The 57671-nt window shown below is 36.5% G+C and carries 55 protein-coding genes (1 of these 55 running past the window's edge); 31 read left to right on the top strand and 24 right to left on the bottom strand.

What is annotated here, in order from left to right:
- The 4 genes from HMPREF2660_RS00270 to HMPREF2660_RS00255 all read left to right on the top strand — a co-directional run.
- On the top strand, positions 1-1133 hold the 3' portion of the coding sequence (locus tag HMPREF2660_RS00270; RefSeq protein ID WP_013597602.1) for a succinate CoA transferase. The gene continues 355 nt to the left of window position 1, outside the view; the window shows 1133 of its 1488 coding nt (coding positions 356-1488); its start codon lies off the left edge, out of view; its stop codon occupies positions 1131-1133.
- Between the two features lie 105 nt (positions 1134-1238).
- Positions 1239-1517 (top strand): hypothetical protein, encoded by a 279-nt coding sequence (locus HMPREF2660_RS00265; RefSeq protein WP_013597603.1) that lies wholly within the window; start codon positions 1239-1241, stop codon positions 1515-1517.
- 6 nt (positions 1518-1523) lie between these two features.
- Entirely contained in the window at positions 1524-1907 is a 384-nt protein-coding gene (locus HMPREF2660_RS00260; protein WP_070485128.1) for a hypothetical protein, read from the top strand.
- 9 nt (positions 1908-1916) lie between these two features.
- On the top strand, positions 1917-3053 hold the full coding sequence (locus HMPREF2660_RS00255) for a glutathionylspermidine synthase family protein (RefSeq protein ID WP_070485126.1): 1137 nt from the start codon (positions 1917-1919) through the stop codon (positions 3051-3053).
- 109 nt (positions 3054-3162) lie between these two features.
- Here HMPREF2660_RS00255 and sucD read toward each other — a convergent pair whose 3' ends face one another.
- The 7 genes from sucD to HMPREF2660_RS00220 all read right to left on the bottom strand — a co-directional run bounded on the left by sucD (position 3163) and on the right by HMPREF2660_RS00220 (position 10259).
- On the bottom strand, positions 3163-4032 hold the full coding sequence (gene sucD / locus HMPREF2660_RS00250) for a succinate--CoA ligase subunit alpha (protein ID WP_013597607.1): 870 nt from the start codon (positions 4030-4032) through the stop codon (positions 3163-3165).
- Positions 4033-4126: 94 nt separating this feature from the next.
- Positions 4127-5062 carry a UDP-3-O-(3-hydroxymyristoyl)glucosamine N-acyltransferase gene (locus tag HMPREF2660_RS00245; RefSeq protein ID WP_013597608.1) on the bottom strand — a complete coding sequence of 312 codons (936 nt, stop codon included), beginning with the start codon at positions 5060-5062 and terminating at the stop codon, positions 4127-4129.
- An 87-nt stretch (positions 5063-5149) separates the two neighbouring features.
- Positions 5150-5716, bottom strand: a complete 567-nt coding sequence (gene efp, locus HMPREF2660_RS00240; RefSeq protein ID WP_013597609.1) for an elongation factor P — start codon at positions 5714-5716, stop codon at positions 5150-5152.
- A 25-nt stretch (positions 5717-5741) separates the two neighbouring features.
- Complete coding sequence (gene lpxA, locus HMPREF2660_RS00235) at positions 5742-6530, bottom strand: acyl-ACP--UDP-N-acetylglucosamine O-acyltransferase (RefSeq protein ID WP_041942233.1); 789 nt, start codon at positions 6528-6530, stop codon at positions 5742-5744.
- Positions 6531-6546: 16 nt separating this feature from the next.
- Entirely contained in the window at positions 6547-7935 is a 1389-nt protein-coding gene (locus HMPREF2660_RS00230; protein ID WP_070485123.1) for a bifunctional UDP-3-O-[3-hydroxymyristoyl] N-acetylglucosamine deacetylase/3-hydroxyacyl-ACP dehydratase, read from the bottom strand.
- Positions 7936-7939: 4 nt separating this feature from the next.
- Positions 7940-8965, bottom strand: coding sequence for a UDP-3-O-(3-hydroxymyristoyl)glucosamine N-acyltransferase (lpxD, locus tag HMPREF2660_RS00225; RefSeq protein ID WP_013597612.1), 1026 nt, complete (start codon positions 8963-8965; stop codon positions 7940-7942).
- 73 nt (positions 8966-9038) lie between these two features.
- Positions 9039-10259 carry an HD domain-containing protein gene (locus HMPREF2660_RS00220; RefSeq protein ID WP_083299033.1) on the bottom strand — a complete coding sequence of 407 codons (1221 nt, stop codon included), beginning with the start codon at positions 10257-10259 and terminating at the stop codon, positions 9039-9041.
- A gap of 52 nt (positions 10260-10311) precedes the next feature.
- Here HMPREF2660_RS00220 and HMPREF2660_RS00215 point away from each other — a divergent pair, with 52 nt between their 5' ends.
- From HMPREF2660_RS00215 to HMPREF2660_RS00195, 5 genes are all read left to right on the top strand, one after another.
- Positions 10312-11868, top strand: coding sequence for a T9SS response regulator signal transducer PorX (locus tag HMPREF2660_RS00215; RefSeq protein ID WP_013597614.1), 1557 nt, complete (start codon positions 10312-10314; stop codon positions 11866-11868).
- Positions 11865-12278: a tRNA (adenosine(37)-N6)-threonylcarbamoyltransferase complex ATPase subunit type 1 TsaE gene (tsaE, locus tag HMPREF2660_RS00210; protein ID WP_013597615.1), complete on the top strand. Its 414-nt coding sequence runs from the start codon at positions 11865-11867 to the stop codon at positions 12276-12278. Before HMPREF2660_RS00215 ends, tsaE begins: the two co-directional genes overlap by 4 nt.
- Complete coding sequence (locus HMPREF2660_RS00205) at positions 12278-13477, top strand: alanine dehydrogenase (protein ID WP_070485119.1); 1200 nt, start codon at positions 12278-12280, stop codon at positions 13475-13477. Before tsaE ends, HMPREF2660_RS00205 begins: the two co-directional genes overlap by 1 nt.
- Positions 13474-13860 carry a hypothetical protein gene (locus HMPREF2660_RS00200; RefSeq protein ID WP_013597617.1) on the top strand — a complete coding sequence of 129 codons (387 nt, stop codon included), beginning with the start codon at positions 13474-13476 and terminating at the stop codon, positions 13858-13860. Before HMPREF2660_RS00205 ends, HMPREF2660_RS00200 begins: the two co-directional genes overlap by 4 nt.
- Before the next feature lie 155 nt (positions 13861-14015).
- Positions 14016-14567, top strand: coding sequence for a lipocalin family protein (locus tag HMPREF2660_RS00195; RefSeq protein WP_013597618.1), 552 nt, complete (start codon positions 14016-14018; stop codon positions 14565-14567).
- Positions 14568-14630: 63 nt separating this feature from the next.
- Here HMPREF2660_RS00195 and coaD read toward each other — a convergent pair whose 3' ends face one another.
- Both coaD and HMPREF2660_RS00185 read right to left on the bottom strand, forming a co-directional pair.
- Entirely contained in the window at positions 14631-15107 is a 477-nt protein-coding gene (coaD, locus tag HMPREF2660_RS00190; RefSeq protein ID WP_013597619.1) for a pantetheine-phosphate adenylyltransferase, read from the bottom strand.
- On the bottom strand, positions 15095-16084 hold the full coding sequence (locus tag HMPREF2660_RS00185; protein ID WP_013597620.1) for a D-alanine--D-alanine ligase: 990 nt from the start codon (positions 16082-16084) through the stop codon (positions 15095-15097). Before HMPREF2660_RS00185 ends, coaD begins: the two co-directional genes overlap by 13 nt.
- 93 nt (positions 16085-16177) lie before the next feature.
- On the opposite strand from HMPREF2660_RS00185, the gene HMPREF2660_RS00180 reads away from it, so the two are divergent.
- Both HMPREF2660_RS00180 and HMPREF2660_RS00175 read left to right on the top strand, forming a co-directional pair.
- On the top strand, positions 16178-17137 hold the full coding sequence (locus HMPREF2660_RS00180; protein ID WP_013597621.1) for a PASTA domain-containing protein: 960 nt from the start codon (positions 16178-16180) through the stop codon (positions 17135-17137).
- 1 nt (position 17138) lies between these two features.
- A complete protein-coding gene (locus HMPREF2660_RS00175) occupies positions 17139-18227 on the top strand; it encodes an RluA family pseudouridine synthase (protein WP_013597622.1) in 1089 nt (362 codons plus the stop codon).
- Here the strand turns inward: HMPREF2660_RS00175 and HMPREF2660_RS00170 are convergent.
- Both HMPREF2660_RS00170 and lipA read right to left on the bottom strand, forming a co-directional pair.
- Positions 18224-19555, bottom strand: a complete 1332-nt coding sequence (locus HMPREF2660_RS00170) for a CinA family nicotinamide mononucleotide deamidase-related protein (protein WP_070485117.1) — start codon at positions 19553-19555, stop codon at positions 18224-18226. The two genes, HMPREF2660_RS00175 and HMPREF2660_RS00170, sit on opposite strands and share 4 nt — an antisense overlap.
- Positions 19556-19707: 152 nt before the next feature.
- Positions 19708-20577: a lipoyl synthase gene (lipA, locus tag HMPREF2660_RS00165; RefSeq protein ID WP_070485115.1), complete on the bottom strand. Its 870-nt coding sequence runs from the start codon at positions 20575-20577 to the stop codon at positions 19708-19710.
- Positions 20578-20783: 206 nt separating this feature from the next.
- On the opposite strand from lipA, the gene HMPREF2660_RS00160 reads away from it, so the two are divergent.
- A complete protein-coding gene (locus HMPREF2660_RS00160) occupies positions 20784-21236 on the top strand; it encodes a copper resistance protein NlpE (RefSeq protein ID WP_013597625.1) in 453 nt (150 codons plus the stop codon).
- Positions 21237-21299: 63 nt separating this feature from the next.
- Here HMPREF2660_RS00160 and galE read toward each other — a convergent pair whose 3' ends face one another.
- Both galE and HMPREF2660_RS00150 read right to left on the bottom strand, forming a co-directional pair.
- Entirely contained in the window at positions 21300-22316 is a 1017-nt protein-coding gene (gene galE / locus HMPREF2660_RS00155; RefSeq protein ID WP_013597626.1) for a UDP-glucose 4-epimerase GalE, read from the bottom strand.
- Between the two features lie 51 nt (positions 22317-22367).
- On the bottom strand, positions 22368-23483 hold the full coding sequence (locus tag HMPREF2660_RS00150; protein ID WP_070485113.1) for a DegT/DnrJ/EryC1/StrS family aminotransferase: 1116 nt from the start codon (positions 23481-23483) through the stop codon (positions 22368-22370).
- Positions 23484-23553: 70 nt separating this feature from the next.
- On the opposite strand from HMPREF2660_RS00150, the gene HMPREF2660_RS00145 reads away from it, so the two are divergent.
- The 5 genes from HMPREF2660_RS00145 to HMPREF2660_RS00125 all read left to right on the top strand — a co-directional run bounded on the left by HMPREF2660_RS00145 (position 23554) and on the right by HMPREF2660_RS00125 (position 30948).
- Positions 23554-24792 carry a 3-deoxy-D-manno-octulosonic acid transferase gene (locus HMPREF2660_RS00145; protein ID WP_070485111.1) on the top strand — a complete coding sequence of 413 codons (1239 nt, stop codon included), beginning with the start codon at positions 23554-23556 and terminating at the stop codon, positions 24790-24792.
- A gap of 117 nt (positions 24793-24909) precedes the next feature.
- Positions 24910-25524, top strand: coding sequence for an outer membrane beta-barrel protein (locus HMPREF2660_RS00140; RefSeq protein ID WP_070485109.1), 615 nt, complete (start codon positions 24910-24912; stop codon positions 25522-25524).
- Positions 25525-25641: 117 nt separating this feature from the next.
- Entirely contained in the window at positions 25642-28743 is a 3102-nt protein-coding gene (locus HMPREF2660_RS00135; RefSeq protein ID WP_070485107.1) for a UvrD-helicase domain-containing protein, read from the top strand.
- Positions 28743-30554, top strand: a complete 1812-nt coding sequence (gene uvrC, locus HMPREF2660_RS00130) for an excinuclease ABC subunit UvrC (RefSeq protein WP_070485105.1) — start codon at positions 28743-28745, stop codon at positions 30552-30554. Before HMPREF2660_RS00135 ends, uvrC begins: the two co-directional genes overlap by 1 nt.
- A complete protein-coding gene (locus HMPREF2660_RS00125; protein ID WP_013597632.1) occupies positions 30529-30948 on the top strand; it encodes a hypothetical protein in 420 nt (139 codons plus the stop codon). Before uvrC ends, HMPREF2660_RS00125 begins: the two co-directional genes overlap by 26 nt.
- A 182-nt stretch (positions 30949-31130) precedes the next feature.
- On the opposite strand, the gene HMPREF2660_RS00120 is transcribed toward HMPREF2660_RS00125, so the two are convergent.
- From HMPREF2660_RS00120 to HMPREF2660_RS00105, 4 genes are all read right to left on the bottom strand, one after another.
- Positions 31131-32576, bottom strand: a complete 1446-nt coding sequence (locus HMPREF2660_RS00120; RefSeq protein ID WP_013597633.1) for a RagB/SusD family nutrient uptake outer membrane protein — start codon at positions 32574-32576, stop codon at positions 31131-31133.
- Positions 32577-32589: 13 nt separating this feature from the next.
- Positions 32590-35619, bottom strand: a complete 3030-nt coding sequence (locus HMPREF2660_RS00115) for a SusC/RagA family TonB-linked outer membrane protein (RefSeq protein WP_070485103.1) — start codon at positions 35617-35619, stop codon at positions 32590-32592.
- 128 nt (positions 35620-35747) lie between these two features.
- Positions 35748-37184: a SusD/RagB family nutrient-binding outer membrane lipoprotein gene (locus HMPREF2660_RS00110; RefSeq protein WP_070485101.1), complete on the bottom strand. Its 1437-nt coding sequence runs from the start codon at positions 37182-37184 to the stop codon at positions 35748-35750.
- Between the two features lie 11 nt (positions 37185-37195).
- Entirely contained in the window at positions 37196-40453 is a 3258-nt protein-coding gene (locus tag HMPREF2660_RS00105) for a SusC/RagA family TonB-linked outer membrane protein (protein WP_070485099.1), read from the bottom strand.
- Between the two features lie 103 nt (positions 40454-40556).
- On the opposite strand from HMPREF2660_RS00105, the gene HMPREF2660_RS00100 reads away from it, so the two are divergent.
- Positions 40557-41156, top strand: coding sequence for a ribonuclease HII (locus HMPREF2660_RS00100; protein ID WP_070485097.1), 600 nt, complete (start codon positions 40557-40559; stop codon positions 41154-41156).
- Positions 41157-41265: 109 nt separating this feature from the next.
- Here the strand turns inward: HMPREF2660_RS00100 and gcvT are convergent, their stop codons facing one another.
- Positions 41266-42342 (bottom strand): glycine cleavage system aminomethyltransferase GcvT, encoded by a 1077-nt coding sequence (gene gcvT, locus HMPREF2660_RS00095; RefSeq protein WP_013597638.1) that lies wholly within the window; start codon positions 42340-42342, stop codon positions 41266-41268.
- Between the two features lie 232 nt (positions 42343-42574).
- On the opposite strand from gcvT, the gene HMPREF2660_RS00090 reads away from it, so the two are divergent.
- A complete protein-coding gene (locus HMPREF2660_RS00090; RefSeq protein WP_232013433.1) occupies positions 42575-43144 on the top strand; it encodes a YiiX/YebB-like N1pC/P60 family cysteine hydrolase in 570 nt (189 codons plus the stop codon).
- A 29-nt stretch (positions 43145-43173) separates the two neighbouring features.
- Positions 43174-43341, top strand: coding sequence for a hypothetical protein (locus tag HMPREF2660_RS10920; protein WP_168160771.1), 168 nt, complete (start codon positions 43174-43176; stop codon positions 43339-43341).
- Between the two features lie 5 nt (positions 43342-43346).
- Here the strand turns inward: HMPREF2660_RS10920 and HMPREF2660_RS00085 are convergent, their stop codons facing one another.
- The 4 genes from HMPREF2660_RS00085 to HMPREF2660_RS00070 are packed head-to-tail and all read right to left on the bottom strand — an operon-like array spanning position 43347 to position 45484.
- Positions 43347-43796, bottom strand: coding sequence for a peroxiredoxin (locus HMPREF2660_RS00085; protein ID WP_070485095.1), 450 nt, complete (start codon positions 43794-43796; stop codon positions 43347-43349).
- Position 43797: 1 nt separating this feature from the next.
- Positions 43798-44208 (bottom strand): 6-pyruvoyl trahydropterin synthase family protein, encoded by a 411-nt coding sequence (locus tag HMPREF2660_RS00080; RefSeq protein WP_013597642.1) that lies wholly within the window; start codon positions 44206-44208, stop codon positions 43798-43800.
- 3 nt (positions 44209-44211) lie between these two features.
- Positions 44212-44739 (bottom strand): isopentenyl-diphosphate Delta-isomerase, encoded by a 528-nt coding sequence (gene idi / locus HMPREF2660_RS00075; protein ID WP_070485224.1) that lies wholly within the window; start codon positions 44737-44739, stop codon positions 44212-44214.
- A gap of 16 nt (positions 44740-44755) precedes the next feature.
- Positions 44756-45484: a biotin--[acetyl-CoA-carboxylase] ligase gene (locus HMPREF2660_RS00070; protein WP_070485093.1), complete on the bottom strand. Its 729-nt coding sequence runs from the start codon at positions 45482-45484 to the stop codon at positions 44756-44758.
- A gap of 99 nt (positions 45485-45583) precedes the next feature.
- Between HMPREF2660_RS00070 and rsfS the strand changes: the two genes are divergently transcribed.
- The 6 genes from rsfS (at position 45584) to HMPREF2660_RS00040 (ending at position 50482) form a co-directional block, all read left to right on the top strand.
- Positions 45584-45946, top strand: a complete 363-nt coding sequence (gene rsfS / locus HMPREF2660_RS00065) for a ribosome silencing factor (protein WP_013597645.1) — start codon at positions 45584-45586, stop codon at positions 45944-45946.
- A 70-nt stretch (positions 45947-46016) separates the two neighbouring features.
- Positions 46017-47987: an ATP-dependent zinc metalloprotease FtsH gene (gene ftsH, locus HMPREF2660_RS00060; RefSeq protein ID WP_070485222.1), complete on the top strand. Its 1971-nt coding sequence runs from the start codon at positions 46017-46019 to the stop codon at positions 47985-47987.
- A gap of 72 nt (positions 47988-48059) precedes the next feature.
- Positions 48060-48650, top strand: a complete 591-nt coding sequence (locus HMPREF2660_RS00055) for a hypothetical protein (protein WP_070485091.1) — start codon at positions 48060-48062, stop codon at positions 48648-48650.
- Positions 48651-48652: 2 nt separating this feature from the next.
- Complete coding sequence (locus HMPREF2660_RS00050) at positions 48653-49510, top strand: phosphatidate cytidylyltransferase (protein WP_070485089.1); 858 nt, start codon at positions 48653-48655, stop codon at positions 49508-49510.
- Positions 49507-50160, top strand: a complete 654-nt coding sequence (locus HMPREF2660_RS00045) for a phosphatidylserine decarboxylase family protein (RefSeq protein WP_013597649.1) — start codon at positions 49507-49509, stop codon at positions 50158-50160. Before HMPREF2660_RS00050 ends, HMPREF2660_RS00045 begins: the two co-directional genes overlap by 4 nt.
- Before the next feature lie 82 nt (positions 50161-50242).
- Complete coding sequence (locus HMPREF2660_RS00040; protein WP_070485087.1) at positions 50243-50482, top strand: hypothetical protein; 240 nt, start codon at positions 50243-50245, stop codon at positions 50480-50482.
- 1 nt (position 50483) lies between these two features.
- Here HMPREF2660_RS00040 and HMPREF2660_RS00035 read toward each other — a convergent pair whose 3' ends face one another.
- Positions 50484-51545: a glycosyltransferase family 2 protein gene (locus tag HMPREF2660_RS00035; protein ID WP_070485085.1), complete on the bottom strand. Its 1062-nt coding sequence runs from the start codon at positions 51543-51545 to the stop codon at positions 50484-50486.
- A 3-nt stretch (positions 51546-51548) separates the two neighbouring features.
- Complete coding sequence (gene recR / locus HMPREF2660_RS00030; protein WP_013597652.1) at positions 51549-52166, bottom strand: recombination mediator RecR; 618 nt, start codon at positions 52164-52166, stop codon at positions 51549-51551.
- Positions 52167-52219: 53 nt separating this feature from the next.
- On the opposite strand from recR, the gene HMPREF2660_RS00025 reads away from it, so the two are divergent.
- The 5 genes from HMPREF2660_RS00025 (at position 52220) to HMPREF2660_RS00005 (ending at position 57482) form a co-directional block, all read left to right on the top strand.
- A complete protein-coding gene (locus HMPREF2660_RS00025; RefSeq protein WP_013597653.1) occupies positions 52220-53755 on the top strand; it encodes a sodium:solute symporter in 1536 nt (511 codons plus the stop codon).
- Positions 53756-53942: 187 nt separating this feature from the next.
- Positions 53943-54164: a hypothetical protein gene (locus HMPREF2660_RS00020; RefSeq protein ID WP_255356381.1), complete on the top strand. Its 222-nt coding sequence runs from the start codon at positions 53943-53945 to the stop codon at positions 54162-54164.
- An 86-nt stretch (positions 54165-54250) separates the two neighbouring features.
- Complete coding sequence (locus HMPREF2660_RS00015; RefSeq protein WP_013597655.1) at positions 54251-55096, top strand: transketolase; 846 nt, start codon at positions 54251-54253, stop codon at positions 55094-55096.
- Between the two features lie 29 nt (positions 55097-55125).
- Positions 55126-56511 carry a hypothetical protein gene (locus HMPREF2660_RS00010; RefSeq protein ID WP_070485083.1) on the top strand — a complete coding sequence of 462 codons (1386 nt, stop codon included), beginning with the start codon at positions 55126-55128 and terminating at the stop codon, positions 56509-56511.
- Positions 56512-56540: 29 nt separating this feature from the next.
- Complete coding sequence (locus HMPREF2660_RS00005; RefSeq protein WP_141743525.1) at positions 56541-57482, top strand: transketolase family protein; 942 nt, start codon at positions 56541-56543, stop codon at positions 57480-57482.
- Positions 57483-57671: the final 189 nt, after the last annotated feature.

The raw sequence follows: 57671 nt of genomic DNA, 5'->3' as shown, positions 1-57671 counted from the left end.
GTACATTTCCAATTGATGTAGGCGTTCTTGAGGTTGCAGAAATTCTAGAAGATGGACACCTAGTCCCAACAACCTCTATCGGGAACAATGTAGCGATTGCAGAAAATGCCCAAAAATTGATAATAGAGATCAATACATCTATCCCCAAAAACATTCGTGGTATCCATGATATTTATTCGGTAAATGAACATCAGAATAAACCCATCAATATTTGTAGTGCAAGCGACCGTATTGGGACAGATACGATAAAAGTTGATCCTAAAAAAATTGTAGCCATTGTTTTTCAAGATATTCAAGATGCACCTGGCGATATTACTCCACCAGACGAGCAAACAGAAGCAATAGCAAAAAATATTGTTCGCTTTCTCGAAAACGAAGTAAAGCAAGGTCGATTAGACAACTCACTTCGGCCTCTGCAATGCGGAATAGGTAAAGTAGCGAATGCTGTTTTGGGCGGGATGATCGATTCTGATTTCGAGAATCTAACGATGTATTCGGAAGTTTTCCAAGACTCTACTTTTGATTTAATCGATTCTGGAAAATTAGTTTTTGCCTCTGCTTCTGCAATGACTGTTTCGCCAGAATGCTACAATCGTGTAATTCATCATATCGATAACTATAAAGACAAAATTGTTCTTCGTCCACAAAACATCAGTAACTCACCAGAAGTTATCGCACGTTTAGGTGTTATCGGGATCAACACTTCGTTAGAATGTGATATATACGGAAACGTAAATTCTACACATGTCATCGGCACCAATATGATGAACGGAATTGGAGGTTCGGGTGATTTTGCTCGCAATACTTATCTTTCTATTTTCGTAACTTCATCAACCGCAAAAGACGGAAAAATCAGCAGTATCGTTCCGATGGTGACTCATGTAGACCATAGTGAGCACGATGTAGACGTTATAGTAACCGAACAGGGTTTGGCTGATTTACGAGGTTTAGCTCCACGCGAAAGAGCTAAAGTAATTATCGAAAATTGCGCTCATACAGACTACAAACAAGAATTATTATCCTACTACGAAAGAGCCTGCCAAGAAAGAGGTGGCCAAACTCCTCATCTATTAGAAGAGGCTTTCTCTTGGCACACTCGATTGAGAGAAACCGGAACAATGAAAAAAGCTTAGTACAATCATTAAATAATTTATGAGACAAAGCATGATTCGGATACAATCTGAATTGTGCTTTTTTTTATGAAATGTGTAATTTTGTGCAATATCAATAAAAAAAACATGAAAAATATCCTCCCTGTTCTACTTCTATTGACTGCATTTTTTGCATGTCAATCCCCACAAAAATCCAATCAAAACTTAGAGCAAATCAACAAACAATCGGCTAGAGAGGTCGTATTATCTACCCAAATAAAGGGTGATTCGGTTCTGCATATTACCCAACAAAAAATTTGGTCGAACCATTTAATGATAACCGAAAAGATAGATACGTTGATTACTCATAAACAGTACACGCCTGCAGATTCTACCAAAATCCCAATTTACGTAACCATTCAATAATAAAACATGAAAAAAAAAGATAAAAGAGCCAGTAAAGTTGTTACATTGGTATTGATTTCATCGGTACTCAGCTCGTGCATGAATCGCGAAGAAACACCTATTGATACTCATCCACAAAGAGTTTTTATGCGAGCAGATTCTACTGCACCTTATACCGAGGTTACTGAAAATTATGCTAGCCAAAACAATTCTCATTTTGGTGAGATGGGAAGTTCGTTGCTTTGGTTTATGGCTTTCCGTAGTCTAGCGGGCGGTATGGGTTACGCAAGTCCAGGATTGCATCAACAATCGAATGTAGGAACAAATGCTGCAAAAGCGAAAGCCTACAAAGGACAAACAATTCGTGGCGGATTCGGCAAATCTTCATCAGCACGCTCTGTTTCATCCTAACCCAATCTTATGCAAAGGAAAAAAATTACAGCCGATAGTCATTGGCAAGAACGAGTAGAAAAAATTGGTTTTGGATACCATACCGATGAAAATAATCTCCCGTATTGGATAGAAAATTATTATTATTCGATTAGCGAAAAAGAGGCCGACCAGATTTATGATGCGACGAATGAATTATGGGAAATGTGTCTACATGCAGTGGAATATGTGATTTCAAATAATCGATTGGATGAATTTAAAATACCGAAATTTATTCAACCATATTTGATTGATACTTGGAGAAATGATGCGCCAAGTATTTATGGTCGTTTCGATTTTGCTTACCATAACGGACAGCTAAAATTATTAGAATTTAACGCCGATACGCCAACTTCTCTCTTCGAGTGTGGCGTGGTACAATGGCTTTGGATGGAATATTACTTCGGAACACAGAAAGATCAATTCAACTCGGTACATGAGAAATTAATCGAAACCTGGAAAATGTTAAAACCCTATCTCAAAGGAGAAGTTGTGCATTTTACTTGTGTTCGAGAATCATTAGAAGATCTTACCAATCTAGAATATATAAGAGACTGTGCGATACAAGCTGGCTTACAAACTAAACTTATTTATATAGATGAAATCGGCTGGAACAATATCCACTTTGTCGATTTAGAAGAAGAACCGATTACCGATATTTTCAAGCTTTATCCTTGGGAGTGGATGGTGAATGAACTATTTGCGTACAATATCAAAAATGACGAATTCAATGCAAATTGGATAGAACCTGCTTGGAAAATGATTTTATCGAACAAAGCAATTTTACCTATTTTATGGGAATTATATCCCAATCATCCTTTATTGTTAGAAGCATATTTCGAATCGGCTAACGGCATGGAAAATTATGTAAAAAAACCTTTACTATCTCGTGAAGGAGCCAATATCGAAGTGATAAAAGAAGGAAAATTATTCGAAAAAACTTCAGGTGAATATGGCGAAGAAGGTTTTATATACCAAGCTTTTGCCAATTTGCACCAAGAAGAAACAGCTTATGCTATTATTGGGAGCTGGATAATCGGACAAGAAGCTTGTGGAATTACTTTCCGAGAAAGTGATCAATACATCACAACCGACAAAAGTCGTTTTGTACCGCATATCATCGAATAGCTTTTTCGGGTTTTGTTTTTTATCGGTCTAGCAAACTCTAACATTGTAACAAAAAAAGGAACTCCTGCATAGAGTTCCTTTTTCATTTATATAAAACCTGGTTTTTTTCTTATCCTAAAACTTTTGCGACCGTTTCACCAATATGTGCTGGCGATTCAACCACGTGAATCCCGCACTCCGCCATAATTTTCATTTTAGCCTGAGCTGTATCTTCTGCTCCACCAACAATTGCACCTGCGTGTCCCATTGTACGACCTTTCGGTGCTGTTTGACCCGCAATAAATCCTACTACAGGTTTTGTACCGTGCTCTTTAATCCAACGAGCAGCTTCAGCTTCTAACTGCCCACCGATCTCACCAATCATGACGATACATTCGGTTTCTGGATCATTCATAAACAATTCTACGGCTTCTTTTGTAGTTGTACCGATAATTGGGTCACCACCGATACCGATCGCTGTAGAAATTCCGTATCCAGCTTTTACTACTTGGTCAGCAGCTTCATAGGTTAAAGTTCCTGATTTTGATACAATCCCAACTTTACCTGGTTTGAAAATGAAACCTGGCATAATTCCCACTTTAGCTTCACCTGAAGTGATAACTCCTGGACAGTTTGGTCCGATTAAAGTAACATCGCGTTGGTCAACATAGGCTTGTACTTTTACCATATCTTCTACCGGAATACCTTCTGTGATACAGATAATAACTCGGATTCCAGCATCTGCAGCTTCCATCACAGCATCCGCAGCGAAAGCTGGTGGTACGAAAATGATACTCACATCTGCTCCTGTTTCTTTTACAGCTTCGCGCACTGTATTGAAAACTGGTCTCCCCAAATGTTCGGTTCCCCCTTTTCCTGGAGTTGTTCCTCCAACAACTTGGGTTCCGTATTCGATCATTTGTTCTGCGTGGAAGGTTCCTTCTTTTCCTGTGAACCCTTGTACAATTATTTTAGAGTCTTTATTTACTAATACTGCCATTATGTTTATTTTTTGTTGAGCAAATATAACGTCTTCGCTACATTTATAAAAATTATTCGAATGATTTAGGACATTTATTACCTAAATTTAAAGTTTAATCGTTTGTTTTGTTTCGGTATTCTTTTAACATAATTTGGGTGAGTGCCATTTTTTTATACATTTTTTTGGCTTCTTCTGCCGGCGAACCAAAATATGCTTGATGTCCTTCTAGAGATTTCGTCACACCCGATTGTGCATACAGAATGGTTTTCTCACCAATTGTTACCCCACTTGTAATCCCTACTTGTCCCCAAATATTTACATCGTTTTCTATGGTTACACAGCCAGCAATTCCGACCTGCGAAGCAATAAGACAACGTTCACCTATAATGGTGTCGTGCCCAATTTGGATTTGATTATCTAATACGGAACCTTTTTTGATAATGGTTGAAGCCGTTACTCCTCGATCAATAGTACAATTTGCGCCAATCTCTACTCCATCTTCTATAATAACATTGCCCACAGATTTCAATCGATCATAACCATTTTCTCTTTTCTTATAATAGAAGGCATCTGCCCCCAAAATGGTTCCACTACGGATAATTACATCATCACCAATAATTGCATCATCGTTGATGCTAACATTGGCATGAATGACACAATTCTTCCCAATTTTCACATTATTCCCAATAAAAACATTGGGCTGAATTATAGTTCCTTCTCCTATTTCTGCATCGGGCGATATAGCATCAGTTGCGGGTTGAAAAGGCTTGAAGAATTGACCAATTTTTACAAAGTCGCGAAATGGATCATCCGATAAAAGTAAAGCTTTTCCTGCTGGACATTCTACTTCTTTGTTAATCAGCACGATGGTTGCAGCCGAATTAAGGGCTTTTTCATAGTACTTTGGATGATCTACAAAGACGATATCACCTGCTTCTACTCGGTGTATTTCATTCAAACCATAGACGGGAAAATCAGCAGCACCGATGGGCGTGGTTCCACTGATTTCGGCAATTTCTTTTAAGGTATATTTTCTCGGAAATTTCATTTTGTTGTTGAGTCAATAATTTGCTACAAATATCTCTAAAAAAAGAGCACCTAGGTGCTCTTTTTTTATGATTATTTTATCTAAAAATTATTCTTTCACGCGTTCTACATACGAACCATCTTCTGTATTAATTTTTACTTTATCTCCCTCGTTGATAAAAAGTGGTACACGAATCTCTGCTCCAGTTTCTACGGTAGCTGGTTTCATTGCATTGGTTGCTGTATCCCCCTTTACTCCTGGCTCTGTATAGGTAACTTCTAGGATTACAGTATTTGGTAATTCGGCAGATAAGGGTACTTCATCTTCTGCACGGAATAGGATTTTCACTTCATCACCTGCTTTCATAAACTGGTGATTATCAATCAGTCCCTTGTCGATATAGACTTGCGAGAAGTCGTCATTATTCATAAAATGAAAACCGTTCTCATCATCATACAAATATTGGTAATTACGGGTTTCTACACGCACTTCATCGATTTTATGACCCGCTGCGAAAGTGTTTTCTAATACTTTTCCGTTGGTTACTGATTTTAATTTTGTACGAACAAATGCTGGTCCTTTCCCTGGTTTAACGTGTAAAAAATCTACAATTTTCCATGTATCGTTGTTCCAATTGATACATAAACCTTTTCTGATATCTGAAGTTGTTGCCATTGTATTTGGTATAAAAATTAGAATATTATTGTGCCAAACCAACGTAGCCTTTCATGATTCCACGTTCGCTTGATTCTATAAAATTAATAATTAAGTTGCGTTCTTCCGAAGCAGGAAACTCTGTTTTGATTATTTCTAATGCTTGAGAAACGTTATAATTCATCTGAAAAAGAATTCGGTATATACTTTGGATTTCGTAAATTTTTTCTGATGTAAAACCTCTTCTACGCAATCCTACCGAATTGATGCCTGCATAAGTCAAAGGAGTATTGGCTCCTTTAACATACGGTGGGACATCTTTGCGAATTTGTGAGGCACCTGCAATGAATGCATGAGCACCAATTTTGGTAAACTGATGTACACCGCTTAAACCACCAACAAATGCATAGTCGCCCACTTCTATATGCCCAGCTAAGCCTACGGCATTAACGATAATTACATTGTTACCCAAAATACAGTCGTGTGCAATATGGGCTCCTGCCATAATGAGGCAGTTGTCACCAATTTTGGTATACCCTAATGCAACCGTTCCTTTGTTTACGGTAACACTTTCGCGTATTGTCGTATTATCTCCGATAATGGTCAGTGTTTTTTCGCCTTGGTATTTAAGATCTTGCGGTTCGGCTGATATTACTGCTCCTGGGTAGATTTTACAGTTTTTTCCGATTCTGGCTCCCTCCATAATAGTAACATTCGGAGCGATCCATGTCCCTTCGCCAATTTCTACATCGTTGGCAATGTATGAAAAAGGACTAATTGTAACATTTTCGCCAATTACCGCTGTGGGATGAATGTATGCCATTTGTTGATTCATTACTTCCATTCAAAAATTATTCCTTTGTTATAACGGCCATCATTTCTGCTTCCACAGCTAGAGTATTGTTTACATATCCTTGTCCTCGCATATGTACAATTCCTCTACGAATAGGCGCTAATAAATCCATTTTAAAGACCAAGGTGTCACCAGGAACGACTTTTTGTTTGAATTTTGCGTTTTCAATTTTCATAAAATACGTCGAATATTCTTGTGGGTTATCTAATTCTCCCAAAACTAATAGTCCTCCTAATTGTGCCATTGCTTCAATTTGCAAAACGCCAGGCATTACCGGTTCTTTTGGGAAATGTCCTACGAAAAATGGTTCATTCATTGTGACATTTTTTATCCCAACTAAACTGGTCGGAGTTTTCTCTATCACCTTATCAATCAACAAAAAAGGAGGTCTATGTGGTAACAAATCTATAATATCATTAATCGTATAGACTGGTTCTTTTGTCAGATCGAATTCTGGTATTTTATTACGTTGTGCCAGCTTGATTTGTTTATTTAATTTCTTTGCAAAATTAGTATTTATTTTGTGACCTGGCTTCGATGCAATAATTTTTGCTTTTAATTTTGTGCCAATTAAAGCTAAATCACCCATTACATCTAGTAATTTATGTCTTGCTGCTTCGTTTGGATAATGCAAAGATAAGTGGTCTAAAATTCCGTTTGGCTTGATCGAAACGTTTTCCCTATTAAAGGCTTTGCATAATCGTTCTTTGGTTTGTGGAGTGATTTCTTTATCTACATACACAATGGCATTGTCTAGATCGCCTCCTTTAACCAAGCCTGCTTCGAGCAGTTGTTCTAATTCGTGTAGAAAACAAAATGTTCTAGAGTTAGCAATTTCTTCTTTAAAGTTTTTGATACTACTTAGGGTTGCATTTTGTGTTCCTAGGACTTTGGTACCAAAATCTACCATCGTCGTGATTTGATATTCATCGGCTGGGATAGCAGTGATTTCTGAACCTGTTTCTGGATCGGTGAAGGTTACAATTTCTTTTATTTTGAAGTATTCCCTTTCTTTATCTTGCTCTACAATCCCTGCATTTTCTATCGCTTCTACAAAAAAGATAGAGGAACCATCCATAATCGGTGGTTCTGCATTGTCTATTTCTATATAACAGTTATCGATATCCATCCCTACCAAAGCTGCTAAAACATGTTCGGTAGTATGTACTTTCACGCCCTTCTTCTCTAAGGTTGTTCCTCGGACGGTGCTCACCACATATTGTGCATCTGCCTCAACCTGCGGATTACCCTCTAAGTCTGTGCGTACAAAAACAAAACCCGTATCTACGTCAGCTGGCTTGAAGGTTAATTTCACCTGTTTACCTGTGTGTAATCCTACACCTTCTAAAACCGCTTCTTTAGCTAAGGTTTTTTGATAATCAGCCATTTAATTATTTATTTTTTTGTTTTTCTATTTCTTCTAATCTCTTTACAATTTCAGGAAATTTTCTGAAATATACGTATGATCGTCTAAAGTCACTTGCTTTCATTGCAGGAGAGCCATATAATATTTCTCCGTCGGCAATGTTATCATTTATTCCTGCTTGCGCCTGAATTTGCAAGTTATTGCCTAATTGCAAATGCCCTGCTACCCCAACTTGTCCACCTATAATGCAATTTTTACCAATTTTGGTAGATCCTGCCACTCCGGTTTGTGAAGCGATTACAGTGTTTTCGCCAATTTTTACGTTGTGCGCTATTTGTATTAGGTTATCTAACTTCACACCTCGCTCGATAATCGTAGAACCCATTGTTGCTCGATCGATTGTCGTATTTGCTCCAATTTCTACATTGTCATGGATGATTACATTTCCTATTTGTGGTACTTTTCGATACGATCCGTCAGCCATAGGTGTAAAACCAAACCCATCGGCTCCTATCACAACATTGCTGTGTAGGGTACAACCTTCACCTACAATACAATCGTTATAGATTTGTACTCCACTATGAATTATCGTATTGTCGCCAATGGTTACTTGATCACCGATTGTGCAGTTAGGATATATTTTTACATTGTTACCAATTTTTACATTTTGCCCTATCGATGTAAAACTCCCTATATAAACTTGTTCCCCAAGTTGAGTGCTTTCTGGGATTTTAACAAAATCATCAATTCCGACTTTACTATTTTTGATGGTTTCGGAATAATAATGGAGAAGCTGAGTAAATGCTTCATATGCGTCCGCTACTCGGATGATCGTTGCCTCTATCGGTTTTTGCAAATGAAAATCTTTACCGAGGATAACGACACTTGCATGTGTAGAATAGACAAATTGTTCGTATTTCGGATTACCCAAAAACGTAATATCACCTGCCTTGCCTTCTTCTATTTTAGCAATATTAGAAACAGTTGTATTTCGGTCTCCCTCAACTGTTCCGTCTATTATATTTGCAATCTGAGTTGCTGTGAATTTCATAGTTTGCAAAAATATTAATTTATTTCAGATTCTAAAATATATTTTAGACAAAAAAGATCTCTATATTCATCTACTAACTTACTGAATAGAAATGATATCTTTTACTTTCTCTGCTCAAATACAAACTCACTAACTGATGTTCTACTTGAGTAATTTCTTTCATAGATCCATTTTTGTCGATTATTTTAATAGGCGAAATATATGGATCATACGGCAATACATCTAGCGTATTATAGCCCATCAAATAACTTGCGTCTTCTACACCAAACTTATCTTCTATCCTTTTTTGTTCACGATCTAGATATGCTCTTTGTATTGGCTGATTCATCACGATTGCTTTAGGCAACTTCCTGTCTACTAACATTAGGCACAATATACGCAATATTTCGTCTGAGTGGTTTGTCCACTCTTTTATAGAGCTCATCACATCATGATCATCTAGCTGCGTAAACATGGCTATTGCATGTGGATTTTCTGCAAAATTAGTCTTTTGATGCTCCAAAAAATACGTCATAGCAGAGGTTGCGAAAAGTTTTTCACCTCGCCGCACCAAGTCTTTTGCTCGGCGTAGTGTCTGAATCAAAATTTGCTCAGCCGTAAAAGAAGTTTTGTGCATATACACCTGCCAATACATAAACATTCTGGCCATCAGAAACTTCTCGATACTGTACAAACCTTTGGCTTCGTACACCAATTCGTTCTCATGAACAGTCATCATCGAGATAATTCGATCGGGATTGATATTGCCCTCTACAACTCCAGTATAAAAACTATCGCGCTTGAGATAATCTAATCGATCAATATCGAGTTGGCTCGAAACCAATTGTTTGAGAAATTTTTTGGGATATTCCCCTTTGAAGATTCGAATGGCAGTTGTTAAACTTCCGTTAAAAACACGATTCAATTCTTGCATCAAAACCAATGAAATTTCTTCATGTTTTGTATCTTCGATAATCGAATGCTCGAGCGAATGAGAAAAAGGTCCATGCCCCAAATCATGCAACAGAATCGCAAGATAAACGCCGGTCTCTTCATCAGCAGAAATCGGAACGTTTTTTGCTCGTAAAGTTGCCACTGCGTTTTGCATCAGATAAAGACATCCTAATGCATGATGCAAACGAGAATGCCGTGCACCAGGGTAAACCATTTGCGTAAGTCCGGTTTGTGAAATGCGTCTTAATCTCTGAAAATAAGGATGTTGAATAACATCAAAAACAAGATCGTTCGGTAACCGAATAAAACCATGTACCGGATCGTTTACTATTTTGAATTTATTCGTTTTTGAAGAATCCAAAATGGATATATTTTAATAATTTAAACACAAAAATACACAAAAACAGATAACTATGGCGATAAAAATATTATGGATAGATGACGAAATTGATTTATTGAAACCGCATGCACTTTTTTTAGAAAAAAAAGGCTACGAACCGACCATGATAAATAATGCAACGGATGCCTTGGAAGTTATCGAAAAAGAGAATTTCGATGCGGTACTTATCGACGAAAATATGCCAGGCTTGAGTGGATTAGAAGCATTGCCAAAAATAAAAGATATTCGCCCTCTTTTACCTGTTATCATGGTAACAAAAAGCGAAGAGGAACATATTATGGAGGACGCAATTGGCTCGCACATTGCAGACTACCTCATAAAACCTGTTAATCCTAATCAAATATTATTAAGCCTAAAAAAAATCTTAGAAAGTAACAAAATCATCTCAGAAAAAACCATCATCAATTATCAACAAGAATTTCGAGATATATCGATGAGCATCATAAATGCTAGAAATTTTGCAGATTGGGAAGATATTTACAAAAAAATCGTTTATTGGGAGCTAGAGCTAGAAAATATCAGCGATCAAGCATTGATCCAAATTATCGAAAACCAAAAAGAAGAAGCCAATGCTGCATTCTTCAAATTTATCGAACGCAATTACGAAGATTGGCTATACAATGCAGAGGATGCACCTATTTTATCTCACCAGGCTTTCAAAGAAGTCGTTCTACCCCATCTCGACCCTAATGAAAAAGTACTTTTGATAATGATAGATAATCTACGGTATGACCAATGGAAAGTTATCGAGCCACTCTTTAATCGATACTACAATTCTACCCAAGAAGATTTGTATTCATCCATCTTGCCGTCTGCCACGCAATATGCAAGAAATGCATTTTTTGCAGGTTTAACCCCATTAGATATTCAGAAAAAATATCCAGAATATTGGTTGAACGATCATGAAGAGGGCAATAAAAATAGTAATGAAAAAGAATTTTTGTCTGATCAACTCAAACGATTAGGTAAAGGGAATTTGAGCATGAATTATTTTAAGATTTTGAATTCGGATTTCGAACGAAAAATTTCAGATGATTTTAACAATTTCAAAAACAACAACCTCAATGTAATTGTGTATAACTTTATCGACATTCTTTCGCACGCCAAAACCGACAATAAGATCGTGAGCGAAATGATAAGAAACGACAAGACTTATCGTTCGATTACCAAGCACTGGTTCGAAAATTCTTATTTACTAGAAATCGTAAAAAAAGCCTCTACAGAAGGCATCAAAATAATCGTAACAACTGATCACGGGACCATTTACGTAAAAGAGCCAACCAAAGTAGTTGGCGACAAAGAATCGAGCACAAACTTACGTTACAAACTAGGTCGCCAATTACAATATGACCCGAAAGATGTTTTCGTGATAGATCAGCCCGAAAAATTCTTTTTACCTAAGGTAAATATTAGTTCGAAGTATATCTTTGCAAAGGAAAATTTATTTTTGACCTTTCCAAAAAATTACAATCATTTTGTTAATTATTATAAAGATACCTATCAGCATGGCGGTATTTCTCTAGAAGAAATGATAATCCCGATTGCTGTACTAACACCTAAAAAACAATGACATACCGTGTACCTACCCTAAAAGACTTACCACAAGTTGCGCAACTAGTTGCCCAAGAGCTAAGCCATAACATCATCTGTTTTCAGGGCGAAATGGGTGCTGGAAAAACAACTTTCATCAAAGCATTGGTCAAAGAACTGGGCAGCAATGACGATGTCACGAGCCCAACTTTTGCACTGGTTAATGAATATGTGACCCAAGATTACAAAAAAATTTTTCATTTCGATTTTTATAGAATTGAAGACGAAGAAGAAGCCTTGGATATCGGGTTAGAAGATTATTTAGACAGCGGTAACATTTGTTTGATTGAATGGCCAAATAAAATCACTAATTTTGTACCCGACAACCATCAGACAATTAGCATCGAAATACTAGAAGACGGTAGTCGACAAATAACAGTGAATAAATAATGGACGAGATTTTCACCCCATTTTCGAAAGAAGAGTTGATACCTCAACCCGAATTATTGGAAGTTCCGAACAAAAGAGAACGCTTTAGCATTGGCATTCCGTGTGAAGACAACAACCAAGAAAAACGAATCATCCTTACACCAGATGCAGTAGAAGTATTGGTAAACAATGGCCATCATGTAACAATAGAAACAGGTGCAGGTGAAGGCGCACATTTCTCAGATAAAGAATATTCGGACGCAGGTGCAGAAATTTGCTACGACACACAGGCGATTTTCGAGAAGCCTATCATTCTAAAAGTTGGTCCATTAACCGAAAAAGAACAAACTTGGATAAAGCCCAATACATTTTTAGTATCGAGTGTTTTACCCAACCTGCTCAACCAAGCCTATTTTCAGAACTTGGCCAAAAAAAAAGTAACTGCAGTAGGTTTCGAATATATTAAAGATGAACAAGACGAACTCCCCGTAATGCGTTTACTGAGTGAAATTGCAGGGACAACGTCTATTTTAGTTGGCAGTGAATTGATGTCCTCTGCTCATGGTGGAAACGGAATTCTTATGGGAGGAATCACGGGAGTTCGACCAACCGAAGTCGTAATACTAGGCGCAGGAACAGTAGCCGAAAATGCTGCCCGAACTGCATTAGGACTTGGAGCATCTGTAAGAGTTTTCGACAATTCGCTAACTCGACTTCGTCGATTACAAAAAAACATTGGACAAATGTTACCTACATCGACTATCGACCCAAAAGAATTAGGGAAAGCCCTCATGCGTTGCGATATAGCCATCGGTGCTCTACACGGGGAAACCCGTACACCTTGCGTTGTTAGCGAACTGATGGTAGAACGTATGAAACCAGGCGCAGTCATTATCGACATCTCAATTGATAACGGGGGTTGTTTCGAGACCTCAGAAGTTACCTCTCATGATCGCCCAATTTTCACCAAACACGATGTCATTCATTATTGTGTATCCAATATTACTTCGCGTGTTGCACGCACATCGACCAAAGCTTTGAGTAATTTTTTCTTGCCGTATATTTTGATGATTTCGAACGAAGGGGGATTAGAAACACTTCTTCATCGAAATAAAACAATCCGAAACGGAATCTATATTTACAAAGGAAGGTTGGTGAAAAAAAGCTTAAGCGAACGCTTTGACCTTCCTTTTCATGATATTAATTTACTGATCTTATGAGTTTTGCACAACGACTAAAATATTATTTAATCGGAATTGGTCTTGGTATAATTGTAGTTTTTATTTTTTTTGGGAAAAGAACATTTCAATGCTCTTATTTTCCAAATGCACGCGCACTAGATGAAGCAAAATTCTATCCGATTAACTATTCTCCCGAGGTAGAAAGTTTTTTCAGATCACACAAAATCGACACTACATTCGTGAAAGATCAACTTTTCAGGCGAAGTACCATCACAAATTTTGGCACAGAAGAAGTTAAAGCAAAACCGTGCAGAATCTATCGTGCCAACTACGACAACGCTGATTTACAACGTAAATACGAATTTGTTTACAAAATTTGCAAAGATTTTACCTATATCGAATCTATCAAAGAAGTAGATTAAAAATACCCCCACAAGACTGTATTTCATCCTACCTATAATATCGAGGAATAAAAAATTGAAACAGAAAAAGATTATGAAAATATTAGCATATTTCTATGCCAAATGGTACATTTTTTTCTATTTCATAACAAAACAAAAAAGATTGAATTACTACCATGAAAAATAATAAAAAAATTGCTTTTGGCACGTTGCTCTTAGGGGCTGTTAGCACAGGAGTTTATTTATGGAAAAATAGAAATAAAAATAAAAAAATTAATTTTAGAACCGTTCCTCGTTTTCAGCTAAACAAGTTCCTGGGGCGTTGGTATGAGATTGCTAGAATAGAAAACAACTCACTGATGACGAATTGTTTAGCAAGATATATACAAGAAGAAGACGGAAACCTGAAAGTAATTTATAGTGGTTTTGATAAAAAGAAAAAACGCTGGAAAAAAATCGAAGGAAAACTTAAAATCGAAAATGAGCAAACAGGAAAACTAAAAGTTTCTTTCCATACCTTTCTCTATTCACCATATAATATTGTTGACATTGATGAGAACTACGAAAATGCTCTAATTGCAGGGAAAAACCACGATTTTCTATGGTTGATTTCTCGAGAAAAAGAAATCTCTGATAAAACAAAATCTAGGTTCTTAGCCAAAGCAATCGATTTGGGGTATGATATTTCTAGATTATCTTGGACCTCTCAAGTACCGATAGAGAATTAATGAATCATCCGACTAAAAAAATAACCTTAGTTTTAGCTAAGGTTATCTTTTTTTTATAAAAAACTATTTAGTTTCACATTTATACTTCACCGAAGATGGAACTAATTTTTTGTATTCGCCACCATTGATCATTACATCTCGAACGATACTAGAACTGATGTATGCTTTACCCGAGCTTGTGAGCAAGAAAACAGTCTCGACATCGTAATTGGAAATAGCTCGATTGGTGTGAGCAATTGCTTTCTCAAACTCGAAGTCGGCAGGATTTCTTAAACCGCGTAAAATATACCGTGCATCATTATTTAGACAAAAGTCAATGGTCAGCCCATCGTACGTTTGCACGGTAACATTCTCAAAACGTTCGACTGCTTTTTCTATAAATTTTTGGCGCTGTTCTAACGAAAACATATATTTTTTAGCCGAGTTAGTTCCTATTGCAACAATAATTTTATCGAAAAGCGGCACAGCACGTTGAATAATATCCATGTGTCCGATCGTGATAGGATCAAACGATCCTGGGAAAACTGCTATACGTTCCATGGTTTGGGTCTATTAAGGGCAAAATCTAATTCGTTTTGCACAAGTTCTTGTAACGAAATTCCGGCATAAGCGGCCTGTTGCGGAAAAATACTCGCTGGTGACATTCCTGGTAAAGTATTGATTTCTAATAAATATGGCTGATTATCGACAATAATATATTCTGCACGAGAAAAACCATTCATATTAAGAGAATCGTAAACTTTGGTGGCTATTGCTTTTACACTTTCTTCTGTTTCTTGAGAAATTCTTGCTGGGGTAATTTCTTGAGATTTCCCGTCGTATTTTGCTTCATAATCAAAAAATTCATTGTCTGATACGATTTCTGTAATGCCCAAGACGGTAGTTTTTCCTTTGTATTTCAAAACACCAACAGAAACTTCTAATCCATCCAAAAAAGCTTCGATCAACACCTCTTTATCTTCTGCAAAGGCCAATTCTAGCGCTTTTGGGATATCCTCTTCACGGTGAACCTTGGAAATTCCTAAACTCGAACCCGATTTATTCGGTTTCACAAAACATGGCAACCCTAGTTGTTCTACAATTTTTTTAGGCTCTACTTTTTCGCCCTGATACAAATAAACAGATTTTGCGTGCGGGATACCGTATTTACTGAGAACGGCAATACAGTCTTTTTTATTAAATGTAAGAGCAGATTGATAAGAGTCGCATCCGTTATACGGTAAGCCAATCAAATCAAAATAGGCTTGTAAATAACCATCTTCGCCTGGCGTCCCGTGAATAGTATTATAAACAAGATCGAATTTTTCTTTTTTACCATTTCTCTCGAATGAAAAATCGGCTTTGTTTATCGGGTATTTCTCCCCATCAATTTCTGCGTACCATGCATCCTTTAGGATTCTTACGCGGATTGGCTCGTATTTTTCGGTATTGATATTTTGATAAATCAACTCACAACTTTTTAGCGAGATTACCGACTCATCAGAATATCCACCTGCCACTACAGCAACTTTCAACATGATAAAATAAATTTTACCAAATATAAAACTTTGGTCTAATATACGATGACCTAATTTTTATTTTATATTTGTAATTTGATTTATAATTCTTAAATGAAATTAATAAACGTTATTCTGAGTTGGAAGTTTTGGCTAAACCTGATTATTATTTTTGGTTTAGGATATGGATTATACCACACTGTTTTCAATATTTGGTTGTCATCTTACACCAATCACGGTGAAGCTATAGAAGTTCCCGATCTCTCTAAAATGAATATTAAGCAAGCTACGGCTGCATTAGAGGATTTGGGGTTGACCTATGAAATAGACTCGATAAAATACGATCCGAAAATGAAACCCTACACAGTAATTGATTATTATCCTGCAAAGGGTTTTAAGGTAAAGGAAGGACGAAGAATTTTCATCAAATCGAACCCTAGAACTTATGCGCCAGTAGAATTACCCGATTTGATCGGAAAATCGAAACGATTAGCTTTCACACAACTCAATTTATCAGACCTGATTATCGAAAATATAATTTATGAACCCGATTTGGCAAAAAATGCAGTTTTGCGCATTCTATACAATGGAAAAGAGATAAAACCTGGTACTATTTTGCCGCGTTTTGCAAAAATAGATCTTGTTCTAGGTCGTGGTTTGATGCACAATGTTATGATGCCTAACTTGATCGGATTGGATTTATCAACGGTGCGTTCTATCCTGAATGAAAACTTTTTCGAGTTGGGACAAGTCAGATTTTTAGGTGGAGGAAATGATACGATTGCTGCTCGTGTAGTTTATCAATTTCCACTATCTCGTGACCGCTATGACCAAGGTTTACCGGTAGATATTTGGTTATCAGACAAAACTAGCACTGAGATTTCGGCTGAAATAAAAATGCTCGATCGCCAGTTCAAAAACTTTATTGAAGATACAATTACGGGAAGTAAAGTCAACGAATATATTGAGAGAAGCCAAGGTACTACACCAGCAGAACCAACCCCACCTGTTCCTCAACCAAAGCCGCAAGATCAATTACCTCCTAAAAAACCAGAAGGAATAGAAATAGAATAAAATGCAGCAAGAATTTGAAGATTTTCTTGAAGAAGATCACAATCAATTATACGAGCATTTCTCGATAACGGTTGATAAAGGTCAATCGTTATTGCGTATTGATAAATTCTTAATGATAAGAATCGAGAATGCAACCCGAAATAAAATCCAGCAAGCTGCCGAAAACGGTAATATTTTGGTGAATAATTTACCCGTGAAATCAAATTACAAAGTAAAACCAGGCGATTTTATTCAAATCATGTTGGAAAATCCACCACGTGAGCACAAAATCATTGCCGAAGATTTACCACTGAATATAGTATTTGAGGACGATCAAGTTTTGGTTATCGATAAACCTGCAGGTATGGTTGTGCATCCTGGACACGGGAATTACAGTGGAACTTTAGTAAATGCTCTAAAATTTCATTTTGACAATTTACCATCGATGTCTGCAGAATTAGAACGACCTGGTTTGGTTCATCGTATCGATAAAGATACGAGCGGTCTGTTGGTGATTGCCAAAACAGAGCAAGCGATGAATCATTTGGCATTACAATTTGCAAATCATACTACCACCCGAAAATACAATGCTTTGGTTTGGGGAAATGTTACCGAAGATGAAGGTACTATTACCGGTCACATCGGTCGTCATTTGAAAGATCGTATGCAAATGGCGGTTTTCGAAGATGGATCACAAGGTAAACACGCCGTTACGCATTACAAAGTTTTGGAGCGTTTATCCTATGTTACTTTGGTCGAATGCCAATTGGAAACGGGAAGAACGCATCAAATCCGAACGCACTTTAAATACATTGGTCATCCTTTGTTTAATGATGAACGCTATGGTGGGAATAAAATTTTGAAAGGCACAACTTTTACCAAATACAAACAGTTTGTCGAAAATTGCTTTAATATTTGTCCACGTCAAGCCCTACATGCACGCACGCTTGGATTTACGCATCCTACAACGGGCGAATTTATGGAGTTCGAAGCTACTTTGCCAAACGATATGCAAAGCTTGATTGAGAAATGGCGCAATTATGCGATTCATTCTTCGCATACCGCTGAACCCGAAACACCCATCGATCGAAATGCAAAAGAAATGGATTAAGTTTTCTGTTTCTCTTGCTTGTTCTTTTGTACCTTTTTTTTCTGAGTTCGCTTTGGTTTAGCTATTTGATTATTGTTGTCTAATAAAAATCGAATGCTGAGCAACAAGGCATTTGTTGTAATGGTTTTTGTAAAATCTTCTCTATCCATATACGGATAAAAACAAGCTTGGGTAAGCGTTTTTTTACCATCGGTAACGGCTATCCAAGCAGTGCCAACAGGCTTCCCATCCTCACCTTTTTTAGGACCTGCTACTCCAGTTGTAGCCACCGCTATACTCGATTTTAATTTCTTTTGTGCTCCTTTCGCCATCGCAACAGCAACTTCTTCAGAGACCACTGTTTTGTCTACAATCAATGCTTTATTTACTTGTAAAACATTGGTTTTTACTTCCGTTGCATACGCTACGACACTTCCTACAAAATACGCTGAACTTCCGCTGACCGATGTTAACAATTGAGCAATAGCCCCACCGGTGCAGCTTTCTGCTGTAGAAATGGTTCTTTTCTGCTGTCTCAAAATCGCACCTAAACGCTCTTCTATCTTACCAGAGTAGGCGGTCAAGAGATAAGGTTTGATAATTTTTTTCAAGGACTGTAGAGAAGGTTGAAGCATTTTTTTTGCTTCTTGCTGTGTTGTTCCGATCGAAGTCAATCGTAAATCTATTGCTGCTCTACTTGGCAAGTATGCAACTTGTATGCTTTGGGGCAAATTGTTTTCCCATTTCTCTAGCAGAATTGCTAAATCGCTTTCGGTAATATTATGGATCATCACATCATGTTGATAAATAGCATCGGAATTATATTTCTTCTGAAGTTTGGGTATGATTTTTTTTCGCATCAAAGCTTTCATTTCAAACGGCACTCCCGGTAAGTTAATCAGAACTTTATCATCTATTTCGGTCCATAAACATGGGGCTGTACCTTCAGTATTTTCTACAACTATCGATTTTTCAGGCACTAACCCTTGATCTTTATTGAGTTGGTTGAGCTCTGTTTTATAGCCTCTTTTTTTGAATAATCGAGTTATATTTTTTAGTACTTTGGGGTCCGATTTCAATTCGCAATCCAACAACAAACATAGTGCTTGTTTTGTTTTATCGTCACGCGTTGGGCCTAAACCTCCAGTAACCAAGACGACATCCGACTGTGTCAATTCACGCGTAAAAGCTTCTATAATGCGAACTGTTTCATCTTTTACCGATATTATCTCTTGTATATCGTACCCTAGTTTTGTAAGTGACTGGGCAATGAAAGTCGAGTTTGTATCAACTATTTGTCCCACTAATAATTCATCTCCTATGGTTAATATACTAGCTTTTATATTCATTGTTTTACTTTATTAATTGGTGGTTATTATTTTTTTCGAATTAGTCTCTATCCTTTCTTATGCTTTTTTTTTAAGATACAAAAAAAGAGGAAAAATATATTTTCCTCTCCTATTAGCTTTCTTCATTCATCGAAAAATAGCAAAATGATATTTTACAGAATATGCTTTTCTGCATGATATGACGATCTCACCAACGGGCCAGATTCCACATGCCGGAAACCTAAACCTCTTGCAAAATCTTCGTATTTTTTGAACTGCTCTGGTGTGATGAATTCTTTCAGCGGCAGATGTTTTTTGGTAGGTTGCAAATATTGGCCAATTGTTATTACATCTACATTTGCATTCGCTACATCGTGTATGGTTTCGTACACCTCCTCTTCTGTTTCACCCAAACCAAGCATCAGACCTGTTTTGGTACGACGTTGACCTGCTTCTTTAGCATAGCGTAGCACTTCTAACGAGCGATCATATTTTGCTTGTATCCGAACTTCGCGAGTTAGACGACGAACAGTTTCCATATTATGCGACAAAACTTCTGGTGCAGCTTTTACAACTCTGTCGATATGCTTTTCTATTCCTTGAAAATCTGGTATTAGGGTTTCCATCGTGGTACCTGGACTTATTCTTCTTACAGCCTGAATGGTTTCTGCCCAAATGATCGAGCCCATGTCCTTCAAATCATCACGATCTACAGAAGTGATTACTGCATGTTTTATTTTCATCAACTTTATCGAGCGAGCTACTTTTTCGGGTTCCGCCCAATCAACTTGCTCGGGACGACCTGTTTTTACTCCACAAAATCCACACGAACGGGTACATACATTTCCTAAAATCATAAACGTAGCTGTCCCTTCGCCCCAACATTCGCCCATGTTTGGACAGCTTCCACTCTGGCAAATTGTATTGAGTTTATATTTATCTACTAATCCTCTTAGCTCACGATGCTTCTTTCCGGTAGGTAACTTTACACGTAACCATTCGGGTTTTTTTACACGACCATCGGCTTGTACTTCTACATTCATATGCTTTTATTGATTGGCTAATTTACGACTATTTTTCTAAAAAATTCCCTCCTTCTTGGTAGATTTTTATGGCCCAAAATCCTCTGTACTTTCTGTTGTAAATCCTACTATTTTTTTTTAAAAACAATAGACTATTTATTTTTGGAATATTTTTTGATATTAATTGACCGTTAAATTAATTATTCATTTAATAAACAAATAATAAGATGAAAAATACTTTTTACGCAATTGCTTTTTTAGCTGTAGGCATGATGAGTTGTGAACAAAAAAATCAATCAGAAACTCCTGTCGCTACTACAGAAAACACACAAGATAGTACTGTTGTTTCTGATGTACATAACTCTCGTAATTCGGTTGATTGGCAAGGAACTTATGAAGGAACTTTACCTTGTGCAGATTGCCCAGGTATCAAAACAACAATTGTTCTTAACCAAGACGACTCTTTTACCATGAAACAAGAGTATCTAGAACGTGAATCTGCTTCTGATGATAAAGGAAACTTTGTTTGGTCTGAAGATGGTGGAAAAATCCAACTGAAACTAAAAGACAATGAAGTTTACAATTTCTTAGTGGGTGAAAACAAACTCATTATGCTGGACCAAGATGGTAACGAAGTTACTGGCGAATTAGCAGAGCAATATATTTTAAATAAAAAATAATCATAATAAAAAAAACCTCCTTTCAGGAGGTTTTTTTTTATTTCATCTGTACAAGATGAGATTTTAGTTACTCTTCAGATTTTCTTCCCATTTCCATGCATTAAACAAGGATGTTTCGAGAGAAATTGTAGGTTCCCAGTCGAGTTCTTTTTTTGCCAAATGATTATCGGCATATGCCTCAATTATATCGCCTGCTCGACGATCTTTTATTTGATATGGAATAGTGATACCAGTAGCTTTTTCGAAAGCTGAAACAACTTCTAGAACTGTAGACCCACGTCCTGTACCAAGATTAAAGATTTCATAATTCTTTTTATTCTTCTTTTCTAATAATCGACGGATTGCTTTTACATGAGCATCGGCCAAATCGTTCACATCGATATAATCTCGGATAGGTGTTCCGTCTCGGGTAGGATAATCATTGCCCCAAACCGATAAAAAAGGACGAATTCCTGCAGCTGTCTGGGTTACATAAGGGACCAAGTTATTGGGTATGCCTTGTGGCAATTCGCCAATTTTAGCAGAAGGATGTGCTCCTACAGGGTTGAAGTAACGCAAAGCAATAACGGATTTATCATTAATAGCTACAAAATCTTCTAGTATTTCTTCTCCTATTTTTTTGGTATTACCATAAGGAGATTCTGTACGTTGAGTTGGTGTATTCTCATCAATCGGCATTTTATCAGCTTGTCCGTAAACGGTACAAGACGAACTAAAGATAAACGAATCGAGCTGAAAAGTCTCCATTGCTTCTAGAATATTCAACAGACCTACCAAATTATTTCGATAATATTTCAATGGAAATTTTACCGATTCACCTACCGCTTTGTGTGCTGCGAAATGAATGATTCCGTCAATTTTATTATTTGCGAAAAAAGTGTGTACTTGTTCTTGATCTTTCAAATCGAAATTATAAAAATCGAACGTTTTATTGGTGATGCTTTCTATGCGTTGTTTCATTGTTTCTTCTGCATTCGATAAGTCATCTATAACCACAACTTCATAACCTACCTCTAAGAGCTGTACCACGGTATGCGAACCTATGTAGCCGAGTCCACCGGTTACTAAAATTTTATTCATATCGATTTTTTTGTAAATGATGAATGATAAACCACCTACTGACTGGTAAAATTATTGTGCAAAAAATTCTTTTACACTTGCTGTAATATAGGTCAATTGTTCATCGGTCAATTCTGTATGCATTGGTAAAGAAATAACCTCATTGATTAATCTATTTGTATTCGGGAATTCTTCATCTGCATAACTCCCATTGTCATAAGCTTTTTGCTTACGCAACGGAACAGGATAATAGATCATAGCTGGGATTTCTTTTTCTGCTAAAAAAGCTTGTAAATCATTTCTTTTACCATTCATTACGCGTAAAGTGTATTGATGAAATACGTGGGTTGAATCATCTGCAAGAACTGGCGTCAACAATTCATCTATTTCTTCGAAAGCTTTGTTATAAAAACTCGCTGCTTTTTGTCTTGCTGCATTATAGGAATCCAAATGAGGTAATTTCACTCCCAATACTGCTGCCTGAATACTGTCTAAACGAGAGTTAACACCAATTTCGTCATGGTAATAACGTTTGTACATTCCATGATTCACGATTCCTCGCATTTTATGTGCAAGTTCGTCATTATTGGTAAAAATTGCTCCACCATCTCCATAGCATCCTAAGTTTTTCGATGGGAAAAAAGAGGTACAACCAATATCACCAATCGTTCCGGCCGATTTACCTTTATATTTGGCTCCAATTGCTTGCGCTGTATCTTCAATTACGTACAAGTTATGTTCTTTTGCAATTTCTAATATTGCGTCCATATTGGCACATTGGCCGAAAAGATGAACCGGAATAATGGCTTTTGTTTTTGGAGTAATTGCAGCTTTTAATCGATCTGTGTCGATTGTAAAGGTTTCGTAATCAACATCCACCAACTTAGATTTTAATCCTAATAAATTAATAACTTCTACCGTTGCTGCAAAAGTGAAATCTGCAGTAATCACTTCGTCGTCTTGTTCTAAACCCAACGCCATCAAAGCTACTTGTAAAGCATCTGTCCCATTTCCACAAGGAATCACGTGCTTAACGCCTAAGTATTCTTCGAGCTTTGTCTGAAAATCTTTTACACTTGGACCATTGATAAAAGCAGCTGATTCTATAACATTCTGAATTGATGAATCTACAGCCGATTTGATATTTTGATATTGACTTTGCAAGTCAACCATCTGAATTTTTTTCATAAGAATCTGTTCTTCTTTAAACGAAACAAATGTACAAAAACATCTACATTTATCTGTAACTTTGTACACAATGCAATTATTATATACTATATTCATCGAAGTCTATGGTTGGATACTTACAATAGCTTCATTATTTCATCCGAAAGCAAAACTTTGGGTAAATGGAAGGAAAAAATGGGAAGAAAAATTAGGCCATAAAATTTCTAGTATCGACCAAGTCATATGGATGCATTGTTCTTCGCTTGGCGAATTTGAGCAAGGGCGGCCTGTACTAGAGGCTTTACGAGATGAATATCCGAATCACACGCTGGCTTTATCTTTTTTTTCTCCTTCGGGCTACGAGGTCAGAAAAAACTACCAAGGTGCCGATTATATATTTTATCTACCGCTCGACTCCCCAAAAAACATGCGACGGTTGGTAGAACTTCTGCATCCCGAAATGCTAATTTTGGTGAAGTATGAATATTGGTATAATATGATTGAAGCTCTGGACAAGAAAAAAGTACCAATATATGTGATTTCTGCTATTTTCAGGAAACAGCAAAACTTTTTTTGGTTCGATGGAAAGAATTGGTTTGCGAAACAACTCCGTAAAATAACTCATTTTTTTGTACAAAATGAAGAGTCTAAACAATTATTGCAGCATATCTATATCGATCAGGTAACAATTTCTGGTGATACGCGCTTCGATCGTGTAAAAAATTTATTGTCTGAAAATTTTGATGATGAAAAAATTCTTCATTTCAAAAATCAACATCACTTGATCGTCGTTGGAAGTTCTTGGCCAAAAGATGAAGAATTATTTCTCAACTATTTTATACAGAATCCTTTGCCTGACAATTGGCGTCTTTTATTTGCACCGCACGAGGTAAACGAAAAATCTATCGAAAATCTACAGCAAAAATTTCCAGAAGCAGTACGTTATTCATCCTACCAAAAGGAAGAAACTTCATCCTCTATTTTGCTTGTAGATACCATCGGCCTGCTGAATAAAATCTATGCACTAGCCGATATTGTTTACATTGGAGGAGGTTTTGGTGCGGGAATTCACAATACTTTAGAAGCGGCAACGTATGGAAAACCGATTATTATTGGTCCGAAATACCAAAAATTTCAGGAAGCGGTGGATCAAATCGAAAATAAAAATATGATTTCTATCAGAAATCAAAAGCAATTTGATAAGATTCTGAGAAAATTAATGACCGATTCTGCATTACGAAACCAAATGGGCATCATATCTCGTAATTATATTAGTAACCAACCACTTGCCACAAAAATCATCCTACAAAAATTACGAGAAATGCAATAAATTTTACCATTTCTTAATAAAAATTTAATATAAAAATCAAATAATTTCCCTAATATTTATCATTTTTTACATCTTAGGAACGCTGTAATTTTGCTGCAAGATTTAGATATAAAATTTATGAAAAAATTAATCTTAGCAGCTTCTGTTTTAGCTATAGGAGCTAATGTACAAGCACAAGAAGTAGGTTCTTTTGGTTTTGAAAAAGGAAATGTAATCGTTGAAGGAAACTTAGGATTTAATTCTTCTAATGACAAAAACAAAGATGAAAAAATCAATAAATTTACCTTCACTCCGAAAGTAGGATACCTAGCTACAGACAAATTTGCAGTAGGTATTGCAGCTGGTATTGGTACAGACAAAACAAAACTTAATGGAGTACAAACAGAAAAAATCAATACCTATGATTTAGGAGTTTTCGGACGTTACTATTTCTTAGATTTAGGACAGCGTTTCAAAACATTTGCGGAAGTTGATTTTGGTTACACTAACGTGAAATACGAAAATTTAACGACAAAAGAAATCAAAGCTGATGGATTTAATTCTGGATTATCATTAGGGATGAACTATTTCTTGACCAACAAAATGGCCATTAACTTTGTTTTAGGTGATGTTATTTCGTACAACTCAGTTAAGGTTGACGGTGGGAAATCTGTTTCTAACTTCAATGGAAATATCAATGCTTTTGATAACTTCTTCGACACAGCTAAATTTGGTCTAACATACAAATTCTAAACTATACATAATTTAGTTTTTTTAAAAGAACCGCTAATTTTTAGCGGTTTTTTTATTGTCTAATTTTCCCATCATCCTTTCTTTTTTATTTCTCCGAAAAAAGCTTAATTTTCAGCAATGATACAAGTAGGAGATTTTAAACTATACAATGCCTCTGCTGGCGCAGGAAAAACCTATACATTAGTAAGAAATTTACTAATAATTTTATTGCAAAATTCTCGTGATAATTGGTTCGAATATATTTTGGCAATCACCTTTACCAACAAGGCTGCAAATGAGATGAAAGAAAGAATTCTTCTCAACCTGAAAGAGTTGGCAGATCCTACTAAAAAGCAAAACGATTATATACAAGGAATTGCAAAGGATACAAAGCTTTCTATAGATGAAATTCAACAAAAAGCGCACAGAATCTTAACATCTATTTTGCATAACTATTCTAAGTTTTCTATCAGTACAATAGACAAATTCAATCTTCGATTAATCAAATCTTTTGCACAAGATTTAGGTTTATCTATGAGTTTTGATGTTGAAATGGATGTCAAAACTTTGATAGAAGAAGCGGTAAATTTGGTGTATTCTAAAATCGGGAAAGACGAGGAACTCACCGAATCTATTCTCGATATGTCGTTGAGCAATATGGAGGAGGACGCTTCGTGGAATATTCGATATTCACTAAAAAAACTTGCCGAAAATCTAGCAAGCGATATACACTTAGAAGAATTGAGCAAAATGAATATGCTTGGTTTACAAGATTTTGATAAGTTCCGTCTGCAATTGGCAAATAGACAAAAAGAGCTTTACGAGGATTATCATACTATATATCTTGCATTTAACGAACTTCTAAAATCGCATAATTTATCGGTGGATGATTTTCCTCAAAAATCAAGAGGAATAGGAGGTTTTTTTAATAAATTCAACAAGTACAAAGACAAAAAAATTGTTAATTTAAATTCTTATTCTCAGAAAACTCTCGATGGAGAATATAACGAAAAACATCCACTTATTGTTCCTGTAATAGGAGAACTCAATGTTTTATATCAAGCAGTAACACAGCTAAATCAGAAAAATATTTTGTACAATGCTTTGCAAAAAAACATCCAAGCTTTGAGCCTCAATAACGAGATTAGAAAAGCCTTAGAAGAAATCAAGAAAGAAAACAATCTGCTATTGATCAATGAATTCAACACATTAATTAGCGAACATATTCAGAATCAACCTAGCCCGTTTATTTATGAGAAAATAGGAAACAAGTTCAAACATTATTTTATTGATGAGTTTCAGGACACCTCGACTTTGCAATGGAAAAACATGTATCCTTTGATCGAAAATGCATATGCACAGAACGATACAATTATGCTGGTAGGCGATGTAAAGCAATCGATTTATCGTTGGCGAGGAGGAAACCCTAATCTGATGATCAATATCAAAGAGCAAATTCCATCCATAAAAATAGAGAATCTAGACACGAATTGGCGCAGCTACGAAAATATTATTTTATTCAACAATTCATTGTACCAATCTATTTCGAAAAATCTAAGTTCTAACTCACATCAAGCCATTTATCAAGCAGGCAGCAATCAATTGACAAACCCCAAAAAAGGAGGTTATGTATTGGTAGAGTTTTTAGAGGAGACTGCTGAAAAGAAAATGAATGAAGTTCATCTAGACCGAGTTTTAGAAACAGTAGAACGCGTAAAAAAGGATGGATTCCTGTACAGCGACATTGCGATTCTTGTACGCAAAAACGATAAAGGAACTCTAGTTGCCGAACATTTGGCAAAAGCCAACATCCCGATAATTTCTAATGAAGCCTTGTTGCTGAAAAATGCAGCAGTAATTCAATTCATAGAATGCTTATTACAGATTGCTCACCAGCCACTCAATAAACAACAAATTGCGAAAAGTTTCTTACTTGCTTATCAGATGAATTTACTCCAACAGGTCGATTTCACAGAGCTGATAAGCGATGCAATCCAAGATAGTCCCGAAAGTTTTTTGATCGTTTATCAACGGTTAGGATATGATTTGCGTTTTTTGTTTGATGAAAATTTATCGTTGTATGATTTGATTGAGCAATTACTCAACATTTTTCCGTTCGAGTCGTCTACCGATGCCTATAGAATTGCATTTCTAGATGAAGTTTTGAGCTTCACATCTAAAAACGAAACCACGATTGCCAATTTCTTAGCGCATTGGAATATAAAAAAAGAAAAATTGAGTTTACAAACTCCAAAAGGAGTCGATGCTTTACAAATCATGACGATTCATAAATCAAAAGGCTTAGAATTTCCAGTTGTTATTTATCCATTTATAGAAGACAAAATAAACTACAACTCTGATATTTGGATTCCCTTAGAAAAAGAAGAAGATCAACCATTCGAATCTTTTTATGTTACTATAACTTCTGATCTAAAAATCATAGAAAATCGAGAAATAAAAACAATTATCGAAGAAGAAAATCATCTCAATGAACTCGATAATCTAAACGTTTTGTATGTTGCCACTACACGAGCGAAAGAGCAATTGTATCTTTTTGCAAATTTACCAAAGGATAATGGAAAAGAAGAAAAACCAGCAATCAATAGTTGGCTCTATAAATTTGTACGAGAACAACAACCCAAAAATGAATCTAATCGGTTCGAGCTTTTTGGTGAAGCCATTCGTGTTTCGGGACAAGAAGAAATTCTGAAAGAAGGAATCGACATTCCGTATTATCAACAAAACTGGACCAATCATTTAGCAATCAGCACCAACTCAGAAAAAACGAAACAAGAAAGAGAAAGGACAGCTTTTGCAAATGCAATACACTCTATCCTATCGAAAATCTTTCTGCAAGAAGATGCAGAAAAAGCAATAGAAGTTGAGATGCACTCTACTTTACTAAATAAAGAAGAAAAAACCAAAGTGGAAAAGTTAATTTATCAGATTATTAATCATCCTCAGCTAGCAGAGTTTTATAACAACCCAGAATCTGTTATCTTGAATGAGCGAGATTTCATTGCCGAAGATGGACAGATTTTCCGTGCAGATCGAGTAGTGATCCATCAAAAGAATTTGAGCATAATTGATTATAAAACCGGGAGTCCTCAACTAAAACATCAATCCCAAATTGATCATTATGCTAATTTTTTCAACCAATTAGGCTATACAAGCATAAAGAAAATACTGGTCTATATCGATAGTCAAGGACAAACAATTAGCATAGACGAAGTAAACTGATGAACGAGCAACTAAAAATACAACTATCCGCCTTACCCGAAACACCTGGTGTTTATCAATACTATAATAAAAAAGGAAATTTACTATACGTTGGCAAAGCCAAAAACCTAAAGAAAAGAGTAAATTCTTATTTCAATAAGACCCACGATTCTGGTAGGATACGATTATTGGTAAAAAAAATAGACCGGATAGAAACCATCAATGTAGCAACAGAATACGATGCCCTATTGTTAGAGAATACGTTGATCAAAAAAAATAAACCGCGCTACAATATAATGTTGCGTGACGACAAAACTTATCCTTGGATTTGTATCAAAAAAGAGCCTTTTCCACGGATAATAAGCACACGGAAATTGGTGAAAGATGGGTCAGAATATTTCGGTCCATATTCGAGTATTCGGGTGATGCGCACCTTGTTAGAACTTATTCGAGAATTGTACTTCATCCGAACTTGTTCGTATGACCTGAGTGAAGATAACATAGAAAAAGGAAAATACAAAGTATGTTTAGAATACCATATTGATCGGTGCAAAGGACCATGCGAAGGATTGCAAACCGAAGCCGACTACGATATGCAAATTCAGGCGATACGGAATATTATCCGTGGCGATTATGCCGAAGGTAAACGGTATCTTACCGATTTGATGGAAAAATTTGCAGCAGATTTGCAATTTGAACAAGCACAAAACATCAAAGAAAAATTAGAAGCTCTCAGCTCTTACCAAACAAAATCCACGGTAGTTCATCCTTCTATCACTCGAGTAGATGTTTTTTCGATTATTTCGGATGCTGATTATGCATATATAAATTTTTTACGGATTCATAACGGAGCTATTATACAATCGCATACCGAAGAATGGAAAAAGAAGCTAGAAGAAACCGATGAAGAATTGTTAACGACTGCAATAATAGAATTTGGTGAGCGTTTTGATTTGCAATCGAAAGAGATCTATGTGCCGTTCGCGTTAGATCTAGAAATACCGAATGTAAAAATTACGGTTCCGAAAATAGGCGACAAAAAGCATATTGTAGACTTATCCGAAAGAAATGCTAAATTGTATCGATTGGAACAACTTAAACGCACAAAATTAGTAGATCCTGATCGACATACAAATCGAATCATGAACCAGATGAAAGTAGATTTACGCCTCCCAAGAGAACCTCGACATATAGAAGGTTTTGACAACTCGAATATCCAGGGAACAAATCCTGTTTCGGCCTGTGTAGTTTTTAGAGATGGTAAACCAAGCAAGAAAGATTACAGAATTTTCAATGTAGAAACAGTCGACGGACCAAATGATTTTGCAACAATGGAGGAAGTAATTTACCGTCGATATTCTCGCTTACTCAACGAAGGAGAAGCATTGCCGGATTTGATTTTGATTGATGGCGGTAAAGGACAACTTTCGTCTGCACTGAAAAGTATCGATCGATTGGGCTTACGCGGAAAGGTGAGCGTCATTGGGATTGCGAAACGATTAGAAGAAATATTTTATCCGAATGATCCTTACCCTTTGTATTTGGATAAAACTTCGGAAACCCTCAAAATTCTACAACAAGTGCGTGATGAGGCACACCGTTTTGGGGTTAGCCGCCACCGCAATAGAAGAAGTAAAAGCGCATTCAAAACCGAGTTGGATGAAATCCCAGGTATTGGTAAAAAAACAATTGAAAAATTATTAAGAAATTTCGGATCGGTAGAGCGTATTAAATCAGCAAGTTTAGCTAATTTAGAAGAAGTTATAGGACAGTCGAAAGCTATAATTATAAAAAATTATTTTAGTAATGAAGAAGATACTCGTAGACAGTGATTTGCCATCATTGATGAATAATTATCGCTTACAAACGATATTGGCTTTGGTGCCAAATTTATTTTTCATTCTTACGATAACCAGCTATTTAGCTATTTATTATTCGCTATTTAGCTATATCGGAGACTCGAAAGGTTTGGCTTATGGGCTTTTGGGAAATTTATTGATTTTTATTGTATTGGCTTTTTTCAGTTTTTTCACAGGTTTAATTTCTTTTATTTATTATATTCTTCATGTAGTTAAAAACCCAAATTTGCAAGAGCATGACAATCGTTTGTTGTGGATTATTGGAGTTGTTTTTGGGATGGGGCTCGGGACACTAATATATTGGTGGACACAAATAAAAAAGAAAGATCCAAAACCTTTGATCGACATTTATTCTGACAATTTATAACCTTTCTTTTGCTGCTATCAACAAAATTAGATTCTCTGAAAAAAGGTGAATAGTCCAATGCATATTTAGTATTTGGGTAAAATGATGTAAAAAATATATATTACGTAGGATGATAAAAAAATTCCTCCGAGCTGTTGGCTCAGAGGAATTTTGTGTTTATGGTTTTAATCTTTATTAGAAGATTAGTTACCCCATCCTGGATATTGTTGATCTTTAAGTATTGGATTAATATTTAAAGAGTAAGATGGAATTGGTAATACAAATAATTTATCACCTGTGGCAACATTACAATTTGCATTACAGTTTGTTGCTTTAACAATTGGTAAGTTATTACGTTTCAAGTCAAAGAAACGTTGTCCTTCACCAACAAATTCTTTACGTTTTTCTGTTAAAACAGCTGCTAATGCATCACCTGAATATGTAGTACCTCCACGCTCTGTTGCAAAAGTGTTAACCTCTGCTAAAGCTGTAGCGCCTTGCCCAGATTTTGCCATTGCTTCCCATTTGATGAATTTAGCTTCTGTTAAACGCAATGTTTTAACATTGGCAATGTTTTGATCTGTAACAATATAATTTTTATATTTCTTGATGAAATAACCTGGGTTTGGTGCATCATCATCGCGTGTATCTTTTAGAAATAAATTTCTACGTACATCATCAGCTCCGAATAAATCTACCAAATTAGAACGTACCAAAATAGATTTTCTGGTATTTTCTTCAGTACCTACGTTATATGGATCATATAAAACTCCCATAGAATAGTTTACACCTGGGTTTGCCAAAACGCTATTCCCTATTTCGAAAACAGTTTCTGCTTGATTATCTACTTTATCCGAATAAAAATATTCTTGTAATTGATCAGCTGTTACCAATGAAAATACTCCTGGTGCTTTATTCAACGCATCATCTGCATACGAAATTGCATTTGCATAATCGCCTACTGTTAAGTAAGCTTTTGCTAACAATAATCGAGCAGCTGTTGATGATAAGAACGATTTGTTTACCGGCGTTTCATTTTCTGCTACGATTCCTGCTTTCAAATCACTAATGATTTGCGCATAGGTATCTGCAACAGAAGAACGTCCGTAAAATGCAAATGGATCGAACTCTCCTGTATATAGAGGGATACCGTATTCTTGGTTTTTACCTGAAGTTGGGTTTTCTCCCCATCCTTGTGCTAAATAAAAGAATGCCATTCCTCTAGCTGTATAAGCCTGAGCTTTCATAGCTTTAACATTGTCAGTTTCTTCTATTTTTGCATTGATAATAAAGTTTGCTTGGGCAACGATATCGTATAGCTCGTTGTAGATCGCATTCTGATCTCCTGCAGCAGCAGACCAATTCATGTTATGGAATGTTAAGAAATACCCACTATTAGTACTACTTACGAATAAATCATCCGATGCTAAGTTCCCTAAATTAGGGATATAAGAATTAAAAGATTCTGCTACAGCAAACTGTGTATACATTCCTTTTAATACAAATTCCATCGTAGATTCATCCTTGATAGGATTTACCCCTGCTTCAATACCAACCCCATCTTCTGGAAATTGCACCAAGTCATCACTACTACAAGAAAATGCAGTAATAGCGAATGCTGTTAATAATATATATTTAATTTTTTTCATTTTAAATTAATTTTTAGAAGTCAATAGATACACCAAATGAGATACTCTTCATGATTGGAGAAGTATAATCAAATACCCCTTTTCCTTGCCATCCGTATGAGAATGCATTTGAGTTTGATTCTGGATCAAAAGCTAATGTATCATCAAATACCCATGTAACTAAATTATTACCTCTCAAGTATACGGTTAAATTATCTATACCAGAATCTTTTAATAAGTCTCCGAAACTATAAGATAATTTTACTTCTTTCAGACGAATGAAATCTCCGTCTTTTAAAAAGCGAGTAGACGCTAAACGAGAGTTTGGATTATTAGAACCCCATTTCTGGATTGGGTTACTTGCATTTCTATTTTCTGGTGTCCAAGAATCATATAATGCTGATGCCAATTGGTTGTAAGTTACAGATGCTCCATCTCCTAAAGAGTAAGATTGCCATGAGTCGAATACTTGGTAATCGAATGCTCCTGAGAAGAATACGCTTAATGAGATATTTTTCCAAGACATGTCAGAACGTAAACCTGCCATCCATGTTGGGAATGGTGTTGTTCCTTGGAAATATTGTTTAGCTTTACCTCTATCATTGGTTGTTTCTGTTTCTGTTTCGTCTGTAAACCATAATGCATCACCATTTGTAGGGTCTACTCCTGCCCATCCGTAAGTGTAGTATTCACCAAACTTACGTCCTTCTTGGATTGCTTTCATACCTCCTGCTAGATATCTAGCATTTGGATCTTTCATTTTCCCAATTTCAGATACATTGTAAGATGCGTTAGCGGTTAAGCTCCACAAGAATTCTCCTGAATTGAATGGTCTTACTGTTAAGATCCCTTCTACCCCTTTATTTTCAATTTCTCCAATATTAGTCCATGATGTATTTACAGGACTCGGAGTTTCATATGGTATTTGTAATGGGAAAATTGCATCGCTAGTTAATTTACGGTAATAATCAAATGATCCGCTTACTACATTGTTTGCAAATGCATAATCTAAACCAATATTTAATTGTTTAGTGGTCTCCCATTTAAGGTCTGGGTTACCTACGTTACTTACAACAAATCCTTTTCCATTGTCTCCGTAATCAGAAGATACTCCCAAGAAAGATACTCCATTATAAGAAGTTCCCCATTGATCGGCATATGGAATGTTACCAATTTCACCGTAGTTTGCACGTAATGTTAAGTTTGTAACTGCAGGTGAATTGATATCTTGTGTAAAGTTATATCCTGCTCCAGCTGACCAGAACCAACCGCCTCTATTGTTTTCTCCTAGAGTAGAGTTATTATCGTTACGTACTTGTCCTGATATTGTTAATCGGTTACTTAGCACATAGTTCAGACGAGCAAAATATGAGTATTGCACCCATTTTTCAAATTCTCCTGTTGCAGCAATAATTGTCCCTGCATTATTCATCAATGGTTTTGCAATCAAAAAGTCTGTACCATGAGCAAAAGCACGTCTCATAGTATGTTCTTGATATTCCATCCCTACATATGCTTGTAAGTCGTGAATATCATTAAATACTTTTTTGTAGCTTAGGGTGTTTGTCCAGTTCCAATCAAAGAATTTCGAATCGCTCGTATACAAACGTCCATTTACTGAAACTCCGTCTCCATAAAATGGGTTATACCATTGATTTTCATTTAACATTTGGTATTGTCCACCCCACTGAGAGTCGAACGCTACACTAGGAGTTATTTGATAAGTTCCATTAACAGAAGCTAAAAAAGTATCTACATTACCTTTGATATGGCTATGTTTAAGTACTGCTGCTGGGTTGTGACCACCTGCACCACCTAAACTTAGGTTATAATCACCGTTAGCTAAATAAACTGGAGATGTTGGTCTTACTGTCCATTGTGTTAACCATGGATTAGAAATAGCACCTCCATCTAAATAGGTTTTATTTTCTACAGTAGTAAAGTTAACATTTGCCCCTAATTTGAATTTATCAGAAGCTTTATGATCAACGGCTAATGAAGCACTTAAACGATCAAATGCCGAATAAATTGTTAACGGATTATTGTCATAATATGAGAAACCTGCTCTAAATGATGTATTATCACTACCTCCCGTTACGCTGAAATTATAAGTTTTTACTGTTGACACATCACGTTGTACAGCATCTCTCCAGCTTGTATTCGTCTTACCATCCCATCGCACATAATTCTTAAAGAACTCATACCCTTCTTCGCGTGTTGAAGCTAGACCACTGTTGTATCTTAATAATCCACCCCATTGTACAAACTCTTCTGCATTCATGAACTTATTTTCATTATAAGCTTCGTCTTGTACAGAGAATTCAGATGAAATATTAAATCTTGTTTTTTGATTGAATTTACCTCTCTTTGTTGTAACAACTATAACCCCATTTGCTCCACGAGCTCCATATAAAGCTGTTGCTGAAGCATCTTTAAGAACTGTTACATTTTCGATTTGGTTAGGATCTATAGAAGACAGTGGGTTGAATGATGTCATCAAACTACCATTATCTGCACCTTTACCTACTACAACACCATCGATTACATATAATGGGTTTGTAGTCCCTATGAAAGACCCTGCACCACGTATTGCTATAATATTTGCAGAACCTGGTTGTCCTCCTCCTGTAGAGAAGTTAAGACCGGCAACACGACCGTTTAACACCTCATCAACAGATGCTACTGGTGTGTTTTCAAAAACTTCACTCTTAACTGTTTCGTATGATCCAATTTTTTGTGCCGGATCTAACTGAATACCGCCAATGATATTTACCGTCGATAATTCGATTTGTTTCGCCTCTGAAGTTCTTATCACTCCTAAATTGGCAGAAGTTACTTTTACTTCTTTCCCATTTACAATTAGTGTATCCCCTACTTGAGCATCGATATCGAAGTTACCATCCATATCCGTATAGGTTGTTTTATCTGTACCTTTTACAGAAACCTCTACGTCAGATTCAGGGAAACCGTTACCATCGTTTACTGTACCTGTTACTTGTGCGTACAAAGCAGAACCGATTAGGAATGCTCCTACGAAGTAAAGGCTTTTTAAATTTCTCCTCATTTAGTTTTTTTTTAAATATTCGCTGTCAAATATAACTTAAATTTAACTTACAAAAAAAAAAGGTATGTTAAAATGAATATTTAACACACCTTTTTTATGAATCCTTTTAAAAAAACTTAAAAATTTTATTAATACTTATCCCAGAAGAGTTTTGTTGTTAACTCATCACCTCCTATTGCAGCCGAAGCAGCTGAATTGTTTGCACCATTAAGATTTCTCTCTGCTGTAGGATATGTAAATCTTGTTGGCAAAGGTAATCCTGATGTTGCTGCAATATTCATTGTAGGAGCATCTAAACGTCGAACAACTGTCCATGCATCGAATCCTTTATTATACATAGCTAAATAAAATTGTTTACCAATTTTTTCTTTCCATGTTCCCGAGGCCGATGAGTAGGCTACCGATGGTTGAGCTAAATAAGCTGCTGCATCTGCAGAGTCAACTCCCCAGAATTCCATAGATGCTAAAATTGCATCATTATAATGCGACTCTATAGATCCTCCGACTGCATAGCCTCTTGCGGCACTTTCGGCAAGCAGGAACTTAACTTCAGCATAATCTAATAGATTTCCTGGATAATCTTTACGATGCAAAAGATCTGAAATTTGTGTATGCGTTGCATAAGGGGTTGCTAAACCATAAACACCTCCTACAAAAACTCCAGAACCTAGATTTTCTCTAAAATATTTAGGTCTTCTAGGGTCATTTAATTCATTCATTTGGTCAACAATAGTGTTTGCTGCTACAAAATCTGCTCGCCCAGAGTTTACTAAATCGTCCCACAGTGGGTTTACGTATGGTTCTGATCCTGGGTAAACCAATGTGAAATTATCATCATTTGATGTCATTATACCGAAAGCTACAGCTTCTTGAACAGTACTTTGTGCCAATGCGTTATCTGCATCTGAAATCTGCACTGCTGCTTTGAGTAATAATGATGCTCCAAATTTCTTCCATTTACTCATGTTTCCTTTGTAGACAATATCATTTGATCCAAATCCACTGCCAGAAACTTCTATGCTCGAAACACTAGCTTTTAATCTATTAATCAGATCTGTGTAGATTGTTTTTGCATCATCATATTTTGGCGTAATGTTATCACCTCCCTGTAAAGCTTCTGTATAAGGAACATCTCCGAAGGTATCTACCAATACCATCCAGGCCTGAACCTGAAGTATGTCTACTATTGCCAATTGATTTGCTTTTTCAGAGGCACTTAAAGAAGCGTTTTCTTCTATAAGCTTTTTGGCAGATTTCAAGTCGAATAGTACATCTGTGTTTAATCTTGTCCATAATCGCCCATTGATATTACGCGTTTCTAAGTCATAGTTCGATTCTTCTACATATTGCGTTTCGTTCCATTGTTGCGACCATAGCCTGAATACGTTCAGATTCACATTGGTATTGAGCATTTGGTAAAAATAACTTGTAACGGCGTTGGTAACAAAGTATTCTGCTGGGACGTCACTTGGGTTGATCGGATCCACGTTCAAGCTATCGTAGTAATCATCTGAACATGATTGTATTGCTAAGACTGTAGCTAAGGCTAATATTATTTTTTTCATTTTACTAACTTTTAAAATTGTACTTTAAGATTTAGACCAATCTCTCTATAGGTTGGGTGTGCTCCTGATTGATATCCTTGAATATTACCTGCACTTAATCCGGCTTCTGGATCAGCGTATGGTACATTTTTATGGATAATCCATAAGTTACGTCCTACTGCCGATAAAGAAAGCTTTTGAATAAATGTATTTCTCAAGAATTTTTCTGGTAAATCATACGATAGTGTAACGTTTCTCAGTTTTACGAAAGATGCATCGTAAATATGTTCTTCTCTTACACCTCCAAGATATCCCCAAGGGTTATTATTACCATCAGAAGCATCTACTCGAATGGTATTTGGATTACCATTCTGATCAACACCTGGCAAGATTATTCCACCACCATTTTGTAACGAGTTACGAATTGGGTTGCCTAAATCGTTTAATCCTGTTGTGAAATTGTTGTACAACCCTGTTGCATATCCGTAGAACGTGTCTAAAGAGAAGACATCGCCACCTTTTTGGACATCAATCAGGAATCCTAAACTAAGGTTTTTATATGTAAATGTGTTTTTCACACCTCCTGTCCAATCCGGATTCATATTACCCAATATAGTAGTTGATGGCGAAAGGACATAGTATCCATTTGCATCTACTATTCTATTTCCTGCATCGTCGTAGGTATATCCTCTACCTCTAATAATACCTACTGCCTCACCTATTTGAGCTCCAATGGTTACACCTCCCTGAACAGCTGCTAATTGATAGTACTCAATATCACCATTGAATCTTAACATTTCGTTCTGGTTTTTTGCAAAGTTCACAGTCATTTTCCAGCTAAAGTCTGCCGTTCTGATTGGCTCTAAACCTAAACGTACCTCAATACCTTCGTTTTTAATGTCACCCATATTTGTCCATTGACGAGATGCACCTGTTGAGGTCGACACATCTACATCGGTAATCAAATCATAAGTTTTTCTATTATAGTACGAAACATCGAAATTAACTCGGTTTCTGAAGAAGCCCATCTCTAGACCAACTTCATACTCCTCCATTATTTCTGGTTTCAGGTTGGCATATCTATTAGCCGATGGATTGGAAGCTGATCCTACAGATCCGAAACTTGCATTCACATCATAGGTATTCCATAATCTATATGGTGCTGTATCGTTACCAACTTGAGCATAATTCAATCGGATTTTTCCAAAATTAACAGCAGATGATTTCATTAATTCTGAGAATACAAAACTCAAAGATCCTGAAGGATACCAATATCTATTGCCATTGGTCGATTGAGACCATAATGATGATGATCTATCTGTACGGATTGATCCTTCTAGGAATAACATATTACGATAACCCAAACTAGCTCTCAAATATTCACCGTCTACCATTTTCTTATATCTTGATTGTGAAACATCTGCAACAGTTAAAGGGTTTACAGAGTTCAAAAGCGAATATAATCTAGGTATTTTCAATCCTCCATTGGTTTGTGCGGCAAAAGCCTCATAATTTTGCACTCTCAGATTCCATCCTAAATCCGCATTTAAGTTCAAATCATCCGTAAGATTTTTATTCACATTAAAGATTACATCATAGTTACCTTCCGATACATCAAAATTCCGTATAGTATACGACCCTGGTGAACCGGCTGATCCTATTGCCAATCTTTCTTCTCTTTTTTCTGTGTAGTTATCAAAGCCATATCGCCCTAAAACGCTTAACCAATCGGTTAATTCATAATTTACGGTAACACCACCATTATAACGCTTACGATCATCATTTTGGAAGTTTTCATACCGTGTAAAGAAATAGTTGTCAGAGTATAAAGGCTTCAAATAACTACTATTTGCAGGATCAATCGATGCTAAGTTCCAAGTAGCATTTTCTTTCTTCAACCAATATGCCTTTCTAAGGTCCTCTAAATCTACATTCACTTGCCACCATTGACGAAACTGTTGCATTGGATTCCACCCATCATAACCAGTACCAACTCTACCTTTAGCAGAATTGTCTACAAAGTTCATTTTTGCGCTAACCGTTAATCTGTCTGTGATGTTGTACGACCCAGTAAAATCTATTGAGTTTCTTAGCAATCTACTGTTTACTAAACCAAATTCGTCTTGAAAATTAGTAAAACCTACCCGAAAGTTTCCTTCGTCGTTAGAACCAAAAAAGGATGCAGAATTTTGGAAGGTTGTGATGCTTTTCCAAATTGTATTAGGATCATTTTTTGCAGCTACCCAAGGCGTTTTTTGTCCAAAAGTTGGCATTCCTTCCCAGAAAGCTGTCCATTGATAAACCATCAAATTTGGATCGAAAGCTGCTCCGTATGATGCATCATCACCATACATAACATATAAATCACTAGGATTAGAGCCTGCTGGCCCAGCATTGAAGTATGGATTAACAGGGCTACTCCCGTTATTCGTGTACCCTGCTCCGTATTGTTTCTGATATTCAGGTAATGTTGATTTGTCGACTGTACCAACGGTAATAGACGAATTGAATTCTGCTCCTATTCCTCTTTTTTTAGTCCCTTTTTTTGTGGTAATCATCACCACACCATTCATCCCTCGAGAACCATATAACGCAGCAGCAGCAGCCCCTTTCAGGACATTGATAGTTTCAATATCATTCGGATTGATGTCTGCGGCAGCATTCGCATAATCGAATCCTCCTCGACCAGTTTGCTGACCTGCGGTATTCAAGGTAGAGTTATTTATTGGCACACCGTCTACAACAATTAATGCTTGATTATCACCAATCAAAGTACTCGTACCTCGAATTACCATATTGGTAGATCCTCCTCTAGATCCAGATCCTTTGATATCCAAACCAGCAATTTCACCTGACAAGGCATCTGCAAAGTTGGATACCGGCGACTGATTTACAACATCCCCACTAATCTCTTGCGTTGCGTAACCAAGCGATCTTTTCTCTCGTGTAATCCCAAGAGCTGTTACCACAGCCCCCTCCAGCTCGATAGCTTCTGTTTGTACTGGTTTCAAAGAAACTGCATACGAAGTACTATTACCTACAACAAAGGTTTGCATAGGTAAACCAAAAGATTCTACCGTAATCGTTTCTCCTTCGTTTGCTTCTATACTAAATTTTCCATGCTCATCAGTATACACCTCTGCTCCTGCAGAAGACTTAACTACGGCATCGACTACAGGAAAACCGTCTTTGTCAGTTACAGTTCCTGTTACTGTTTTCACTTGTGCAAACAATGCAGAGCTCACTATAAAAGACCCCACAAAGAACAAGCTTCTTAAATTTCTCCTCATCTGTTAATTATTTTTAAAAACTTAACTCTAAGTTAACAAATTTATTATACATACAAGAAATATATTCCAAATATTTTTGTTAAAACTTTAAAAATTTAACTGAATGCTTAGAAAGTTAACAAATATGGATTATGAATGTGGATGTGATGAAGCCGGAAGAGGATGTCTTGCTGGCCCTGTGATTGCAGCAGCTGTAGTTTTCCCGAATGAGTTTTTCGATTCAACTATAATCGATTCTAAACTCCTAACTGAAATAAAACGCAACAATCTAAGAGAGCTTATAAACACAAATGTTCTGACGGCAGAAATTGGGTTTGTCGACAACCAAGAAATCGATGAACTTAATATTCTTAACGCAAGTTTCGAAGCTATGCATCGGGCTATTAACAAACTGAGTATAGAGCCTGATTTTATTATTGTGGATGGAAACCGATTCAAACCCTACAAAAACATTCCGCACGAATGCATCGTAAAAGGTGATGCCAAATATATTTCGATTGCAGCCGCTTCTATTTTAGCCAAAACCTATCGCGATGAATATATGCAGAAAATACACAAAGAATACCCCATGTATCATTGGGATAAAAACAAGGGGTATCCTACCAAACAACATCGAGAAGCTATCCGAGAGTTTGGGGTTTCACCTTATCATAGAACGTCTTTTCGGTTGTTCGACGAGCAACTTTCACTTGATCTTGAATAATAAAAAAAGCTCTGAACATGCAGAGCTTTTTATCCTAACATTCCGATACAATATATTCGGCATAAATTATTTTCTAAATTACATAGATAAAACAGAAATCATTTAAACCTTATACAAAAGGTGCTTTAACCACTTCTGCTAAAATGTTTTTGTCACGAATTTTTATACGAATTGTTGTCCCGATTTTAGCAAAGTCTATGTGAACATACGCCAAACCAATCCCTTGTTTCAGCATAGGAGATTGTGTCCCAGAAGTTACTTCACCAACTGTATTTTCGTTATCATCCACTACTTTATAACCCTGACGCGGAATTCCTCTTTCCAACATCTTGAAAGCTACCAACTTCCGGTCCACTCCTTGTTCTTTCTGTTTCTTCAATGCATCAGAACCAATAAAGTTTGTATCTAATTTGGTTACCCAACCCAGACCTGCTTCGTAAGGTGATGTTGTTTCATTTATATCATTACCATACAGACAATATCCTTTCTCTAGACGTAGCGTATCTCTTGCTGCTAATCCACAAGGAATAATCCCAAAACCCTCTCCTGCTTCTAGCACCTTTTCCCAAATAGTGTCGGCAGCCTCATTACTAAAATATACTTCAAAACCTCCAGAACCGGTGTAGCCTGTTGCCGAGATTAACACATTGTCTATCCCTGCAAATTTCCCGACCACGAAATGATAGAACGGAATCGATGATAAATCTACATCGGTCAACGATTGCATAGCCTCGATTGCTTTCGGACCTTGAATCGCCAACAAAGATCGATTATCCGATTCATTCACCAACTCAACATCAAACGTATTGTACTTGTTCATCCAATCCCAATCTTTGCCTGCATTCGAAGCATTTACCACGACCATCCAATGATCAGCAGCCAAACGATAAATAATTAGATCATCTACAATCCCGCCTTCTTCGTTTGTCATCGCATTGTATTGTGCTTGTCCGTCTGCAATTTTACTCACATCATTCGACAGAATATGTTGAAGGTAATCGATAGACTTTTCTCCTTTTACAAAAATTTGCCCCATATGAGACACATCAAAAACACCGACCTTTTCACGAACGGCAAAATGTTCTTGGTTTACACCCGAATACTGAACAGGCATTTCGAATCCTGCATAAGGAACCATTTTTGCCCCCAAATCTTTATGCTTTTGATTAAGCGCCGTTTTTTTCATTTCTTATTTATTTATAATATTTATCCAAAAATAATAAATTAAAAAAAGATTTTAGACTTGTGTTTTGTCTTGATGGATTAAATTTGTAGAAATAGTTTATTTCTCGTATATGAAACTTAAAAATATTTTATTCGGAGGAGTTATATTCGCCTTATGTTTTGGTTGTAGTACACAAAAAATTGGTCCAACAAATCAAAAAGAAAATTCTTCTATTAACCCCAAACAACTTCACATGAACGATTTACAAAACGGAGATTTGATTTTTGTCGGAGCACATACCGAAGAGCTTTCGGGAGCAATAAGTCGAGTTACAAAAATTTCTACAACCATAAATTATGACCATGTTGGTTTGATAGAAAAAGACAGAAATTTGTTTTACGTTCTTCATGCAGCTACAGAAGGCGGTTCTCAGAGAGAAAGTTTGGATGAGTTTTACACTAATCAGACACAGAAAAAAAACCAAATCGCAATTTATAGATTAAAAAAAGAATATCAATACAGCATACCAAATGCAATCCAGACAGCCAAAACAATGTTAGGTAAACCATATAATTGGCTTTATATTCAAGATGAAAATAGCTTGTATTGCTCAGATTATATCGAAAGAGCTTTTCGACAAGATAGTATTTTCGAATTGATTCCGATGAATTTCAAGAATCCAAACACAGGAGAAATAGATGATTTTTGGGTTCGTTTTTATGCCAAAAAAGGCAAAGAAGTCCCGCAAGACGAACCTGGGACCAATCCCAACCAAATTGCCACATCAGAAAAGTTGGATTTTGTAGGATTACTTGTATTATAAAAATCAAAAATTTTTAATATTTTTAGAACATGAAACAAACCCTTTTCTTGGCGGCTATCTTTTTCGTAATTTTCTTAGGACTGAAGATGGTGTTCGACCACAACAATTTCACCACTCAACTCCTACATTCGGCCATTGCAACGAGTGTTTTTATTGTTTTTCGATTGGTTTTTCGTAATAAGAAAACAAAAGCCTAATTTTTTTACTGTTCGTTTCTCAGCGCTTCAAGCGCCTGATCTATATGCACTTGAGGATTTTTCGCATCGCGAATATGAGCAATTAAACGTCCTTTTTTATTAAACACAAATGTTTCTCGTGGGTAAAAAAATAGCCATTTTTTCTTGAGACCAAAACGCTTATATAGCAAACCTTTTTTGTCTGATAGAAGTGGAAATTTTAGTCGATGTTTTTCGGCAAATTTCTCATGCGTTTTCGGCGATTGATTATTAATGCCAAGTATCAATGCATCCAAATCGGCAAATTTTTCATGAAAATCTCTAAAAGCACAAACCTCTTTGGTGCAAACAGGGGTGAAATCTTTAGGATAGAAAAATAGCACCATATTTTTTTTGTACAGAAACTCGTCCGAATTGAACCAATTTCGCTTATTATCTTCTAAAGAAAAAGACGGGATATGTGTTCCTATTTTCATATTAATCGCCTGAGTATTCAACAAAATTTCTTGGCGTTTCAAACAAAGTAACTTTCAGATCTAAATGATTTTCGAGTTTTGCACGAATTCGATTATAAATTATAATAACAATATTTTCTGCTGTGGGATTGAGGTTTTGAAAATCAACAATATCAAGATTGAGATTTTTATGATCCAAATAATCCTCGACTTCTACTTCGATTATTTTTCTCAAATCATCCAAATTCATCACAAAACCTGTATCGGGATCAATGTCGCCTCGCACACTCACAATCAGCTCGTAATTATGCCCATGATAATTAGGATTGGAGCATTTACCGAAAATTTCTCGATTTTTTTCATCTGTCCACTTCGGGTTGTATAAACGATGAGCAGCATTAAAATGCGCTTTTCTATTGACTGTGACTTTCATGATTTATTGTTCGTCTTTTTTATGTAAATGCGAAACATATTGCTCGAAAATAATTTTGAACCAAGCTGTAAAACGTTCGGGGCTTTGTTTCATTTCCATTGCCAAATCTTCGAGCGTAATCCATCGATAACCCATCACTTCTTCTGGGTTGAGTGTCGGCTCGCCATCATAATACCCTATAAAAACATGGTCGAGTTCGTGTTCCGTTAAACCATTGTCGAACTGTGCTTTGTATATAAAATTAAAAACATATGTCAACGCTGTATCAAAACCCATTTCCTCTTGCAGACGTCTATGTGCTGCCTCTTCGTACGTTTCGTTCTCGCGCGGGTGACTACAACACGTATTCGTCCACAAGCCTGGCGAATGATATTTATCGGCTGCCCGTTGTTGCAACATCAATTCACCTTTCTTATTGAATATAAAAACCGAAAATGCACGATGCAAAAGCCCTGCTATATGTGCTTGTTGTTTTTCCATTAACCCCACTACTTGATCTTCGGGATTAACCAATACTACCATTTCTTCCATAACCACAAAGGTAGGATTATTCTCCATAAAGCAACTCAATTTCTTTGTGCAAGAAAGATTTTAGCTCGTTATTTTCTAATTCTATCCACAATTTACCATCGGAATCTGTTTTTCTTATCCATCCTAGAAAAATTTTATCGGCGGCTCTAAAAGTCGATAAAACATCTTTTCGGTATAAATAGGTTTGGTAGGTTTGATGTATATCATCGAAATTTTTTTCTTGGATTTGATAAAACCGCGCTTGAAAATCTGCCATTAAGTCAGCCAACAAAGCCAAAAGGTCATACGTTCTGTCTGTTAATAATTTTAATGAACTTGCTTTATGATTACTCTCAAAACGAGTCTGATTCACATTAAGCCCGACCCCAACCACGGTGTACATTTGTTGATCTCGTTGAAAAGATTCGATTAATACTCCTACCAATTTTTTATCGTTCGCAATCACATCATTTGGCCATTTCACCCATACCTGAGGCAAGTATCGAGCAAGAAAATCACGCAAAACATTCGCAACCCATTCATTGAGAAAAATAAGCTCTGGATATGAAAGATCGGTTGTGATCGAAAAACTAAACGTAAGGTTTTCCCCAGCATTCGTTTTCCAAGTACTCCCAGCATAACCTTTTCCTTGTGTTTGGTCTTTTGCATAGATGACAACCCAGTCCTTGGCATTTTTTTTGGTTAAATCTAGAAGATAAGAATTGGTACTGGGCAAAGTATCGAAAATATGTAGTTCGTACGACATAAAGAAATTAGAATTGTTTTATGAGGTTAAAGTTATTTTAAATTCTTTTAATCTTACGCTAATTATCACTAAATTTGAAACTTTATATTAAAAATAATAATGATAGACAATCAGTATACGAAAGATTTACTCGATAGTATTGTAGACGGAATATCTAAAGTAAAAGGTGAAGATATTACCATTTTAGATTTACGTGAAATAGAAAACTCATTTTGCGAATATTTTGTTATTTGCAACGGAAACTCTAACACCCAAGTAAATGCCATTGCCGAATCGGTAGAACGATTAGTGAAAACCGAAATGCACGAAAGACCCTTTCATGTAGAAGGTACACAAAATGCTCAATGGATTCTCATTGATTACACCAACGTAATTGTACACATATTCCAAAAAGATGTACGGGAATATTATGATATAGAAAGTCTTTGGGGCGACGCAGTGGAAACACGCATAGAACTGTAAGCAAAACATTAACTAAGAACTTGTCACATTGAAAAACAAAAATACAAAACCAAGTGGAGGATTTAATCCTATGTGGATTTATGGAGTTATTGGGTTGATTTTAATTGGTTTTTTCTTTTACACACCCAATTCTCTCGGAGCTTCCTCAAAAAGTATCGACCATAACACTTTTTTCAAATACCTTAAAGAAGGCTACATAGAGCAAGTAGATCTTGGGTTAGACGATAACTCGGTAAAAGTATATTTATCGAAGGAAGCTTTAGAGTCCGAAAACTTTAAGCAACTAAGGAAATCACAAGACAACAACCTTTCCCTGATGGGGAAATCCCCAGATTTTATCTTTAATGTTGCTGATCCTGGGAATTTCGAAAAAGAATTCAACACCACTCTCAGCGAAAACCCTACCCTAAAAACCAAGCTAAAAACCATTGTTCCTAATGCACTTAGCGGAACCATCTTTACCATAGTATTATGGGTAGGATTATTAGGTTTAATGTACTACTTTCTGTTTAGAAGAATGGGAGGCGGCGCAGGCGGTGGCGGACAAATCTTCAACATCGGGAAGTCGAAAGCCAAACTATTCGATGAAAATGATCAAGTAAAAACCACTTTTAAAGATGTTGCGGGATTAGAAGGAGCAAAAGAAGAAATAGAAGAAATTGTTGATTTCTTAAAAAACCCAACCAAATTCACCAAATTAGGAGGTAAAATACCAAAAGGAGCTCTTTTAGTCGGCCCTCCAGGAACCGGAAAAACCCTACTAGCAAAAGCCGTTGCTGGTGAAGCTAAAGTTCCGTTTTTCTCTCTTTCTGGATCAGATTTCGTCGAAATGTTTGTAGGAGTTGGTGCATCCCGTGTTCGCGATTTGTTTGCCAATGCCAAAGCAAAATCACCTTCAATTATCTTTATAGACGAGATCGATGCCATTGGTCGTGCACGTGGAAAAAACAATTTCACTGGATCAAATGACGAACGAGAGAATACATTAAACCAACTGTTAACCGAAATGGATGGTTTCGGCACCGAATCGAATGTGATTGTAATAGCGGCAACCAACCGTGCCGATATACTAGATAAAGCATTGATGCGCCCTGGACGTTTCGACCGTATAATCCATGTAGATTTACCCGAACTTAATGAGCGTGAAGCCATTTTTAGAGTACATTTACGCCCTCTAAAATTAGGAGAAGATGTCGATGTAAAATTTTTAGCCAAACAGACTCCAGGTTTCAGCGGTGCAGATATATTTAATGTTTGTAACGAAGCGGCTCTTGTTGCCGCAAGAAAAGGGAAAGATGTTGTAGAGAAACAAGATTTCTTAGATGCAGTTGATAGAATTATAGGCGGTTTAGAAAAGAAAAGCAAAGTCATTAAACCAAGCGAAAAGAAACGTATTGCCTACCACGAAGCAGGTCACGCTACAATCGGGTGGCTGGTAGAGCACGCTGCTCCTTTGGTAAAAGTTACCATTGTACCACGCGGACGTTCTTTGGGTGCTGCATGGTATTTACCAGAAGAAAGGCAGATTACAACAACCGAACAACTCTTAGACGAAATTTGTATGACGATGGGTGGACGTGCTGCCGAAGAAGTAATCTTTGGAAATATCTCAACAGGTGCCTTGAGCGACTTAGAAAAAGTTACCAAACAAGCCTCTGCTATGGTTAGCATTTATGGTCTGAATGAGAAAATTGGTAACATTTCTTATTACGACTCGAGCGGACAAAATGAGTATGGTTTCTCTAAACCTTATAGTGAAGAAACAGCGAAGTTGATTGATAAAGAGGTATCGAACATCATCGAAACCCAGTACGAACGCGCAAAACAAATACTTCGAGTGAACAAAGAAAAACTTGACGAATTAGCCGAAAAATTAATCGAAAAGGAAGTTATTTTCCGAGAAGATTTAGAAGCTATATTTGGAGAACGCCCTTTTGGGGAAACTGATACCATTATCGAAAAAACCAAAGAAGAGCGAAAAAAGGAAGAAGAAGAGTCGAAAGAAGACTCACAGTCTAGAGAAGAAAAAATCGCTGAATAACAGCGATTTTTTTGTAACTTTAGATTTTATTGTTAATTTCGTTCATGATACATATAAAACCAGCACTAGCTGATGTGGAAAGCAATCAAAAAATTCATACAAAAACTCAATCAAACCCCTGTTAACGAAGAAGAAAATGAGCCTGTTGAATTAGTTTTCAAAAAGGAAATATCGGTGGATGAGTTATTTGCCACAAACTTCAATGCTGGTGGCGGACATTTTCTGTATTGCAGTAACCCAACTGAAACCATCGAAAATCTAAAACAAATCATTCAATACGAACGTATTAGGCATTTTGTATGCATTGACGAGTCTTTGCAGAATATGCTAGATCAGCTACAAATCATCTATCAAATACATCCTACCGAAAACTCTCGTTTCAATTTTCTTAAATGCGAGTATTTGATTGGGTACGATGGAAGTATTATGCTATCATCGGACCAAACAGCAGGACGAAAAATAGAAGATTTCCCAGACAATTTTATCATCTATGCAACTCCCGATCAATTAGTACACAATATTAGTGAGGCTTTACACCGTATACGATCGAACAAATCAGATCGACTACCTAATAATATTACATGTATTCGTGGAGAAAATATGCATAATTTCGATTCGATACCGAATGCTAAAAACATATATTTGTTGTTGGTAGAAGAATAACTATGAAAAATTTTTTTCCGCGTCTGATTTCGGGCATCGTATATGCTGCAATTATCGTAGTGGGAACCACTTGGCACCCTTATAGTTTGATAGCTCTGATGGGGTTATTTTGCATCCTATGTTTGATTGAATATTGTAAAATCACACAACTCAAAGATCGCCTGTATCAAGGGATGATTTTGATTGGTTTTGGTATTGTTTTTTTCTTATTTGCACGTGACTTTCTATCGGCTTCTAATACGTTGTATGAAACTGATACATTCCCGTTTTTCCTCAATACTATGGCTTTTGCCGGACCGGTTTTGTTTCTATTTTCTATCCTACTATTTTTTTTCAGTCCGCAAGAACTCAACAATGATTTTTCCAAAGCTACCATCGGAATTACCTACCTTGTAGTACCGTTTACTTTGAGTCTAACGCTTCCGTCTTTTGGCCTGAGTTTGGGTAAAACCACCATGCATTATGAAGTGCTTTTCGTATTTATTCTCTTATGGATTAGTGATTCGATGGCCTACATCGTCGGGAGTCTATTGGGCAAACATCCGATGGCACCCAAAATCTCGCAAGCAAAAAGTTGGGAAGGCTTCGCAGGAGGATTTGTTTCTACAATCCTAGCAGGATATTTTATAGCACAATGGTCACCTGTTCCGTTGCAGGGCAATTGGTTGATTGTAGGAGTTATTGTTGCGATTGCTGCACCTTTGGGAGATTTGACTGAATCGAAACTCAAAAGAACTTTCCAAGTAAAAGATAGTAGCAACATGATTCCTGGGCATGGAGGTTTTTTAGATCGACTAGATAGTTATATCTTTGTCTTACCTATAATCTATACATATTTACTATTAATTAATACTTTATGAAACTACATCGAGAAGGCAGAGTTATTCTTAGTATAGGTTTATTACTCTTTGCTATCCTTAGCTATTTGTTTATTCGTTTTATACCTTCGCCTTTCGGCTATGTGATGGCGTTGGCTCTATGGGTTTTATATGGTTTTATGATTTGGTTTTTTCGCAATCCAGACCGAAGTCATACCGCAGACGAAAAAAGCGTTATTGCGCCTGTAGATGGCAAAGTTGTAGTGATAGAAAAAGTTTTTGAGTCGGAGTTTCTGAAAGAAGAATGCTTACAAGTTTCTATTTTTATGTCGCCGCTCAATGTGCATATAACGCGCTATCCGGTAGATGGAAAAGTAATCTACTCACAATATCATTCTGGTAAATTTTTGGTAGCATATAATCCAAAATCATCAGAACTAAACGAACGCACAACTGTTGTGGTAGAAACTAAAGATGCCCAAAAAATACTTTTCAGACAGGTAGCTGGAGCAGTTGCTAGACGAATTGTATTGTATGCCAAAAAAGACGATACGGCTGTTGCTGGAAAAGAATATGGATTCATCAAATTTGGATCTCGTGTAGATTTGTTCTTGCCCTTAGACACCGAATTGCATGTGAAATTGGGTGACATTACCAAAGGTGGCGTACAAACGATTGCGACCCTTCGATAAAAATCCCACAATTCATATACTTTCTAAACAAAGGTTTCGCTAAATTTGCAATTAATCATAATATCCAGAAAAATATAATAACATGAAAAAAATAGTTTTCTTAGCTTCTTTTATGGTTTTGGCCATTTCTTGTAATAAAAAACCAGGAGGTAACCATGCAATTCTTCCGGTTACGCATCCACCAGTAGAGGTACCTTCGCACGAAGATCACCCGGTAACGCATAAAGAAGCAACTACAGAAGAAGCCCCAAAGAAAGATAGTGTACAAGCTACAGCAACAGAAACTGTAGAAAAGAAAGACACTGTAGAGGCTAAAAAATAATCTACTCGCGACGGTAAATTTCGTTTTCTCCGATCAGATAACGATCCGTTGCAATGTAGAAATGCAATGTAGATGAACTGAATTTCTCTAAATACATAATAATTTCTTGATAAGAAAACAACCGTGTATCGAATACATAATGTCCCTGATTTTTTAAATCTTGTGACTGAAAGTTTTTCGGCAAGAAATTCAGTTCATTCACAGCTATTTTCGTCGCTATTTTCTTTTTTACTTCCTTTTTCATCCCGAAAATAGCAATCCTATATTTTACCCAAACTCCTAACTTGAGGAAAGTTTTAGAAAAAATATTCGTATAATATTTATCAATAAAAAGATTCATCGCCTGAAAGAATATTCGATAATATTGGGCATCCTTTCTTGTGCTTTCTCCTTTATAATGAATCGCGACAGTATCACCTTTGTAATAGTTTTCGTAGCCTAAACGCTCGATTGAATAGCTAAGATCAATATCTTCTCCGTACATAAAATATCGCTCATCAAACCCCTTGGCTTCGAGGTAAGTCGATCGTGATAAAAACATAAAAGCACCTACCAAAACGGTTGTTTTCCCAACATCATCAGCTCTTAATTGCACATTATAATAAGATGATTTTTTTGCAAAATCTAAATTCGGAAAAAACTTTACCAAGGCATTGAACGGAGAGGGTAAATTCCTTTTGCTTTCTGGATGAAATCGTCCGTGTGCATCGATTAGCTTCACACCAAGTGCGCCGATATTTTTTGTTTTTTGGTAGAATGGTATAATTTGATCGAATAGATTTTCTGGGATAATTGTATCCGGATTCAAAATCAAAACATAGTGACCTTTTGCTTTTTCTACGCCAAAATTATTGGCTTTGGCAAAACCCAAATTTTCTTGTAATGGATAAAATTTCACTCCAGGAAAAAAGATTCGTAGGCTCTCTACCACTTTTTCTGGCGAATGATTATCAATTACCAAAATTTCACCCTTTCGTCCTGCCAAAGCTTTCTGGCAGGATTGTAAACATTGGTCTAAAAATGGAGTAGCATTGTAACTAACAATCACAATCGAGATTTCCATTACTTATAATTTGGTTTCTGAATAGGGAATTCTATTTTCGATAGAACGAATCAGCGTTGCTTCATCGGCATACTCCAACTCATCTCCTACCCCAATTCCTCTTGCTATTGTAGTGTAAAATAAAGGAAAATCTTTTAACTGTTTGAATAAATAAAAAACAGTTGTATCTCCTTCCATCGTAGAACTTAAGGCAAAAATAATCTCTTTGGTCGATTCTTCAGCCGCTCTTTTTACCAGTGAATCGATTTTTAGCTGAGAAGGCCCAATTCCTTCCATAGGAGAAATACGCCCTCCCAAAACATGGTAAACTCCTCGATATTGACCCGTATTTTCGATCGCCATCACATCTCGCACATCTTCTACCACACAAATGATACTATGATCGCGCAAAGGATTGCTACAAATTTCGCAAATTGGTGTATCCGATAACGTATGACAAGTTTCGCAATATTGTATATCCTCAACCAAATGTGTGAGCGCTTCTGCCAATCGAAGTGTCTGTGTATGTGGCCTGTTGAGCATATGCAAGACCAGGCGCAAAGCAGTTCTTTTACCAATACCAGGCAGTTGAGACATCTCATTAACCGCTCGCTCTAAAACTTTACTGGGATAATTGCTCATCTTGATGTTTACTTGTGCCAAAAATACTAAATTTGGGCATATTTCTATAGCTAATGAATACAACATTTATCCTTATCTGTGTAATTGTCTATTTTTTGGGACTTTTAGTAATTTCCTATTACACAAGTCGAAACTCTGATAATCAGTCGTTTTTCATCGGAAACAAAAAAAGTAAATGGTGGCTAGTTGCCTTCGGAATGATCGGGACATCACTCAGCGGTGTTACCTTTATTTCAGTGCCTGGTACAGTGGGGAAACTCACAGGTACAGAATATATCTACGGCGGTTTCGAATATTATATGATGGTAATAGGTTTTTTCTTAGGTTATTTTATTGTTGCCTTGGTTCTTTTACCCTTGTACTATCGGATGAATCTAACTTCTATCTATACCTATTTAGGAAAAAGATTCAATGTTGAAGCACATAAAATTGGATCGATATTTTTCATCATCTCTCGAGGCATCGGTGCTACGGCTCGTCTATATCTCGTAGTCAATGTCTTGCAAATATTTCTATTAGGTCAATTAGGCATACCTTTTTGGTTAACTACTTTTATACTTTTGGTAATGATTTTGCTCTACACTTTCGAGGGTGGAGTGAAAACAATTGTGATTACCGATACATTGCAAACTACTTTTATGATTGTGAGTCTCATTATTTGTATTGTTTACATCCTAAACAATCTAGACCTATCTGTTAATCAAGCTTTTAACCAATTAAAAGAACAAAACTATACGCATTTTATCAATACCGATATCAACTCAAAAACTTATTTTCTCAAAACATTACTCGGCGGGATTTTCATTACCATTGCCATGACAGGCCTGGACCAAGAAATGATGCAAAAAAACATCTCTGTTGACAATCTACACAACTCGAAAAAAAATATGCTAACCTTTGCCGGAACCTTACTTTTCGTCAACATAGCCTTCTTGTTTTTAGGTGGATTACTTTATATTTACTCGATGCAAAACGGAGGTTTCTATACCGAAAACGGTTTTTTCTTACATCAAGGTGGAGAAAATGTCATGGGCGACGACCTCTTCCCTGCGCTTTCATTACAAGGATATTTCCCGTTATTTTTATCCGTAATTTTCATAATCGGCCTAATTTCGGCACTCTTCCCATCTGCAGATGGTGCGCTAACAGCTATAACAAGCTCTTTTTGTGTAGATTTATTAAAACTAAACGAAGATACAAGCAAAACCGAAAAACAAAAGAAAAGCACCCGACTAAAAGTTCATCTTACATTTACCATAATCTTCTTTCTACTGATCTTAATTTTCAAAGCCATCAACGATAAATCGATTGTTTATCTCATCATGGAAGTTGCCGGCTATACGTATGGTCCTCTACTGGGTCTTTTTGCTTTCGGGATTCTCACGAAACGAAGCATACATATAAAATGGGGAATTTTAGGAGTAACCCTATTAGCACCCATTCTCAGCTATTGTATCAATTATTGGGTAACACATAATTCGGATTATAAAATTGGCGTAGAACTCATTATCCTTAACGGATTCCTCACCTTTCTCGGCTTGTATTTATTGAGTAATAAACGTCAAGAAACCCAAACAATCGTAAAATAATTTTCATAGAAATTAATTAGAATGATATATTCGGTAGGATGAAATATAAAAACACAAAGAAGTTAACCATTCATCTTACCGATTTTATTTTGGATGCCATAAAAAAAAAGGAGAAATATTTGATCGAAGAGCTCGGTAAAGAAATTTTGTTTTTTTGTACCTTTAGACCATGAATAAACAACTAAAAATGATTTGGGATTTTCGCGGACCCGAAGCAGAAAAAATTGCCGAACATCACGTGATTCATCTCAACGAATATTTGGCAAAAGAAAAACTAGAAGGCTTTGCAAACCTAGATAAACAGACAGATTTACACACAATAGCTTTTGTCGTAGTCGACGAAAGTCAGATGATGAAAGTTCGTGATGAGCTTCGTCCTCATCGGGCAGTTTGGTACGAGCAAGTATAATATCCTACCCAAAACATCTTACTGAAAACAATGAGTGAGCTGACAAAAAGTTCAATTAATTTTACATAAGCATTAACAAACAAAACATGACACTTCAAGAATTACAAACACAAGTTGTACAAGTACGTCGAGACATTCTTCGCATGGTACATGCCGTAAACAGCGGTCACCCAGGCGGATCTTTAGGATGTGCAGAATTTTTGGTTGCCTTATACGGTAAACAAATGAATTATTCTACCAAATTTGATATGGATGGAAAAAATGAAGATCTTTTCTTCTTATCAAACGGACATATTTCGCCAGTACTTTACAGCGTTTTGGCGCGTAACGGTTTTTTTTCGGTAGAAGAATTGGCCACCTTCAGAAAATTAAATTCGCGTTTGCAAGGTCATCCTACTACCCACGATCATTTACCAGGAGTCCGTATTGCATCGGGATCTTTGGGACAAGGATTGTCGGTTGCTTTGGGCGCTGCACAGGCTAAGAAACTAAACAAAGACAACCATCTTATTTATACACTTCACGGTGATGGAGAATTACAAGAGGGACAAATTTGGGAGGCTTTTATGTATGCTGCCGGAAAAAATGTAGACAATATTATTGCCACAATCGATTACAACGGTCGCCAGATAGATGGAGACACCGACCAAGTTATGCCTTTAGGAGATTTACAAGCGAAATTAGAAGCTTTCGGATGGGTAGTGTTCAACCAAGAAGAAGGTAATGATTTAGAAAAAATATTACAAACCTTAGAGCAAGCAAAAGCCGCAACCGGAAAAGGAAAACCGGTGGCAATTCTATTGCATACCGAAATGGGGAATGGTGTTGATTATATGATGGGGACACATGCATGGCATGGGAAAGCACCGAATGACGAACAATTAGAAAGCGCATTGCAACAAAACCCAGTCACCCCATTAGGGGATTATTAAGCATCATAATAAACAACCCAAACAAGCGTATGAGAAAAATTCTTTTCATCTTCGGTTTAGTTGCCACGAATTGTCTGGTTTTCGGACAAAACAAAAACTCTATAGAATTTACAAAACTTCTTACCTATCAGCAACAAAAGGTTACTGATGTAAATATTAAGATTACGGTAATGACTGACAAAACCAATCACAATAACTTTATTGGTTTCACTCCTAATTACTTCAGCAATGCGGTATTGAACAAAGGTCGATTGATTCTTGTAGACACACCACCGTTGATGAATACCTTAGAAGTATCAGAAAATTTTAATTTCTATTCGAGCAGTAACATCGAATCATTTAGTCAGTTATTTATTTCACCCAAAACTTTAGAAAGTTTAGACTATAAACAAACTTTTAACGGCAAAAGCTGTCAAGAGTATATGGCTACTATAGAAGGAGAAGCATCAGATTTTTTAGGACAATCGGTCTATTTTTGTATCGATGAGAGCAGTCCTTATAAAAACGTGCAATCTCTCTTCCCGAATGTTGATAAAGATGGTTTGTTGGTTGCTTTTGGTATGAATAGTTCCGAGAATCCTTTGGTTTTAAGTTCTGAAAAAACAATCAGCCTGAAAGTTGATTTTGATTTTGAGAAGAATTTGGAGAAATTCAATACTATTTTAGCAGACTATAAAATCAAAGAAGATTCTATCAATAACATCGAATGGAGCTATGAAGATTTAGATTCTGCCGCTTATGAACCAAATTTCGTGTATTATACGCCGATTTGTTCGTACTATCAAGATGATTTAGAAAGTAAAACTCAACCTTTTTTAGTGCGCTATGCAACTGAAATTTGTGGGATGATGACCGATTCTAATTATGATGGTGTAGAGGATTATGACAAAGAAACGATTGATAAATATGTACAAAGTCGAATCAAATCCTATCCAAAAGATCTAAAGAAAGCGAAGCTTATTTCATCGAAAGAAGTGAAAGAACTAAAAGCTGAAATGAAACGTTTGTGGGACGAATCGAAAGATTATAAAACCACCCTCTCCGATACTTCTGATTACGATGCAGCTTATGAAGAAGTAAGTCCGTACGAATCATCATACAAACAACAATCGTTAAAAGACATGAGTTTGGCGATAGACTATGTAGACTCATCGATGCTAAAAGCTATTCCGGACTATTGTACCAATGTTCGAGAAGGCTTTCCTACTTTTGACAATCCGCAAGTTAAAGATCTTTTACTAAACTATGCTGGACAAGTGTGCGATTTGTACATCTCAGAATATAGCGGCAACGTTTACATGAAAGGCACAATCGACGCTTTACGTAGAAGTATGCTAGAATTACACAAAACATACCCTAACTTAAACAATAAAGACAAACAAAAACTAACCGATTATTTAGATCGATTAGATTAATAACTAAATAAAAACAAACACATAAAATGATCAATTTAGAGTTTTCTGAAAAGAAAGATACCCGAAGTGGATTTGGCGACGGACTTACCGAGCTAGGACGCCATAACCCGAACGTTGTTGCCCTTTGTGCTGACTTGGTAGGCTCGCTAAAAATGGACCAATTCATCAAAGAAAATCCGGAGAGATTTTTCCAGATTGGGATTGCCGAAGCCAATATGATGGGCATTGCAGCCGGTCTTACAATTGGTGGGAAAATTCCTTTTACTGGTACTTTTGCTGAATTTTCGACGGCGCGTGTGTACGATCAGATTCGTCAATCGATTGCTTATTCTAACAAGAACGTCAAAATTTGTGCTTCGCACGCAGGACTAACTTTGGGTGAAGACGGTGCAACACATCAAACGTTAGAAGATATTGGTTTGATGAAAATGTTGCCTGGAATGGTTGTAATCAACCCGTGCGATTATAACCAAACCAAAGCTGCTACTTTGGCAATTGCCGAGTACGAAGGACCAGTATATTTACGTTTCGGTCGACCTGCTGTACCTGTTTTTACGCCAGCTGATCAGAAATTCGAAATCGGAAAAGGTATTTTGATGCACGAAGGAAAAGATGTCACGATCGTTGCGACTGGACATTTGGTTTGGGAAGCAATGGTTGCCATTGATGCTTTAGAGAAAGAAGGAATTTCTTGTGAACTTATCAACATCCATACAATAAAACCATTGGATGAAGAAATAATTCTGAATTCGGTGAAGAAAACCGGTCGAATAGTGACAGCAGAAGAGCATAACTATTTAGGAGGTTTGGGCGAATCTGTTGCTGGACTTTTGGCTAGAAAACACCCAACCAAACAAGCTTTTGTAGCGGTAAACGATACGTTTGGCGAAAGTGGCACTCCAGCCGAATTGATGAAAAAATATAAGATCGATTCGAATGCAGTGATCGAAAAAGTGAAAAGTTTATTCTAACTTCTCATCGTTTATAAAGAATAAAAAGCCTGCAGTATGCAGGTTTTTTTGATGAAAATATCGGTGTATGAAGTGTATTAAAGAGTCTAGAAAGTGAATTTCGAGCACTCTAAAAAATCTCATTGGTATAGATAATAAAGTACTACCCATTTCCTGTACCACAATTAGGCTGATTTAAGTTGAATTGTT

It is taken from the genome of Weeksella sp. HMSC059D05, from assembly GCF_001809725.1.
Taxonomy (GTDB): Bacteria; Bacteroidota; Bacteroidia; order Flavobacteriales; family Weeksellaceae; genus Weeksella; species Weeksella virosa.
The sequence above is the reverse complement of the archived record's forward strand: the minus strand, read 5'-3'. Positions and strand labels throughout refer to the sequence as shown.

Coding starts and splice junctions, on each gene's coding strand:
- HMPREF2660_RS00265 (WP_013597603.1), top strand. CDS start 1,239: ATGAAAAATATCCTCCCTGTTCTACTTCTATTGACTGCATTTTTTGCA.
- HMPREF2660_RS00260 (WP_070485128.1), top strand. CDS start 1,524: ATGAAAAAAAAAGATAAAAGAGCCAGTAAAGTTGTTACATTGGTATTG.
- HMPREF2660_RS00255 (WP_070485126.1), top strand. CDS start 1,917: ATGCAAAGGAAAAAAATTACAGCCGATAGTCATTGGCAAGAACGAGTA.
- sucD (WP_013597607.1), bottom strand. CDS start 4,032: ATGGCAGTATTAGTAAATAAAGACTCTAAAATAATTGTACAAGGGTTC.
- HMPREF2660_RS00245 (WP_013597608.1), bottom strand. CDS start 5,062: ATGAAATTTCCGAGAAAATATACCTTAAAAGAAATTGCCGAAATCAGT.
- efp (WP_013597609.1), bottom strand. CDS start 5,716: ATGGCAACAACTTCAGATATCAGAAAAGGTTTATGTATCAATTGGAAC.
- lpxA (WP_041942233.1), bottom strand. CDS start 6,530: ATGAATCAACAAATGGCATACATTCATCCCACAGCGGTAATTGGCGAA.
- HMPREF2660_RS00230 (WP_070485123.1), bottom strand. CDS start 7,935: ATGGCTGATTATCAAAAAACCTTAGCTAAAGAAGCGGTTTTAGAAGGT.
- lpxD (WP_013597612.1), bottom strand. CDS start 8,965: ATGAAATTCACAGCAACTCAGATTGCAAATATAATAGACGGAACAGTT.
- HMPREF2660_RS00215 (WP_013597614.1), top strand. CDS start 10,312: ATGGCGATAAAAATATTATGGATAGATGACGAAATTGATTTATTGAAA.
- tsaE (WP_013597615.1), top strand. CDS start 11,865: ATGACATACCGTGTACCTACCCTAAAAGACTTACCACAAGTTGCGCAA.
- HMPREF2660_RS00205 (WP_070485119.1), top strand. CDS start 12,278: ATGGACGAGATTTTCACCCCATTTTCGAAAGAAGAGTTGATACCTCAA.
- HMPREF2660_RS00200 (WP_013597617.1), top strand. CDS start 13,474: ATGAGTTTTGCACAACGACTAAAATATTATTTAATCGGAATTGGTCTT.
- HMPREF2660_RS00195 (WP_013597618.1), top strand. CDS start 14,016: ATGAAAAATAATAAAAAAATTGCTTTTGGCACGTTGCTCTTAGGGGCT.
- coaD (WP_013597619.1), bottom strand. CDS start 15,107: ATGGAACGTATAGCAGTTTTCCCAGGATCGTTTGATCCTATCACGATC.
- HMPREF2660_RS00185 (WP_013597620.1), bottom strand. CDS start 16,084: ATGTTGAAAGTTGCTGTAGTGGCAGGTGGATATTCTGATGAGTCGGTA.
- HMPREF2660_RS00180 (WP_013597621.1), top strand. CDS start 16,178: ATGAAATTAATAAACGTTATTCTGAGTTGGAAGTTTTGGCTAAACCTG.
- HMPREF2660_RS00175 (WP_013597622.1), top strand. CDS start 17,139: ATGCAGCAAGAATTTGAAGATTTTCTTGAAGAAGATCACAATCAATTA.
- HMPREF2660_RS00170 (WP_070485117.1), bottom strand. CDS start 19,555: ATGAATATAAAAGCTAGTATATTAACCATAGGAGATGAATTATTAGTG.
- lipA (WP_070485115.1), bottom strand. CDS start 20,577: ATGAATGTAGAAGTACAAGCCGATGGTCGTGTAAAAAAACCCGAATGG.
- HMPREF2660_RS00160 (WP_013597625.1), top strand. CDS start 20,784: ATGAAAAATACTTTTTACGCAATTGCTTTTTTAGCTGTAGGCATGATG.
- galE (WP_013597626.1), bottom strand. CDS start 22,316: ATGAATAAAATTTTAGTAACCGGTGGACTCGGCTACATAGGTTCGCAT.
- HMPREF2660_RS00150 (WP_070485113.1), bottom strand. CDS start 23,483: ATGAAAAAAATTCAGATGGTTGACTTGCAAAGTCAATATCAAAATATC.
- HMPREF2660_RS00145 (WP_070485111.1), top strand. CDS start 23,554: ATGCAATTATTATATACTATATTCATCGAAGTCTATGGTTGGATACTT.
- HMPREF2660_RS00140 (WP_070485109.1), top strand. CDS start 24,910: ATGAAAAAATTAATCTTAGCAGCTTCTGTTTTAGCTATAGGAGCTAAT.
- HMPREF2660_RS00135 (WP_070485107.1), top strand. CDS start 25,642: ATGATACAAGTAGGAGATTTTAAACTATACAATGCCTCTGCTGGCGCA.
- uvrC (WP_070485105.1), top strand. CDS start 28,743: ATGAACGAGCAACTAAAAATACAACTATCCGCCTTACCCGAAACACCT.
- HMPREF2660_RS00125 (WP_013597632.1), top strand. CDS start 30,529: ATGAAGAAGATACTCGTAGACAGTGATTTGCCATCATTGATGAATAAT.
- HMPREF2660_RS00120 (WP_013597633.1), bottom strand. CDS start 32,576: ATGAAAAAAATTAAATATATATTATTAACAGCATTCGCTATTACTGCA.
- HMPREF2660_RS00115 (WP_070485103.1), bottom strand. CDS start 35,619: ATGAGGAGAAATTTAAAAAGCCTTTACTTCGTAGGAGCATTCCTAATC.
- HMPREF2660_RS00110 (WP_070485101.1), bottom strand. CDS start 37,184: ATGAAAAAAATAATATTAGCCTTAGCTACAGTCTTAGCAATACAATCA.
- HMPREF2660_RS00105 (WP_070485099.1), bottom strand. CDS start 40,453: ATGAGGAGAAATTTAAGAAGCTTGTTCTTTGTGGGGTCTTTTATAGTG.
- HMPREF2660_RS00100 (WP_070485097.1), top strand. CDS start 40,557: ATGCTTAGAAAGTTAACAAATATGGATTATGAATGTGGATGTGATGAA.
- gcvT (WP_013597638.1), bottom strand. CDS start 42,342: ATGAAAAAAACGGCGCTTAATCAAAAGCATAAAGATTTGGGGGCAAAA.
- HMPREF2660_RS00090 (WP_232013433.1), top strand. CDS start 42,575: ATGAACGATTTACAAAACGGAGATTTGATTTTTGTCGGAGCACATACC.
- HMPREF2660_RS10920 (WP_168160771.1), top strand. CDS start 43,174: ATGAAACAAACCCTTTTCTTGGCGGCTATCTTTTTCGTAATTTTCTTA.
- HMPREF2660_RS00085 (WP_070485095.1), bottom strand. CDS start 43,796: ATGAAAATAGGAACACATATCCCGTCTTTTTCTTTAGAAGATAATAAG.
- HMPREF2660_RS00080 (WP_013597642.1), bottom strand. CDS start 44,208: ATGAAAGTCACAGTCAATAGAAAAGCGCATTTTAATGCTGCTCATCGT.
- idi (WP_070485224.1), bottom strand. CDS start 44,739: ATGGAAGAAATGGTAGTATTGGTTAATCCCGAAGATCAAGTAGTGGGG.
- HMPREF2660_RS00070 (WP_070485093.1), bottom strand. CDS start 45,484: ATGTCGTACGAACTACATATTTTCGATACTTTGCCCAGTACCAATTCT.
- rsfS (WP_013597645.1), top strand. CDS start 45,584: ATGATAGACAATCAGTATACGAAAGATTTACTCGATAGTATTGTAGAC.
- ftsH (WP_070485222.1), top strand. CDS start 46,017: ATGTGGATTTATGGAGTTATTGGGTTGATTTTAATTGGTTTTTTCTTT.
- HMPREF2660_RS00055 (WP_070485091.1), top strand. CDS start 48,060: ATGTGGAAAGCAATCAAAAAATTCATACAAAAACTCAATCAAACCCCT.
- HMPREF2660_RS00050 (WP_070485089.1), top strand. CDS start 48,653: ATGAAAAATTTTTTTCCGCGTCTGATTTCGGGCATCGTATATGCTGCA.
- HMPREF2660_RS00045 (WP_013597649.1), top strand. CDS start 49,507: ATGAAACTACATCGAGAAGGCAGAGTTATTCTTAGTATAGGTTTATTA.
- HMPREF2660_RS00040 (WP_070485087.1), top strand. CDS start 50,243: ATGAAAAAAATAGTTTTCTTAGCTTCTTTTATGGTTTTGGCCATTTCT.
- HMPREF2660_RS00035 (WP_070485085.1), bottom strand. CDS start 51,545: ATGGAAATCTCGATTGTGATTGTTAGTTACAATGCTACTCCATTTTTA.
- recR (WP_013597652.1), bottom strand. CDS start 52,166: ATGAGCAATTATCCCAGTAAAGTTTTAGAGCGAGCGGTTAATGAGATG.
- HMPREF2660_RS00025 (WP_013597653.1), top strand. CDS start 52,220: ATGAATACAACATTTATCCTTATCTGTGTAATTGTCTATTTTTTGGGA.
- HMPREF2660_RS00020 (WP_255356381.1), top strand. CDS start 53,943: ATGATTTGGGATTTTCGCGGACCCGAAGCAGAAAAAATTGCCGAACAT.
- HMPREF2660_RS00015 (WP_013597655.1), top strand. CDS start 54,251: ATGACACTTCAAGAATTACAAACACAAGTTGTACAAGTACGTCGAGAC.
- HMPREF2660_RS00010 (WP_070485083.1), top strand. CDS start 55,126: ATGAGAAAAATTCTTTTCATCTTCGGTTTAGTTGCCACGAATTGTCTG.